General features: G+C 27.9%; 56 protein-coding genes (1 of these 56 running past the window's edge). 46 read left to right on the top strand and 10 right to left on the bottom strand.

Annotation, left to right across the window (positions count from 1 at the left end; genetic code table 11):
• Together ppdK and HMPREF2852_RS04115 are read right to left on the bottom strand one after the other, a co-directional pair.
• A protein-coding gene (gene ppdK, locus HMPREF2852_RS04120; protein ID WP_070606065.1) for a pyruvate, phosphate dikinase crosses the window boundary here: on the bottom strand, positions 1–673 show its 5' end (the start). Its footprint begins 1958 nt before the window's first position; 673 of the gene's 2631 nt are visible here — the first part of the coding sequence; its start codon is at positions 671–673; its stop codon lies beyond the left edge, outside the window.
• The gene (locus HMPREF2852_RS04115) at positions 666–1487 is read right to left on the bottom strand and encodes a pyruvate, water dikinase regulatory protein (RefSeq protein ID WP_019117439.1); all 822 of its coding nucleotides are present in this window, start codon (positions 1485–1487) and stop codon (positions 666–668) included. Before HMPREF2852_RS04115 ends, ppdK begins: the two co-directional genes overlap by 8 nt.
• Before the next feature lie 447 nt (positions 1488–1934).
• Here HMPREF2852_RS04115 and HMPREF2852_RS04110 point away from each other — a divergent pair, with 447 nt between their 5' ends.
• The 8 genes from HMPREF2852_RS04110 (at position 1935) to HMPREF2852_RS04075 (ending at position 10982) form a co-directional block, all read left to right on the top strand.
• Positions 1935–4562, top strand: a complete 2628-nt coding sequence (locus tag HMPREF2852_RS04110; RefSeq protein ID WP_070606063.1) for a valine--tRNA ligase — start codon at positions 1935–1937, stop codon at positions 4560–4562.
• Positions 4562–5290, top strand: coding sequence for a class I SAM-dependent DNA methyltransferase (locus HMPREF2852_RS04105; protein ID WP_070606061.1), 729 nt, complete (start codon positions 4562–4564; stop codon positions 5288–5290). The genes HMPREF2852_RS04110 and HMPREF2852_RS04105 overlap by 1 nt, the downstream gene beginning before the upstream one ends.
• A gap of 2 nt (positions 5291–5292) precedes the next feature.
• Positions 5293–5493 (top strand): cold-shock protein, encoded by a 201-nt coding sequence (locus tag HMPREF2852_RS04100; RefSeq protein ID WP_070606059.1) that lies wholly within the window; start codon positions 5293–5295, stop codon positions 5491–5493.
• A gap of 1 nt (position 5494) precedes the next feature.
• Entirely contained in the window at positions 5495–6502 is a 1008-nt protein-coding gene (locus HMPREF2852_RS04095) for an alpha/beta fold hydrolase (protein ID WP_070606058.1), read from the top strand.
• 58 nt (positions 6503–6560) lie between these two features.
• Positions 6561–7868, top strand: coding sequence for an amidohydrolase (locus HMPREF2852_RS04090; protein ID WP_070606056.1), 1308 nt, complete (start codon positions 6561–6563; stop codon positions 7866–7868).
• Positions 7843–8484, top strand: a complete 642-nt coding sequence (gene pcp / locus HMPREF2852_RS04085) for a pyroglutamyl-peptidase I (RefSeq protein WP_070606054.1) — start codon at positions 7843–7845, stop codon at positions 8482–8484. The genes HMPREF2852_RS04090 and pcp overlap by 26 nt, the downstream gene beginning before the upstream one ends.
• A 118-nt stretch (positions 8485–8602) precedes the next feature.
• A complete protein-coding gene (locus tag HMPREF2852_RS04080; RefSeq protein WP_186821924.1) occupies positions 8603–9358 on the top strand; it encodes an ABC transporter ATP-binding protein in 756 nt (251 codons plus the stop codon).
• Positions 9351–10982: a hypothetical protein gene (locus HMPREF2852_RS04075; protein ID WP_070606049.1), complete on the top strand. Its 1632-nt coding sequence runs from the start codon at positions 9351–9353 to the stop codon at positions 10980–10982. The genes HMPREF2852_RS04080 and HMPREF2852_RS04075 overlap by 8 nt, the downstream gene beginning before the upstream one ends.
• A gap of 21 nt (positions 10983–11003) precedes the next feature.
• Here the strand turns inward: HMPREF2852_RS04075 and HMPREF2852_RS04070 are convergent, their stop codons facing one another.
• Entirely contained in the window at positions 11004–11276 is a 273-nt protein-coding gene (locus HMPREF2852_RS04070; RefSeq protein WP_070606046.1) for a YkvA family protein, read from the bottom strand.
• Positions 11277–11459: 183 nt separating this feature from the next.
• Here HMPREF2852_RS04070 and HMPREF2852_RS04065 point away from each other — a divergent pair, with 183 nt between their 5' ends.
• Entirely contained in the window at positions 11460–11951 is a 492-nt protein-coding gene (locus tag HMPREF2852_RS04065) for a macro domain-containing protein (protein WP_070606044.1), read from the top strand.
• Between the two features lie 151 nt (positions 11952–12102).
• Here HMPREF2852_RS04065 and HMPREF2852_RS04060 read toward each other — a convergent pair whose 3' ends face one another.
• On the bottom strand, positions 12103–12858 hold the full coding sequence (locus tag HMPREF2852_RS04060) for a DeoR/GlpR family DNA-binding transcription regulator (protein WP_004839088.1): 756 nt from the start codon (positions 12856–12858) through the stop codon (positions 12103–12105).
• A gap of 226 nt (positions 12859–13084) precedes the next feature.
• Here HMPREF2852_RS04060 and ulaG point away from each other — a divergent pair, with 226 nt between their 5' ends.
• The 11 genes from ulaG to HMPREF2852_RS04005 all read left to right on the top strand — a co-directional run bounded on the left by ulaG (position 13085) and on the right by HMPREF2852_RS04005 (position 23681).
• Entirely contained in the window at positions 13085–14149 is a 1065-nt protein-coding gene (gene ulaG / locus HMPREF2852_RS04055) for an L-ascorbate 6-phosphate lactonase (RefSeq protein ID WP_004839087.1), read from the top strand.
• A gap of 54 nt (positions 14150–14203) precedes the next feature.
• Entirely contained in the window at positions 14204–14659 is a 456-nt protein-coding gene (locus tag HMPREF2852_RS04050) for a PTS sugar transporter subunit IIA (protein WP_070606042.1), read from the top strand.
• Positions 14660–14668: 9 nt separating this feature from the next.
• Positions 14669–16132 carry a PTS ascorbate transporter subunit IIC gene (locus tag HMPREF2852_RS04045; protein WP_004839085.1) on the top strand — a complete coding sequence of 488 codons (1464 nt, stop codon included), beginning with the start codon at positions 14669–14671 and terminating at the stop codon, positions 16130–16132.
• Between the two features lie 9 nt (positions 16133–16141).
• Positions 16142–16438 carry a PTS sugar transporter subunit IIB gene (locus HMPREF2852_RS04040; RefSeq protein WP_004839084.1) on the top strand — a complete coding sequence of 99 codons (297 nt, stop codon included), beginning with the start codon at positions 16142–16144 and terminating at the stop codon, positions 16436–16438.
• Between the two features lie 10 nt (positions 16439–16448).
• Positions 16449–17141, top strand: a complete 693-nt coding sequence (locus tag HMPREF2852_RS04035; RefSeq protein WP_070606041.1) for an L-ribulose-5-phosphate 4-epimerase — start codon at positions 16449–16451, stop codon at positions 17139–17141.
• Positions 17128–17958 carry an L-ribulose-5-phosphate 3-epimerase gene (locus tag HMPREF2852_RS04030; RefSeq protein WP_186821923.1) on the top strand — a complete coding sequence of 277 codons (831 nt, stop codon included), beginning with the start codon at positions 17128–17130 and terminating at the stop codon, positions 17956–17958. The genes HMPREF2852_RS04035 and HMPREF2852_RS04030 overlap by 14 nt, the downstream gene beginning before the upstream one ends.
• Positions 17959–17968: 10 nt before the next feature.
• Positions 17969–18604 carry a 3-keto-L-gulonate-6-phosphate decarboxylase UlaD gene (locus HMPREF2852_RS04025; RefSeq protein WP_070606036.1) on the top strand — a complete coding sequence of 212 codons (636 nt, stop codon included), beginning with the start codon at positions 17969–17971 and terminating at the stop codon, positions 18602–18604.
• A gap of 26 nt (positions 18605–18630) precedes the next feature.
• Positions 18631–19278, top strand: coding sequence for a fructose-6-phosphate aldolase (gene fsa, locus HMPREF2852_RS04020; RefSeq protein WP_004839080.1), 648 nt, complete (start codon positions 18631–18633; stop codon positions 19276–19278).
• A gap of 96 nt (positions 19279–19374) precedes the next feature.
• A complete protein-coding gene (tkt, locus tag HMPREF2852_RS04015) occupies positions 19375–21363 on the top strand; it encodes a transketolase (RefSeq protein ID WP_070606035.1) in 1989 nt (662 codons plus the stop codon).
• Between the two features lie 128 nt (positions 21364–21491).
• Complete coding sequence (locus HMPREF2852_RS04010; RefSeq protein ID WP_070606034.1) at positions 21492–22418, top strand: hypothetical protein; 927 nt, start codon at positions 21492–21494, stop codon at positions 22416–22418.
• A 189-nt stretch (positions 22419–22607) separates the two neighbouring features.
• Entirely contained in the window at positions 22608–23681 is a 1074-nt protein-coding gene (locus HMPREF2852_RS04005) for a hypothetical protein (protein WP_070606033.1), read from the top strand.
• Positions 23682–23801: 120 nt separating this feature from the next.
• Here HMPREF2852_RS04005 and HMPREF2852_RS04000 read toward each other — a convergent pair whose 3' ends face one another.
• The 3 genes from HMPREF2852_RS04000 to HMPREF2852_RS03990 all read right to left on the bottom strand — a co-directional run bounded on the left by HMPREF2852_RS04000 (position 23802) and on the right by HMPREF2852_RS03990 (position 27275).
• Positions 23802–25199, bottom strand: coding sequence for a S41 family peptidase (locus tag HMPREF2852_RS04000; RefSeq protein ID WP_070606032.1), 1398 nt, complete (start codon positions 25197–25199; stop codon positions 23802–23804).
• A 65-nt stretch (positions 25200–25264) separates the two neighbouring features.
• Complete coding sequence (locus HMPREF2852_RS03995) at positions 25265–26581, bottom strand: sensor histidine kinase (RefSeq protein ID WP_070606031.1); 1317 nt, start codon at positions 26579–26581, stop codon at positions 25265–25267.
• The gene (locus HMPREF2852_RS03990) at positions 26562–27275 is read right to left on the bottom strand and encodes a response regulator transcription factor (protein WP_070606030.1); all 714 of its coding nucleotides are present in this window, start codon (positions 27273–27275) and stop codon (positions 26562–26564) included. Before HMPREF2852_RS03990 ends, HMPREF2852_RS03995 begins: the two co-directional genes overlap by 20 nt.
• 172 nt (positions 27276–27447) lie before the next feature.
• On the opposite strand from HMPREF2852_RS03990, the gene HMPREF2852_RS03985 reads away from it, so the two are divergent.
• The 3 genes from HMPREF2852_RS03985 (at position 27448) to HMPREF2852_RS03975 (ending at position 29215) form a co-directional block, all read left to right on the top strand.
• Positions 27448–27690, top strand: a complete 243-nt coding sequence (locus tag HMPREF2852_RS03985; RefSeq protein WP_070606029.1) for a GlsB/YeaQ/YmgE family stress response membrane protein — start codon at positions 27448–27450, stop codon at positions 27688–27690.
• Between the two features lie 103 nt (positions 27691–27793).
• Positions 27794–28657 (top strand): thymidylate synthase, encoded by an 864-nt coding sequence (gene thyA, locus HMPREF2852_RS03980; protein WP_004839072.1) that lies wholly within the window; start codon positions 27794–27796, stop codon positions 28655–28657.
• A gap of 51 nt (positions 28658–28708) precedes the next feature.
• Positions 28709–29215 (top strand): AAA family ATPase, encoded by a 507-nt coding sequence (locus HMPREF2852_RS03975; protein ID WP_019117461.1) that lies wholly within the window; start codon positions 28709–28711, stop codon positions 29213–29215.
• 44 nt (positions 29216–29259) lie between these two features.
• Here the strand turns inward: HMPREF2852_RS03975 and HMPREF2852_RS03970 are convergent, their stop codons facing one another.
• Positions 29260–32139 (bottom strand): penicillin-binding protein 1A, encoded by a 2880-nt coding sequence (locus HMPREF2852_RS03970; protein ID WP_070606028.1) that lies wholly within the window; start codon positions 32137–32139, stop codon positions 29260–29262.
• A 180-nt stretch (positions 32140–32319) separates the two neighbouring features.
• On the opposite strand from HMPREF2852_RS03970, the gene hflX reads away from it, so the two are divergent.
• The 17 genes from hflX to leuS all read left to right on the top strand — a co-directional run bounded on the left by hflX (position 32320) and on the right by leuS (position 48533).
• Positions 32320–33555 carry a GTPase HflX gene (hflX, locus tag HMPREF2852_RS03965; RefSeq protein ID WP_070606027.1) on the top strand — a complete coding sequence of 412 codons (1236 nt, stop codon included), beginning with the start codon at positions 32320–32322 and terminating at the stop codon, positions 33553–33555.
• Positions 33530–34177, top strand: a complete 648-nt coding sequence (locus HMPREF2852_RS03960; protein WP_070606122.1) for a YigZ family protein — start codon at positions 33530–33532, stop codon at positions 34175–34177. The genes hflX and HMPREF2852_RS03960 overlap by 26 nt, the downstream gene beginning before the upstream one ends.
• Positions 34178–34191: 14 nt before the next feature.
• Positions 34192–34929 (top strand): YebC/PmpR family DNA-binding transcriptional regulator, encoded by a 738-nt coding sequence (locus HMPREF2852_RS03955; RefSeq protein ID WP_070606026.1) that lies wholly within the window; start codon positions 34192–34194, stop codon positions 34927–34929.
• A 1-nt stretch (position 34930) separates the two neighbouring features.
• Positions 34931–35692 (top strand): prolipoprotein diacylglyceryl transferase, encoded by a 762-nt coding sequence (gene lgt / locus HMPREF2852_RS03950; RefSeq protein ID WP_070606025.1) that lies wholly within the window; start codon positions 34931–34933, stop codon positions 35690–35692.
• Positions 35693–35878: 186 nt separating this feature from the next.
• On the top strand, positions 35879–36292 hold the full coding sequence (mraZ, locus tag HMPREF2852_RS03945; protein WP_019117465.1) for a division/cell wall cluster transcriptional repressor MraZ: 414 nt from the start codon (positions 35879–35881) through the stop codon (positions 36290–36292).
• Position 36293: 1 nt separating this feature from the next.
• Positions 36294–37214 (top strand): 16S rRNA (cytosine(1402)-N(4))-methyltransferase RsmH, encoded by a 921-nt coding sequence (rsmH, locus tag HMPREF2852_RS03940; protein WP_070606024.1) that lies wholly within the window; start codon positions 36294–36296, stop codon positions 37212–37214.
• Position 37215: 1 nt separating this feature from the next.
• A complete protein-coding gene (locus HMPREF2852_RS10015; RefSeq protein ID WP_261668024.1) occupies positions 37216–37362 on the top strand; it encodes a hypothetical protein in 147 nt (48 codons plus the stop codon).
• 59 nt (positions 37363–37421) lie between these two features.
• Positions 37422–37613 carry a hypothetical protein gene (locus HMPREF2852_RS10010; protein WP_261668023.1) on the top strand — a complete coding sequence of 64 codons (192 nt, stop codon included), beginning with the start codon at positions 37422–37424 and terminating at the stop codon, positions 37611–37613.
• Between the two features lie 5 nt (positions 37614–37618).
• On the top strand, positions 37619–38569 hold the full coding sequence (mraY, locus tag HMPREF2852_RS03930) for a phospho-N-acetylmuramoyl-pentapeptide-transferase (protein ID WP_070606023.1): 951 nt from the start codon (positions 37619–37621) through the stop codon (positions 38567–38569).
• Entirely contained in the window at positions 38566–39876 is a 1311-nt protein-coding gene (murD, locus tag HMPREF2852_RS03925; protein ID WP_070606022.1) for a UDP-N-acetylmuramoyl-L-alanine--D-glutamate ligase, read from the top strand. The genes mraY and murD overlap by 4 nt, the downstream gene beginning before the upstream one ends.
• Positions 39877–40962: an undecaprenyldiphospho-muramoylpentapeptide beta-N-acetylglucosaminyltransferase gene (gene murG / locus HMPREF2852_RS03920; protein WP_070606021.1), complete on the top strand. Its 1086-nt coding sequence runs from the start codon at positions 39877–39879 to the stop codon at positions 40960–40962.
• A 1-nt stretch (position 40963) separates the two neighbouring features.
• Positions 40964–41755: a cell division protein FtsQ/DivIB gene (locus HMPREF2852_RS03915; protein ID WP_070606020.1), complete on the top strand. Its 792-nt coding sequence runs from the start codon at positions 40964–40966 to the stop codon at positions 41753–41755.
• Positions 41756–41787: 32 nt separating this feature from the next.
• Positions 41788–42873 carry a cell division protein FtsZ gene (gene ftsZ, locus HMPREF2852_RS03910; RefSeq protein WP_070606019.1) on the top strand — a complete coding sequence of 362 codons (1086 nt, stop codon included), beginning with the start codon at positions 41788–41790 and terminating at the stop codon, positions 42871–42873.
• Position 42874: 1 nt separating this feature from the next.
• Positions 42875–43330, top strand: coding sequence for a transcriptional regulator NrdR (nrdR, locus tag HMPREF2852_RS03905; RefSeq protein ID WP_070606018.1), 456 nt, complete (start codon positions 42875–42877; stop codon positions 43328–43330).
• An 84-nt stretch (positions 43331–43414) separates the two neighbouring features.
• Positions 43415–44746, top strand: a complete 1332-nt coding sequence (locus HMPREF2852_RS03900; protein WP_070606017.1) for a replication-associated recombination protein A — start codon at positions 43415–43417, stop codon at positions 44744–44746.
• Complete coding sequence (asnS, locus tag HMPREF2852_RS03895; RefSeq protein ID WP_070606016.1) at positions 44727–46115, top strand: asparagine--tRNA ligase; 1389 nt, start codon at positions 44727–44729, stop codon at positions 46113–46115. Before HMPREF2852_RS03900 ends, asnS begins: the two co-directional genes overlap by 20 nt.
• Positions 46116–46124: 9 nt before the next feature.
• Positions 46125–48533, top strand: coding sequence for a leucine--tRNA ligase (gene leuS, locus HMPREF2852_RS03890; protein WP_070606015.1), 2409 nt, complete (start codon positions 46125–46127; stop codon positions 48531–48533).
• 38 nt (positions 48534–48571) lie between these two features.
• On the opposite strand, the gene HMPREF2852_RS03885 is transcribed toward leuS, so the two are convergent.
• On the bottom strand, positions 48572–49318 hold the full coding sequence (locus tag HMPREF2852_RS03885) for a hypothetical protein (protein ID WP_070606014.1): 747 nt from the start codon (positions 49316–49318) through the stop codon (positions 48572–48574).
• 54 nt (positions 49319–49372) lie between these two features.
• Here HMPREF2852_RS03885 and HMPREF2852_RS03880 point away from each other — a divergent pair, with 54 nt between their 5' ends.
• Positions 49373–51553 (top strand): DNA internalization-related competence protein ComEC/Rec2, encoded by a 2181-nt coding sequence (locus HMPREF2852_RS03880; RefSeq protein ID WP_070606013.1) that lies wholly within the window; start codon positions 49373–49375, stop codon positions 51551–51553.
• Positions 51550–52563, top strand: a complete 1014-nt coding sequence (gene holA / locus HMPREF2852_RS03875; protein WP_070606012.1) for a DNA polymerase III subunit delta — start codon at positions 51550–51552, stop codon at positions 52561–52563. The genes HMPREF2852_RS03880 and holA overlap by 4 nt, the downstream gene beginning before the upstream one ends.
• A gap of 66 nt (positions 52564–52629) precedes the next feature.
• On the opposite strand, the gene rpsT is transcribed toward holA, so the two are convergent.
• Positions 52630–52896 carry a 30S ribosomal protein S20 gene (rpsT, locus tag HMPREF2852_RS03870; protein WP_004839050.1) on the bottom strand — a complete coding sequence of 89 codons (267 nt, stop codon included), beginning with the start codon at positions 52894–52896 and terminating at the stop codon, positions 52630–52632.
• 140 nt (positions 52897–53036) lie between these two features.
• Here rpsT and lepB point away from each other — a divergent pair, with 140 nt between their 5' ends.
• The 4 genes from lepB to hrcA all read left to right on the top strand — a co-directional run bounded on the left by lepB (position 53037) and on the right by hrcA (position 57638).
• A complete protein-coding gene (gene lepB, locus HMPREF2852_RS03865; protein ID WP_070606011.1) occupies positions 53037–53585 on the top strand; it encodes a signal peptidase I in 549 nt (182 codons plus the stop codon).
• Positions 53585–55390 carry a translation elongation factor 4 gene (lepA, locus tag HMPREF2852_RS03860; protein ID WP_070606010.1) on the top strand — a complete coding sequence of 602 codons (1806 nt, stop codon included), beginning with the start codon at positions 53585–53587 and terminating at the stop codon, positions 55388–55390. Before lepB ends, lepA begins: the two co-directional genes overlap by 1 nt.
• A gap of 50 nt (positions 55391–55440) precedes the next feature.
• The gene (gene hemW, locus HMPREF2852_RS03855; RefSeq protein ID WP_070606009.1) at positions 55441–56565 is read left to right on the top strand and encodes a radical SAM family heme chaperone HemW; all 1125 of its coding nucleotides are present in this window, start codon (positions 55441–55443) and stop codon (positions 56563–56565) included.
• 74 nt (positions 56566–56639) lie between these two features.
• Positions 56640–57638, top strand: a complete 999-nt coding sequence (gene hrcA, locus HMPREF2852_RS03850) for a heat-inducible transcriptional repressor HrcA (protein WP_070606008.1) — start codon at positions 56640–56642, stop codon at positions 57636–57638.
• Positions 57639–57671: the final 33 nt, after the last annotated feature.

Genomic DNA, 57671 nt, shown 5'->3' with positions numbered 1-57671 from the left:
TTCTATATAAAATTGCACGTTCATTATTCCAAGATGCAAATACAGCAGTAATAGCTTTGTCTAATTGTTCTCTTGGCTCTTGAGGGAAATCCTCTCCTTCAATATCTTTATAAACTTTTTTATATTTTTCTACAACATCTTTTAAGTCGTTAGCATCAAGTTCAGTATCTTCTGTTACGCCTTTTTCAACTTTTTTTGCACTAAGAACCTTTTCAAAATTATTTTTATTGATTCCCATTGCTACATCAGCAAACATTTGAATAAATCTTCTGTAAGAATCGTAAGCGAATCTTTCGTTGTTTGTTTTTTTGCTAAGACCTATAACAGCATCATCATTTAAACCAAGATTTAAAATTGTATCCATCATACCTGGCATAGAAATTGGAGCACCACTTCTTACAGATACAAGGAGTGGATCTTCTGTTGAACCAAATGTTTTTCCATTATGTTCTTCTAAATCTTTGATGTGATTTGTTATTTCTTTTTTAAGATCTTCCCAAATTTTTTTATCTTCTTTGTAAAATCTTGCACATGCTTCTGTTGTAACCGTAAAACCGTATGGGACATTGATTCCCATATTTGTCATTTCTGCTAGATTTGCGCCTTTACCACCGAGCAAAGAGCGCATGTCCTTGTCGCCTTCGTTAAAATTGTAAACATATTTTTCAGTCATTTTTTTCCCCTTTCCTACTGTTAATATGATTAATTATTATATCAGACGTTTCTTCTATAGATTTATATGTAACATCAATCATTACACAATCTAAATCTTCCATAATCGCTTTGGCATAGTCCAATTCTTTTTGAATTGCTCTTATATCTGAATATTGACTTTTTCCAGATAAACCCAAACTTTTAAGTCTTTCTTCCCTAAAAGACTTTAAAATATTTTTATCGATAGTTAGACCGAATATTTTCTTGCTATCAATTTCAAAAAGTTCATCGGGCAGGCTAGTATTTAAAAGTATAGGAATATTACAAACTTTATAGCCCTTGCTTGCCATATAAATTGATAATGGCGTTTTAGAAGAACGAGATACTCCAATTATTGCTATATCACAAGCTTTAAGTGACCTAAAATCTTTGCCATCGTCATATTTGATTGCAAAATCTAATGAATTTAATGTTTTAAATCGGTCAGTTTCATAAAGGGACTCTTCAGAAAAAGCATACTTTGGTTCTAATTCAAGTTTTTTAGAAATAGTCCTTATGGAATAGCCGGTTATATCAACATAAGTAATATTATTTAGCTCACAAAAATCATTGATATAAACATTCATCCTTGAATCTTGAAATGAGTGATAGATAATGAAATTATCGCAAGTTTCAATTATAAAATTTAATATATCTTTAAGAGAATCTATATCTCTTACATCTGGATATATATTTGTAATTGATTCAACATTAAACTGACTAAGAGATACTTTTACAATTTTTTCTGTAGCGTATCCACTTGTATCAGAGATAATGTTTACACTAAGCTTCATCCTGTCACCTCTTTAATATAAGATTCTATTAATATTATAGCATTTTTAATCAAAAATCCAAGAGCTGAAAACATTTTTCAATCATTAAAACTAATAATTATTAATATTTTACAAATATATTATTTGAATTTTCAACATTAACTTTTACAAGTGAAATTGACAAAAAAATAATTTAAAATATAATAAGAAAAAGAATTGAATAATAAACTTTGACAAAAAGGAGTAGTAGGGGAAATTTTTTAGAGAGAAGACGGCTGGTGAAAGTCTTTAAATTGAAACTATGAAGGTTGTTTTGAAATAGTTTAATGTAGCATGCATGAATGCAAATAAGAGCCTTTTTTATAAAAAAGGAAGATAGGTGGTAACGCGATAATCTCGTCCTTGAGAATTGTGTTACTTTTTTTATTATTTATTTTTAATTTTTTATTTTAAAAATAAGGAGAAAATATGCAAACAAAATACGAACCACAAAAATTTGAAAAAGAAATTTATAAAAATTGGGAAGAGGGTGGATATTTTAAAGCAATGGTTAATGAAAATAAAAAACCATTTACTATTGTTATGCCACCACCAAATATTACAGGAAAATTACACTTGGGCCATGCCCTAAATAATACAATTCAAGATATTATTATTAGATATAAAAGAATGCAAGGTTATGAAGCTTGTTGGATTCCAGGAACAGATCACGCATCTATTTCGACTGAGGCAAAAGTTGTAGAAAAAATAAAAAACGAAGGAAAATCAAAAGATGAACTTGGACGTGATAAATTTTTGGAAGAATGTTGGGATTGGACAGAAGAATACGGTGGAACAATCAAAAGACAATTAAGAACTGTAGGAGTTTCTTGTGATTGGGATCGTGATTCTTTTACTATGGATAAAAATCTTACAAGGGCTGTTAGAAAAGTTTTCAAAAAAATGTATGATGAGGGATTGATTTATAGGGGAAATAGAATTGTAAATTGGGATCCTGAAGCAAAAACTGCACTTTCAGATGCAGAAGTTTATCACAAAGACCAAGAAGGACATTTGTGGTATATAAAATATTTCTTTGAAGATAGCGATGATTTTATTACAATTGCTACAACAAGACCTGAAACCATGCTTGGAGATTTGGCTGTTGCTGTAAATCCAGAAGACGAAAGGTTTAAAGATAAAATTGGGAAGAATTTAATTTTGCCACTTGTAGGCAGAAAAATTCCTTTGATTGAAGATTCTTATGTTGATATGGAATTTGGTACAGGTTGTGTAAAAATCACTCCATCTCATGACCCTAACGATTTTGAAGTTGGAAAAAGACATAAGCTTGGTCAATGCGTAGTTATTGATGAAGGTGCAAAAATTAAAGAAGGGTATGGAAAATATTCTGGTCTTGATAGGTATGATGCTAGAAAACTAATGATTGAAGATTTAGAAAAAGAAAATCTTTTGGTAAAGACTGAAACAATTGAGCATGCAGTAGGATATAGTGAAAGAACAAATGTTGTAATTGAACCATTAATTTCAAAACAATGGTTTGTTAAAATGGAAGATTTGGCAAAGGATGCAATCGAAGTTTATAAAAATGGAGATTTAAATTTAATCCCAGATTCTTTGGGAAAAACTTATATGAATTGGCTAGAAAATATTAGAGATTGGTGTATTTCTAGACAATTATGGTGGGGACACAGACTTCCAGTTTTCTACACTGAAGATGGAGAAATTATTGTTTCAGAAGAAGATCCTGATGAAAATGGATATTTGGATGGAAAAAAAGTTACTCAAGAAGAAGATACTCTTGATACTTGGTTTTCATCAGCACTTTGGCCTTTTGCAACTTTAGGTTGGCCAGAAGAAACTGAAGATTATAAATATTTCTTCCCAACAGATATTCTTGTAACAGGTTATGATATTATATTTTTCTGGGTTATAAGAATGGTATTTTCTTCACTTTACAATACAAATAAAACTCCTTTTGACCATGTACTTTTCACAGGTCTAATTAGAGATCCTCAAGGAAGAAAAATGAGTAAGTCTTTAGGAAATGGGGTTGACCCAATTGATGTTGTAAATAAATACGGAGCGGATGCTCTTAGATTTACAATTATTACAGGAAATTCTCCTGGAAATGATATGCGCTATGATGAAAAAAGAATTGTAGCAAGCAGAAATTTTGCCAATAAATTGTGGAATGCAACAAGATTTGTATTGATGAACGTTGATGAAAATGATGATATTGAATTTAAAAATTTAGATTTAAGCCTTGAAGATAAGTGGATTTTAAAAAGATTAAATAATGTAGTAGAAGAAGTTTCTAAAAACTTAGACAAGTATGAAATTGGTCTTGCTGCAAGTAGGATAGAAGATTTTATTTGGGAAGAATTTTGCGATTGGTATATTGAATTTGCCAAGGAAAGATTAAATTCTGATGATGAAAACAAAAAAGCTACAGTTAAAAAAGTTTTGCTTTATGTTTTAAAAGATATGATTTCACTTCTTCATCCATTTATGCCTTTTATTACTGAAGAAATTTATAAGCAATTGCCAAACAAAAAAGATATGCTTATAGTTGAAGATTGGCCACAAGTTAGGGATGATTTTAATTTTGATGATGAGGCAAGAGTTGTTGATGGAGCAATTGAAGCTATAAAAGCTATCAGAAATCAAAGACAAACTTTAAATCTTGGATCAAAAACAAGACAAGATTTAATAATTTACTCATCTGATGAAAATACAAGAAAATTCTTAGAAATTTTGAAGGGACAATTTGTAAATCTTTCAAAATCTGGGGAAATTTCAATTATAAGCGAAGATAAAGAGGTTGAAGATGCGGTTAGTTTGATTTTTAATGATTTTAAAATTTATATTCCTTTGAAAAATTTAATTGATTATGACAAGGAAAGAAAAAGATTAAAAGATGAAATCAAAAAATTAGAATCCGAAATAAAAAGAGCTGAGGGCAAACTCAACAATCAAGGCTTTGTTTCAAAAGCACCAGAGGCTGTTGTAAATGAAGAACGTGAAAAATTAGAAAAATATAAAGACTTACTTGTAAAAACTCAAGAATCTTACAAGGAAATAGAAGATAAATAATGTATAAAGATTTTGCTTATATTTACGATAAATTATCCTTTGACCTTGATTATGAAAAATATGCAAATAATATCAAGAATTTAGTCGGACAAAATAATATAAAAAAAGAAAAAATGTTGGAGTTAGCATGCGGAACGGGCATGCTAACCAATCATTTTTTTGATTTTTTTGAAAAAATTGACGCCTTAGACTTATCAAAATCTATGCTTGAAGTTTTTTCGAAAAAATTTCAAGAAGAAAATGTATCTTTGTATAACTATAATATGGTAAATTTTCAAAATGAAAATTCCTATGATTTAATTGTAATCTTGCTTGATTCTATAAATTATATTTTGGATGAAAAAGATTTGAAAAAATTAATAGAAAATTCTTATAAAAATTTGAAAAAAGGTGGACTTTTGATTTTTGATATAAATTCAGAATATAAAATGGAAGAAGTTTTTGGCTCAAAATCTTATATTTATGAGTATGAAGATATTTTTTATACTTGGGATAATATTAAAGATGGCGATATAATTGATATGGAATTAAACTTTTTTGTTGAAAATGAGGACGGAACTTACCAAAGAATAATTGAAAATCAAGTTGAAAGAATTTATTCTGTAGATTTTATGAAAAAAATTTTAAAAGAAAATATTTTTTCTGAAATTGAAATTTTTGATGAAGATACAATGCAAGAAATCAAAGATGATACTTTGAGAATTTTGTTTAAGGCTAAAAAGGAGTGAATATGGAAGGAAAAGTTAAATTTTTTGATGAGAAAAAAGGATATGGTTTTATAGAATCAGAAAGTGGCGACTATTTTTTCCATTATTCTGAAATAATTTCTGATAAGGATTATAAAACTATTGAAAATGGTGCAAGGGTTGAATTTGATGTGAAAGATTTGGGCAGGGGAGATACTGCATTTAATGTGAAAAAAAGGAGTTAAGATGAAATATTTTATTTTGATTTTGTTTTTGATTTTTCTTCCTCAAATTTATTATTTGTATAGGAAAAAAACTTATCTTGATTTAAAAAATGGTTCAAGATTTTTTATCAAAGAAGAAAGTATGATTAATGACAATAGGTGTAAGGTGATTTTGACAAATTCTGATGGTTTTGATATTTATGCTAACCGTTTTGATGTTGAAAATCCAAAAGCTGTTGTACAAATTGTTCATGGTATGCTTGAACATTCACTTAATTATTTGCATTTTATTAAATTTTTAAATGAGAGAGGATATGCTGTTATCATTTCTGATAATAGGGGACATGGAAAATCTATTTCTGAAAATCATCCTTCTGGATTTATAAAGGAAAAAGATGAGCTTGTTGACGATCAATATGTCATAAATAAATATATTAGAATGTATTACAAGGACAAAAAAATTTATATGATAGGTCATTCTATGGGATCTTTGATTTGTAGAAATTATTTGCAAAAATATGATGATACAATTGATAAATTAGTTTTGACAGGAACTGTAGCTTATATTCCAATAGCAAGTCTTGGAATTTTTATTGGAAATATTGTAACATTTTATTTGGGAGAAAAAAGAAAATCTAAAATTCTTGATAAACTTTCTGGAATTTCATCAAAAGATCCATCTTGGATTTCCTATAATGAAGAAAATGTAAGGATTAAAAACAATGACCCAATGCGCCTTGAAGGATTTTTGGCAAGAAGTAATGTATCTTTGTTTACTCTTGTAAATAATTTAAACAAGAAAAATAAATTTAAACTAAAAAATAAAAATTTACAAATAGCTTCATTTAATGGAGTTGATGATGACGTTACTGGTGGAGATAAGGGACTATTGAATACAAAAAATATTTTATCTTCTATTGGTTACGAAAATTTATATTTCAAAACTTACGATCACATGAAACATGAAGTTTTAAATGAAGATGAAAGATTTGAAGTTTTTGAAGATATAGATATGTTTTTTAAAAAATGAGTCTAGGCTCATTTTTTTAATGTGATACAAAAAAATGATTTTTAAATAAGGAAATAAAATGATTGAAGAAGAGCTTATTAGATTAAGAAGACATTTTCACAAATATGCCGAACCTGCTTGGATGGAATTTTTGACTACTGTAAAAATTATTGAAGAGTTGAAAAATTATAATCTCGACCTTTATTATGGAAAAGAAATTTATTTCAATAAAAGAATGGGACTTCCAGAAAAATCAATCCTAGAGTCTTATAAAAATTCCATTTCTATTTCTGATATAGAAAAAAAGGAAGAAATTTTGGATTCTTACACAGGTCTTATCGCTGTTTTGGATACGAAAAAAATTGGACCAAATATTGGATTTAGATTTGATATAGATGCAAATGAACTTTGCGAAAGTAATTCACTTGGACATTTGCCAAATATTTTAAATTTTTCATCAAAAAATTCTTTTGCCATGCACGCTTGCGGTCACGATGCTCACATGTCAATTGGTATTGAGCTTGCAAAAATTCTTGCATCAAATATAAATAAATTAAAAGGAAAAATTATTTTTATTTTTCAACCAGCAGAAGAAGGAGTAAGAGGAGCTTATTCTCTAATGAATAATCCGATTATAGATAAACTTGATTACTTGGCTGGCATGCATATTGGAATGGACGTAAAAAGTGGAGAAATTGGCGTGGGAAGTCATGGATTTCTTGCTACAAAAAAAATTGATATTATTTTTAAAGGCAAGGCTTCTCATGCTGGAGCAAGTCCCGAAAAAGGTCACAATGCACTTTTGGCTGCATCAAGTGCAGTTTTAAATTTTAATAGTCTTGCTCAACATTCTATGGGAGAGGCAAGAATTAATGTTGGAAAATTAAATGCAGGAAGTGGAAGAAATATAATAGCTAATAAGGCGAAAATCGAAATGGAGATTAGGGGAGAAAATGAAAATATAATTTCTTATTTATACGATGGAGTAAATAGAATCGTTGAAGGCTCAGCTATCTCTTATGATTGTTCTTATGAAATAGAAATAAAGGGACAAGCTCCATCACTTATTTCTTATGATGAAGAATTTATAAAAAATCTTAGAAATTATTATAAAGAAAAATCCTACAAACTTGTTGATGCACAGTTGAAAGGCTCAGAAGATATTGCTTATTTATTAAATGAAGTGAGAAAAAAAGGCGGCAAAACTGTTCATTTTATTTTAGGCTCAAATTTAAAAGACAGCCATCACAGCGAAGAATTTGATATTAACGAAAAAGATATGTTAAGAGGAGTCGACCTAATGGTAGATTTTGTAAAATATATTGAAAAAATTGATAAGATTGATTATGAAAGGATAGAAAATGAAAATTTTGCTTACAGGATTTGATCCTTTTGATAAAGACAAAATAAATCCATCAATTGAACTTGTAAAAAAAGTTGAAGAAAAAATTGAAGGCGCCCAAATTTTTAAAATAGAAATTCCAACAGTTTTCAAAAAATCTGGAGAAATTTTGGAAGAAAATATTAAAAAAATAAGGCCAGATGTAATTTTGTGCATTGGGCAAGCTGGTGGAAGAAGCTCTATTTCTGTTGAAAGAATTGCAATAAATATTGACGATGCAAGAATAGCTGATAATGATGGTAAAAAACCGATTGATGAAAAAATAAGAAGGGACGGAGAAAATGCTTATTTTTCAAATCTTCCAATTAAAAAAATTGTGGAAGAGATAAAAAAAGAAAAAATTCCAGCAGAAATTTCAAATTCAGCAGGAACTTTTGTATGTAATCATTTGATGTATGAGGTCTTGTATTTGGCAGAAAAATATAAAAATATAAGAGCAGGCTTTATCCATATTCCATATTTGCCAGAACAAGTTTTAAATAAAGCGAACACGCCTTCAATGGATTTGGAAAATTCTTTAAAAGCAATAAATATTGCCATAAAAACTATAATAAACCATGATGGAGAAGATTTAAAAATTTCTGGTGGAAAAATTTCATAATTTTTTAAAAAAAGCAAGTTTTGTACTTGCTTATTTTTTTGTTATAATGAAAAAGATTAGTGATAAAATAAATAATATTATTAATAAAATAAATATAAATTTTCTTAAAGGAGCTTTTATGAAACTAGAAATAAAAAATCTTTCCAAAAAATTTGGCAAAAAAGAAGTTTTAAAAAACATAGATTACACTTTTGACCAAGGAGTCGTTTATGCTCTTTTGGGAAGAAACGGTGCTGGAAAAACTACACTTTTTTCTTTGATTAGTGAGCAAATAAAAAAAGATTCTGGAAATATTTTTCTTCTTGATGAAAATGAAAAGAAAGAACTTGATTTTAGGGATGTATTTTTTATGGTTGCAGAGCCAGATCTTCCCAAATTTCTTACAGGGCGAGAATTTATAAAATTTTTTGTAGAGGCAAACAAAGAAATTATAAAAGATTTTAAGTCTGTCGAAGAATATTTTTCTCTTGTGGATTTTGACATGGAAGATGCCGATAGATTAATTCAAGATTATTCAACAGGAATGAAAAACAAACTTCAAATGCTTATGTTTTTGATTTTAAGACCAAAGGTAATTTTGATGGATGAGCCGCTTACAAGTCTTGATGTAGTTGTTCAACTTGAAATGAAAAAAATAATTAGAGATATTCACAAGGACCATATAATTATTTTTTCAACCCATATTCTACAACTTGCAAAAGATATTTGTGATGACATTGTCCTTCTCCATGATAAAAATTTACAAAAAGTTGATAAGATGGTTTCAGAAGATAAGGATTTTGAAGATAAAATAATAAAGCTTTTGACAAGTAAAAATGTTGAAAATATTGAGATAAATATAGATGATGAAAATTTGGGTGATAAAGATGAGTAGATATTTTTCAAAATTTCTTTTAATTGAAAGAATAAAAATCACCAAAATTTTTAATGGAATGGTTTATGGTATAAGAAAAATTCCTGTAATTGGAAAACACTTGGGAGATAAGTATTATTTTTATGATTTAAAAGAAATTGTAAATACATTTGTTCCGATTTTTTCTATAATTTGGCAATTGATCAAATCGATTTTAACTTTTGGATTTGCAATAATAATTTCAAGGACTATGTTAAAATTTTTATTTGAAATTTCTGATAAATCTCCCTTATTTTTTAGGGAAAATTTTGATTTAAGTCTGGGATCAGTTCTTCTAACTTGTATTCCTTTTGTTTTTTATATAACAAATATGATTACATCATCAATGCTAACAGATAATGGAAATGTATTTTCAGATTTGAGTAAAAATTTTAATTTTTTTCCAGATGATTTGGCGCGCATATTTTTGTATTTACAGCCATTTTTAATTTTTATTGGAAGAACTTTGGGATTTGTGATTTTTGGAAAAATTTTTGCAAATATAAATCCGATTTACACTTTTGCCTTTAGCCTAGGACTTTATTTTTACAATATAAATATGACTTGTTTTTGGACAAAAATATATGAAAAAAAAGAAAAATCATTTTTTGAAGATAGACCATTTTTACAAATCATTTTGATTATAATTATAGATTTGCTAATAAGTTTGTTAGTTTTAATTATAAAACTTGATTTTAAAGTTTTAAGTCTTGGATTTTTCTTGATTAATTTAATTTTATTTCCATTTACAGTGAAATATTTTAAAAATTTCAAGGGATATGACAAAATAATCGAAAAAACAATAAATGTATATAAAATTGCGGTTAAAGATGCGAAAAATATTCAAGATGGTGTAGTAAAAATTGAAAATAAAGATATAAATAAAAAAGAAAATATTAAGGGAGAAGGCTTTGTCTATCTAAATAAGATATTTTTTAAAAGACACAAAAGACATCTTTTAAAGCCAACTTTAATAAAAACAGGCATCTTTTTTGTCCTTGGAATTTGTGGATTTTTTCTTTTATCCAGACTTACAATTAAGGGTAATGAGGTTTATAAAATTTTAATATATGCAATACCAATAATTTCCTATATTTTATTCAAACAAGATAAAATTTTGATGGCTTTCTATAAAAATTGTGACTCATCACTTTTGTATTATAATTTTTATAGGGAAGATAAGAATTTATTGAAAATGTTTTGGCTAAGATTTAATTCTATTTTTAAACTCATGGCTATTCCTATGGGGGCTATGTTTATAATTTATATTGGCATAGCTATAAAATATTTGACTAAAACTAATTATAATTTATCCCTGCCAATTTTTTATATCTTATTAAATGCAATATTTTTTACAGTTTTGCCCTTGTTTCAGTATTATATAATCCAACCCTTCGATAAGGAAGGAAAACAAAAATCTCTTGTGTTAGTTTTGATGAATATATTTTTGTATTATATTTTTATACTTGGACTACCAGCTTTGGCAACAAAAATTGGAGAGATTAAATTTATGTTAATAATTTCAATTTTTATGGTTGCCTTTGTAGGACTTGCAAGTTTTTTAATATATAAATTTGCTCCAAAAACCTTTAAAATTAAGCAATAAAAAAGACCCTGCTGGGTCTTTTTATTTGTTTTCTTCTATATATTCAAATTTTTCCTTTTGCATTATTGAATCAGGAATCATTTTGCTTGTTACATATATTAAAAATGGGAGGACAATAGCATCATCCAAAATTCCAATTGCTGGTATCACATCATTTATAATATCAGCAGGTATTATTGCGTAAGCAATTGCTCCAAGTCCCAAAATTTTTGCAAGTTTTGGAGTTTCTTTATTTCTCATTGCCTTAAAATATACTGGTATAAAATTTTTGATTTTTCTAAATTTATTTATCATTATTTATCCCTTACTTTCTTTTGTTAAAACAGAATATAAAATATTCTTAGGTTCAATTTAATTATACTAGAAATATCACGCTTGTAAATTAAATATATTAATTTTAAATTTAAAGTATTCCTACAAGAATAGTATATTATGATTTTTTTAAATTTCAAGTTATAATATATAAAAGGAGTTATTATGGCGTTAAAAGTTATTGATATAGATATTTTAAAATTAAATGTAGATGCAGTTGTAAATGCTGCGAACGTAGACTTGGTTGAAGGTGGTGGAATTTGCGGGCAAATTTTTGAAAAAGCTGGAAGAGAAAATCTAAAAAAAGCTTGCCAAAAAATATCCCCAATTAAACCAGGCGAGGCTGTAATTACAGATGGATTTAATCTTTATCAAAAATATATAATCCATGCAGTAGGCCCTGTTTATAATGAAATGTATAAAGAAGCTTGTCAAAAAATCCTTCAAGATGCCTACAAAAATTCTTTAAATATTGCCAAGAAAAAAGGAATAAAGTCTATAGCTTTTCCACTAATTTCATCTGGAATTTACGGCTATCCTGACAAAGATGCCTTTATGATTGCAAAAAATACAATAGATGAATTTTTAAAAGATAATGAAATGGAAGTTTATCTATCAACTTATGGGAAAAATATTTTATCTTTAATTATGGGATAAGGAAAGTTATTTATTTCATTTTTGAAAAATAAAAAAATTCCGATAAAATTAAATATTTTTACAAAAAAGAATTAGACTTTTGCCTAAGAGCTAATTCTTTTTTGTTTATAAACATTCAATTCAATCATAAAATCGTTATTTAAAACTTGTCTTATACAAGTATAACTTTGATTCCTAAACTTTCGGCATATTCTAAAATACTTCTTGGCATAGAACTATCTGTTATCAGAATATCTATATTTTCTATTGTTCCTATTTTAAAATTTGCGGTTTTTGAAAATTTACTTGAATCGCATACCAAAATATTTTTGCTTGTAGATTCGTTTATCATATATTGGTTTATTTCAACTTCATCTATAACTGACGTAGTTAATTCTCCGCTTTCAGATACACCAGAAATTCCTAGGATTGAAATATCTGATGCAACAGTTTTGAGATTATTTAAAGCAAAAGTACCGGTAAGTGCGTTTTTTGGATAAGAAACCCTGCCACCGGTTAAAATCACATTGACTAAAGGGTCTATATCAATATAAGATGCTTTTGCGTTATTTGTTATAACATTTATCCTTTTATTTTTGAGATATTTTAAAACTCCTAGGGCTGTCGATGATGAATTTATAAAAATATCATCATTTTCTTTTATAAAATCAGCACATTTTTTTGCGATTTTTTCTTTATTATTTTCAATAGTTAGATTTTTACAGCTGTTTGATTCGTTATATTCTGCTCCTCCATAAAATCTTTCTATTTTTCCTATTGATTGAAGATAATCCAAATCTCTTCTTATTGTTATTTCTGAAACTTTAAATATTTCGACAAGTTCATTTGTTTTTGCTTGTTTATTATCCTTTATAAATTTTAATATATTATTTCTTCTGTTATTTACGATTGTTTTTTTAATTTTCATAACTACCTCTCTTTAAATGATAACCTATACTTAGAAAAAAATCAAAAGAATCCATTAATTTAATTAAAATTTTTAAAAAAACCTTTCTAAATTATAAAAAAATCAAATAACGAAAGAAACAATCGTAAAATATATGCAAAAATGTGTTTTTTATGCTTGACCGTTCAAAATAATTATTATATTATAATATCAAAGAAAAAAAGAAAATGAAAAATTGGAGGTATTGATGAGCAAAGTTGACGAAATCACAAGAGAAAATTGGATTTTAAATGCTTTTCCAGAATGGGGAACGTGGCTAAATGAAGAAATTGATGAAGAAGTTGTAGAAAAAGGCACATTTGCTATGTGGTGGATAGGATGTACTGGTATTTGGTTTAAAACTGAAAATAATACTAACATAGCTGTTGATCTTTGGTTTGGTAATGGAAAGAGAACAAAAAAAGTTAAAGAGATGCAACCATATCATCAAATGAGAAATATGACTGGTGGAAAAGCTCTTCAACCAAATTTAAGAGCAAATCCAATTGTCTTTGATCCTTTTGCTGTTAAGAATGTTGATGCAGTTTTATCTACTCATTATCATAATGATCATATTGATCCTTTCTTTGCTGCAGCAGTTTTGAAAAATTGTCCAGAAGATGTTCCTTTTATAGGTCCTGAGGAATCTGTAAAAAAATGGTTGTCTTATGGTGTTCCAGAAGAAAGATGCAAAATGGTTAAACCAGGAGATGAAATTAAAATTAAAGATACTACTATAGTTGTGTTGGACAGTTTTGATAGAACTTGTTTAGTTACTACTGAAGTAGGAGAAGATATTGAAGGAGTTTGTCCTACAAATATGGATCAAAAGGCTGTAAATTATTTAATAAAAATGCCAGCTGGTAGCGTATATCATACAGGTGATTCTCATTTTTCAATTGGTTTTGCAGAAGTTGGAAAAAAATATGATGTAGATATTGCGTTTGGTTCTTATGGAGATAATCCTGTTGGAAATCAAGACAAGATGACTTCAATTGATATTTTAAGAATGGCAGAATCAGTAGGATGTGAAGTTGTAATTCCAATTCACTATGATGTTTGGACTAACTTCAAAGCTGACCCTAAAGAAATAAAATATTTATGGCAATATAGAAAAGATAGGTCTAAATATAAATTCCATCCATATATTTGGGATGTAGGTGGCAAATACGTATGGCCTAAGATGAAAGATGAATTAGAATTTAGATATAGACCTGGATTTGAAGATGCGTTTGATAATGAAAGGAATGTTCCTTTTAAATCTATTTTGTAAAATAATAAGTGCTGTCAAATTTTTGGCAGCGCCTACATATAAGTGAGGATATTAATGATTAGTGAAATTATTGAAAAGGGTTTATTTGATTTTTATGATAAAATCGATACATGGCAAGATGCTATTATAAAATCTTGTAATAAGCTAGTGGAAAAGGATATTGTGGATGATTCGTATGCTAAACAAGTTATAGAAACAGTTGAAAAATATGGACCATACATAGTTTTAATTCCTGGAGTTGCCATGCCACATTGTCAAGAATGTGCTGATGGAGTGAAAGATACTGCTATAGCTTTTATGAAAGTAGAAAATCCAGTTGTATTTGATGAAAATGATAGGGATAAGGATGCGAAAATATTTTTTACAATAGCAAGTGAAAATAATGAAAAACATTTGGAAAATATAGCACAACTTTCTGATATTTTGTGTGATGAAGAAATAGTAGAAGCTTTTAATCAAGCTAAGAACGTAGATGATTTAATAAAAATTTCAAAAAAATATAATATTTAGGAGAAAAATATGGATATAATTTTAAGTATTTTAAATGGATTTGTAAAAAATATTCTCACAAAACCAGCGTTTTTTATAGGATTTTTGGTTTTAATTGGTTATTTGTTAGATGGAAAAAAATGGTATGAAGCTTTAGCTGGTTTTATTAAGGCTACTGTAGGATATATGATTTTGATGGTAGGTTCTGGTGGACTTGTTTCAACTTTTAGACCGATTCTTACAGGACTAAAGGACAGATTTAATATTTCTGCAACTGTAATAGATCCTTATTTTGGACAAAACGCAGTTACTGAAGGTATGGAACACTTAGGTAAATCATTTTCTCAAGTAATGATTTTGTTATTGGTTGCCTTTATTGTAAATATTATTTTGGTAAGATTAAAAAATATTACAAAAATGAGAGCTGTTTTTACAACAGGACACGTACAAATGCAACAAGCTGCTACAGCTTTTTGGTTAATAGTTTTTTGTTTTCCAAAGTTAGGACAAACTCCTATACTTGTTATAATGGCAATTCTTTTAGGACTTTATTGGGCTGTTGGTAGTAACTTGACAGTTGAAGATACACAACGCTTAACTGATGGAGCTGGTTTTTGTATAGCTCACCAACAAATGTTTGGTATTAGACTTGCTTGCTGGTTAAGTGATAAATTATTTGCAAATAAAAAAGATCAAAGTAAAGATATTGATGATATTGAACTTCCTGGATTTTTGTCAATTTTCAATGAAAATATGGTAGCAACTGCTATACTAATGACTTTATTCTTTGGAATAATCCAAGGTGTTTTGGGAAAAGAATATTTAGTAGCTCAAGAAGCTTTAACAATGGAAGATAATTTCTTCTTCTATATACTTCAATCATCATTTAGTTTTGCTGTAAATTTAGCAATTCTACAATTAGGAGTTAGAACTTTCGTTGGAGAGTTGACTGCATCATTTGATGGAATTCAAAATAAACTTTTACCAGGAGCTCTTCCAGGAATAGACTGTGCTGCAGTTTTCGGATTCGGTGCAGCAAATGCTGTTACAATTGGATTTATGTTTGGTGCTTTAGGTCAATTTTTAGCAATAGCAATCCTATTTTTACTAAAATCTCCTACATTAATAATTGCAGGATTTGTACCTTTATTTTTTGATAATGCCGTAATTGGGGTATATGCTAATAATAGAGGAGGATATAAAGCAGCTTTCTTGATGCCATTTATATCAGGACTTATTCAAGTATTTGGCTCTGCTTTTATAGCAACATATACAGGACTTGCTCAATATGGTGGATACTTAGGAATGTTCGACTGGGCAACAGTATGGCCAGCATTTACAGTATTGATTAATAATATCCAATATGTTGGTGTAGCAATAGTAGCAATTTTCTTGATAGTTATACCTCAACTTCAATACAAAAAGAACAAAAAAGGTTATTTCATGATAACTGAGGATTACGAAAAGTACAAAGAAACAATTGAAAACAAATAGGAGGAAAAAATGAAAGTAATAGTAGCGTGTGCAAATGGAGCTGGAACTTCTTTAATGATGATGAATAAAATCAAACAAGCATTTAAAGAGTTAGATTATAAAGGAAAACTTGATATATCTCATTGCTCCTTGTCAGAAGGAAAATCTACAGGTAGAAATGCTGATGTTATATTCTGTGCTATTAATTTTACCAAAGATTTTGATGCGTTAAAATCAAAAGGTGTTGAAATAATTGGAATGAAAAATATTCTTTCTAAAGATGAAGCTATTGAAAAGATTAAAGAACATAATCTTTTAGAAAAATAAGTTGGTTAAAATGTTAGAAGATATAAAAGAAAGGGTCTACAAGGCAAATTTATTATTGCCAAAATATGATCTAGTTAAATTTACTTGGGGAAATGTTTCAGAAATCACTCCAGATAGAAAATATGTTGTAATAAAACCATCTGGCGTTGATTATGATAGCATGAAAGCAAGTGATATGGTTGTTGTTGATTTAGATGGAAATATCGTAGAAGGTAATTTAAAACCTTCTAGCGATACTCCAACACATCTTGAACTTTATAAAAAGTATAAAGAAATTGGTGGTATAACTCATACTCATTCAAGATGGGCAACAATTATGTCACAAGCAAAGCTTGATATAAAAGCTATGGGAACAACTCATGCAGATTATTTTTACGGAAGTATTCCTGTAACAAGAGATATGAAAAAAGAAGAAATCAAAAATGACTACGAAAAAAATACTGGTCTTGTAATAATAGAATGTTTTGAAGAAAAAAATATCTCTCCAAAAGATGTGCCAGCTGTGTTGGTGGCAAATCATGGCCCATTTGTGTTTGGAAAAGATGCAAATGATTCAGTATTTCATTCAGTAGTCTTAGAAGAAGTTGCTTTTATGAATTGGCACTTAGTTTCTCTTGGAAAAAATGAATCTATGAGTGATAATCTTCTTGATAAACATTACCTAAGAAAACATGGAAAAGATGCTTATTATGGACAAAATTAATCTAGGAATATATGAAAAGGCTCTGCCAAATAGGTTAGATATAAATGAAAAATTAAAACTTGCAAAAAAAATAGGATTTAATCAGTTAGAAATTAGCATAGATGAGTCAGATGAAAAATTAAATAGGCTTACAAATGGTTTTTCCAAAAAACTTCTCAAGGCACAAATTGATAATGACATGAGAGTAAGAACAATGTGTTTGTCAGGACACAGAAAATATCCTTTTGGTTCAAATGACGAGAAAATCAGAAAAAAAAGCCTTGATATTATGCAAAAAGCTTTAGAATTTGCTGATATTAATTCTATAAAAATAATTCAACTTGCAGGTTATGATGTTTATTACGAAAAATCAAATGATGAAACAAAAAAATATTTTATAGAAAATTTATTTAAAGCGGTGGACTTTGCATCAAAATATGGAGTTATACTTGCTTTTGAAACCATGGAAACAGAATTTATGGATACTGTAGAAAAAGCTATGGAATATGTTAATCTTGTTGACAGCCCATATCTTGGAATATATCCAGATATTGGCAACTTAAAAAATGCATCTGTAAAATATAATAAGGATGTTGTGAAAGACTTAAAAAAAGGCAAGGGACATATTTTTGCAGCACACCTTAAAGAAACAAATCCTGGAATTTATAGGGATATGCAATTTGGCTCTGGTGGTCATACAGAATATGAAAGATGTATAAAAGAATTAAAAAATCAAAAAGTTCAAATCTATACTGGCGAATTTTGGGACCATGGAGAAGAAAATTATAAGGAAATAATAAAAAATTCTTACGAATTTTTAAGTGAAAAACTAAAATAAGGAGAAAGTTATGGCAAAACCAAAACTACAAATAGCGCTTGATAGTCAATCTTTAAGTGAAGCTCTAGTTACAGTTAGAGAAGTTGGAGATGTAGTAGATATTTTAGAAGTTGGAACTGTACTTTGCTTGCAAGATGGTATGGAACCTGTAAGAGCAATCAGGGCATTGTATCCAGAAAAAACAATTCTTGCAGATACAAAATGTGCAGACGCTGGAAAGACTGTAGCTAAAAATTGCAAAGATGCAGGAGCTGATTGGATGACTGTTATCTGCTGTGCAACAATACAAACAATGCAAGCGGCTAACAAAGAAATAGACGAACTTCAAGTAGAATTATATGGAGATTGGACATTCGATCAAGCAAAAGATTGGAAAAATATTGGGATAGAACAAGTTGTTTATCATCAATCAAGAGATGCCCTTCTTAGTGGACAAAGCTGGGGAGATAAAGATTTAGATAAAATTAAAAAATTGGTAGAAATGGGCTTTAAGGTTTCAGTTACAGGTGGGCTTGATGTAGATACTCTTGAATTATTTAAGGGGATAGATGTTAATGCTTTTATAGCAGGTAGATCTATAGCAGAATCAGAAAATCCTAAACAAGCTGCCATTGATTTTAAAAATAAAATAAACGAAATATTTTAATTGTTAGAAGAAAGTTAGGAGTTAAAATGAAATTTTTCTTAGACACAGCAAATATTGAAGAAATAAAAAGAGTAAACGACCTTGGACTTTGCGACGGAGTAACAACAAATCCATCTATTATAAAAAAAGAAGGTAGAGATTTTGAAGAGGTTGTAAAAGAAATTTGTAAGCTTGTAGATGGTCCGGTATCAGCAGAAGTAACAAGCTATGAATGTGAGGGAATGGTTGAACAAGCAAGAGCTTTATCAAAATGGGCAGAAAATATTGTTGTAAAAATTCCTATGACAGAAGAAGGATTGAAAGCAATAAATATTTTGTCAAAAGAAAAAATAAAAACTAACTGTACACTAATATTTTCTGTATCTCAAGGGTTAATGGCTATGAAAGCTGGAGCAACATATATTTCTCCATTTATGGGAAGAATAGATGACATGGGAGAATCTGGAGCAAAATTAGTAAGTGAATTAAGAGATGTTATAGATATTTACGGATATGATTCACAAATAATTGCAGCAAGTATAAGACATATTGGTCATCTAGAAGAAGCTGCTTTAGCAGGAGCTCACATAGCAACAATCCCAGGAACTTTATTCGAAAAACTATGGTCTCATCCATTGACAGATGCAGGCATAGAATCATTTAAAAAAGATTGGGAAGCTTTCGAAAATCGTTAATTTAAAAATGGCTTTGCACAATGTTTAAAATATTTTGCAAAGCCTTTTTCTTATTCAAAAATAAAATTTACAAATAAAAATATATAAGGAGAATCAATGTTTACAAAAAATGATCAACTAGCAGTTAATGCTATAAGATGTTTGTCCCTTGCTCAAATAGAAAAAGCAAATAGTGGCCATCCAGGACTTCCTATGGGAGCAAGTCCTATGGCTTATGTTTTGTTTAATAAAATTTTAAAAACAAATCCAAAAAATGAAAATTGGTTTGATAGAGATAGGTTTGTTTTATCAGCAGGTCATGGCTCTGCAATGCTTTATTCGCTTTTGCATTTGTCAGGATATGATTTATCAATTGATGATTTAAAACAATTTAGACAAAAAGGTTCAAAAACTCCAGGACATCCAGAATATTCACACACCAAAGGAGTAGAGGTTACAACTGGGCCTCTTGGTCAAGGCATAGGTCAAGCTGTAGGTCTTGCTATTGCAGAAAAACACATGCAAGCTCTTTACAATAAAGATGATTTAAAAATTATTGACCATTATACCTATGCTCTTTGTGGAGATGGAGATCTTATGGAGGGGATTTCTTATGAGGCGATGAGCCTTGCAGGACATCTTAACCTAAATAAATTAATCGTTTTATATGATTCAAATGACATTTGTTTAGATGGTAATCTTTCATCATCATTTTCTGAAAATGTTGAAAAAAGAGTTAAGGCACAAAAATGGAATTATTTAAAAGTAGAAGATGGAAATAATCTTGAAGAAATTTATAAGGCTATAAAAAAAGCAAAAGAAAATCAAAATGGCCCAAGCTTAATTGAGGTAAAAACTATTATAGGATATGGTTCAAAAAATCAAGGAACAAATAAGGTTCATGGTGCTCCGATAGGAGAAGATGATTTTTCTTTGGCCAAAAAAAATTATGGCTGGGAATTTGAAGATTTTGAAGTGCCAGATGAAGTTTATAAAACTTTTGAAGATGGCGTTTTAAAAAATGGAGAAGAAGAAAATAAAAAATGGGATGAAATTCTTAAAAATTACCAAGAAAAATATCCAGAAGATTATAAGGAATTAATGGTAGGAATTAATAGAAAACTTCCTAAAGATTTTATGAAAGATGTAAAAAAATATGATTCATCAATGAAAGCTCTTGCAACAAGAGCATCAAGCGGAGAAATTATTCAAGATCTTTCAAAAATTACAAGAAATTTCTGGGGTGGTTCTGCTGATTTGTTTTCATCAAACAAGACTGATATAAAAGATGAGAAAAGTTTTAGCGATGAAAATTCTTGTGGAAGAAATATTTTTTATGGAGTTCGTGAATTTGCTATGGCAGCAATTGGAAATGGAATTATTGCCCACGGCGGAAGTTTTCATCATGTGTCAACTTTCTTTGTTTTTGCAGATTATTTGAAAGCTGCAATTAGGTTATCAGCTTTATCAGGTCATGCTTTAACTTATGTTTTTACACATGATTCAATTGCTGTTGGAGAAGATGGTCCAACTCACGAACCGATTGAACAATTAGCAATGCTAAGATCAATTCCAAATACTATAGTTATAAGACCAGCAGATGCAAATGAAACAAGACTTGCTTGGAAAATTGCCTTGGAAAGTCAAAATACACCAGTAATACTTTCTTTGACAAGACAAAATCTTCCGAATTTAAAACAAACAGAAAATTTAGAAGATATTAATAGGGGAGCTTACGTAATAAAAGATTGCGAAAATCCAGAATTAATTTTAATAGCTACAGGGTCAGAAGTTTCTCTTGCTCTAGATGTTTCAAATAAATTTGAAGAAGAAAATAAAAAAGTAAAAGTTGTATCAATGCCATCAATGGAATTATTTAGGATGCAAGATGATTCGTACAAAAATGAAATTTTACCAAAAAATGTAAAAAAAGTTTCAATAGAAATGGCATCAACATTTGGCTGGAGCGAATTTACCGGAGATGATGGATTAAATATCGGCATAGATAGGTTTGGAATTTCTGGCAAAGGAGAAGAAGTCCAAGAAGAATTAGGATTTTCTGTAGAAAAAATAAAAGATAAAATTACAAATAAATTTTTCAAATAAAAACACAAAGATATAAATATAAAGAAACTCATATTAATAAAATATTATTGATATGAGTTTTTTATATTCTTCTTATTTTAATTTTCTAATGGGTAAAATTATAATGAAAATAAAAAAAGGAAGTAAAAATGGAATTAACAGAAAAATTTGAAAAAGACAATTGTAAAAATCCTAGAGAATATTCACTAATACATAAGGAAATTCCCATAAAATTATCAAGCGATATGTGGGCTGCTCTTGCGTATTTGTTGTGGTATGTGCCAGATATTTCATCGATCCAATCAAAATCAAATGAATTGATTTCAAATAAGGAATATGATTATTATACTTTCGTAGAAATAATGACTTATATGGATTTAAGAGATGAGGATTGTTTGTTTACAAATGAAATTGACGAAAAAATTGCATCTGAATATAAAAAAAGAATTTGTACAAATTCTCAAAAATTAATTTTAAGTCAATCTGATGGAGAAACAAAAACTGAATCCTTGTTAAGACATATTAGAAATGCAATAGCACACGGCTCTTTTAATATAGTTGAAGATTTGATGGTTGGTTTTGATGAAAAAATAATTGGCAAAGATGAGGCGAAAACTACAGCGATTTTTAAAATAAAACCAAAAAATCTTTTGAACGCCTTAAAAATGTTAAATGAAGATTTGACAAATCAAAAATTAATTTCAAAAGCCTTAAAAAATACTTCTTATTGGGTTGAGCCTTATCAAGAAGGTTTTGAAAGAAGCAATAAATTTGATTTATATGCCAAGAAAAATGAAAGAAGATACGCGATTGAGATTAGAAATTATAAATCTCAAAGAGATATTGATAAAGGATTTGCAAGAAAGCTTGCTGATAATTTTGAAAAATTAAAAAATGAAAGAGTAAGACCTGTTCTTGTAATAAATACATCTTTTTTGCAAGAAGAATCAAAAAACGAATTGATTGCAGCAGATGTATTGATTTTGGATGTAAAAAATATCAAAAAAATGTTAAAGGGCAGAGATATGATAAGAGAAATTGAAGATGCTCAAAGTTTATACAAATATAAAAAATAAAAATAAATGTTAAATTTTTATATATAAATAAATAAAAATTACAAAAATACAATCTAAAATTTTAATTTTATTTACTAATCCTTTAGAAAAATTAATTATTTGAAAATTTGAAATTGATTCTTAAAATATTTCTAGTATAATTTAAATGTATAAATTATTTATACTTTATAAAATTTTAAAGGAGGAATTATGACTGAAAATTATAATGAAAATAATAGGAAGAAAAGAACTTCCGAAATGAGGGAGCACAGAAGAGCTAGATACAATGATGATTATTCTAGAGATAATAGTATTTCTTGGGGTTCAATTATCGCTGGTGCAATTTCATTTGCAGCTGTTTTTACAGTATTAAGTTTACTTGTTGGAGCTTTAGGTCTTGGAATTTTTTCACCAAATAATGAAAATCCACTTCAATCTATGGGAATTGGAGTAGGAATTGCTACAATAATTATTTTGATAATTTCTTTTGCAATTTCTGGATTTATTTCTGGAGCTTTTTCAAAAGGACAATCTTTACTTCATGGATTTATGAGCTGGGCTTTATCAATAATGTTATTATTTGGTTTGGTAACTAGCATTTTATCATCTGCTTTTGGACTTGCAAGTTCTGCTGCAAAATCTGTAGCAAACACTGCAGGAAATGTTGCAGGAAGCGTAGCAAGCACAGCGGCTGATGGAGCAGGAAATGTTCTATCAAGTGTTGGAGATTCAATTTCTGAAGTTGATACAAAAGAGCTTGAAAAAAATATAGAAGATGCTTTAAAAGAAACTGATGTTAAAGAACTTCAACCTGGATATTTAAAATCTCAACTTGATGAATCAAAAGATGAAATTGCAGAAGCTGGAAAAGAACTTGTAACAAATCCAGAAAATTCTGATCAAATAATTGATGATTTAGCAAAATCTTTAGAGAAAAAGGCTAAAAATATTACTGATTCTGTTGATAAAAAAACAATCCAAGAAGAAGTTTACAAAAATTCAGATCTTTCTGAAAAAGAAAGCGAAGAGGCTGTAAATAATATTTATGATGGAATGGATAAGGCATCAAAAGAAGCTAGCAAACAAATTGAAAATGCAAAAGATTCTTTAGAAAAAGCTAAAAAAGATGTAGATAAAACAGTTGAAAAAGCAAAAGATGGGGCAGAATCTGCAACAAATAAAGCATCAGCTGGAGCTGTTTTAGTATTTTTATTCTTAATTGTTGGACTTGCAATTGAAGTTTATACAGCAAAAATTGGAGAACAATACGTAAATAATCTTTAAAAATAAATTCAAAAAATCCTAAAGGAAATTTCCTTTAGGATTTTTTTGTACGCTTTAATTTGAATGTCCATAAGATAGAAAAAAACCACCTACTAGGCAGGTGGAAAAATTAAGTTTTTATTATTTTATCATAGACAAAACTTGCTTGTAAGGATTTTGTGCATTTATAATTTGGCTATATTTTAAATATTTATCATCCTCATCTAAACTTTTTGCACAATCAATGGAAACTAAAATTCCGGAATGATCTAATTTTATAATTTCAGTTCTCATGTGATAAATAATATCGCTTTTGGACTTATCTCCTTCAAATCCATTTTTTACAACATAAGCATCTGAAGTATTTTTTAAAATATTTGCAAATCTAATGGCGTCATTTTTTGTATTATCATTTGTCAATATATATATTTTTTTATCTGGCAAATTGGAATCTTTTTTGATTTCAGTTTTTATTTGATCATAATACATAAAATCATTTTTATTTATGCCTTGTGATTTTTCAGGGAATTTTATAGCCTGATTTTTCATAAATGAGGAGTAAGTATTGACCTTATCCTTGTTATTTTTCATGTAGGATAGACTTTGTTTTAATAAATTTCCCCTATAAAATACAACTTTTTCGTATGAATAATCTTTATGAATTAGCAAAGGAAGAATTTCGTTTGCATATTTGTCATCAATTGATTCGTTGTTTGATAAGTTAATAAAAATATTTTTGATTTCTTGATTATTTTGTAATATTTTTTTCAAATTTTCCTTGTCTTTTTCCAAATCATTTGAATTAAAACTTGGCATATTTATCTCTAAAATATTTTTATTTTCCTTAATTTCTATTTTTCCTAAATCATCTTTTCTTCCAAGAAGTCTTTTGTACCTATTTACAACTTGAGCATCTCCTAAAATTTTTCCCCTAGGAGAGTCTTTATTTTCTTTGTAATATCCAAATATGCTTCTATAAGTTTTAATATCAATTACATTTGTTCTATTATCATCGAGGATTGAAAGATATGATTGAATTGCATCAAAAAATTCTTGGTCTGATTTTGAATTTTTAATTCTTTTTTTGTAAGCATCGGTTTGATTCATTAGAGATTTAAAATTTTCTTTGTTTTCCTTATCAATAGCGTAATTTCTGCTTACATAATAAGTAAGTTTATTAAAATCTGCAATTTTTTCTGCACTTGTAAGAGTTCTTTCTTCAGTATTTCCAATAAAAATTTCTTTACTTACAGATTTCATTACATTATCTCTAAATTTTGGATATTTATATGTTTCGAATTTATTTTTTGAAGAAAAAATAGCTTTAACAATAAAAAATATTAAAAAAATCAAGATAAGAAGAAGGGCAAGCCTTCTTCTCATATATTTTCTTTTTTTTGCTTTTAATCTTTTTTTTGATCTTTTATTAATATTTGTTTTTTTTGATTTAATTTTTATATCTTTTTTTCTTACTTTTTTTTTCGTATGTCTTGATGCGGACTGATCTTTTTTATTTCTTTTATTATTTTTACTTTTCATAATTCACCTGTATTATAATATATCAAAAAATAATTTATATACAAAATTTTTTGTAATATATAAAATTATTTAGGGAAAATAACTGAAAAAGTTGAGCCTTTTCCTAGTTTTGATTTTAATTTTATTTTTCCTCCAAGGCTTTCAACGAAGTTTTTTGTAATAGAAAGACCTAGACCATGTCCGTTTGTTTTTGTGTTTCTTGCATCATCAATTCTATAAAATCTCTCAAAAATAACTTCTTTTTTTTCATCAGATATTCCAACACCATTATCCTTTATATCAATATAAATATTATTTTTATCTTCATAAAGGCTTACTCTAATCAAGCCATCTTCTTTTATAGCTTTTATAGCATTTGAAATTAAATTTTGAATTATTTGGCTTATCTTATCCTTATCAGAATAAATCAAAACTCCATCTTTTATTTCTTCAATCAAAGAAATATCAAGTTTTGTAAGTCTTGGCTTTATAGTATCAAGAATAAGTTTGATGTGTTGAGATAAGTCGAATTCTTTTTTATTTATTTTTAAATATTCAGAATTATCATTGAAAGATTTATTTAAATTTACAACAAGCCCTTCAAGTCTTTGAGTTTCCTCCAACAAAGACGAAAGAGTTTGCTCATCAACATCAATAACTCCATCTTTTATCGCTTCTATATAAAGTTGTAGATTTGTAATTGGAGTTCTAAGTTCATGAGAAATATCTTGGGCGTATTGCTTTCTTACATATTTTTGATTTTTTAAATTCCTTGAAAGATACCTTATATTATTTTGTAAATTTTCAAGCTCAATAATTTTGCTTTCCTTTAAATTTATATCATAATCGCCATCTTTAATTTTTAAAGTTGCATCAGAAATTTGCTTTATAGGATTAGTTATATTTGTAGAAAGCACTAAGGCAATAATTATCCCAATAGTAAGAGAGATGACAATGGCAATTATGATTGAATTTCTAAAGTTATTTAAAAGTTCATTAGCTGCCATTTCCCCAGTGTCATAAGTTATAATTAATTGACCCCTATAATCATTGAGATTAGGATTTATAATATCGTAACTTTTTGTAGTAGTAAGAGGATTTTCATTGTCATTTCTCCCCTTAAAACGCATTACTGGCTCATTGTTTTTATCTAAAATTTCTATATCAATATTTAAAGCCTTAGAATATTTACCAAGTCTTTCTTTCATAGTATAAACATCATTATCAGTCAAAAGACTTTCAAATTGCTTTTTAATATTCAAAGGCATATTATCCTCAGTTGTTGCAAGGAAATTTTTTGTATAGATACTTAATAAATAAGAAATTGCAATAGAAAAAACTAAGATGCAGGCAAAAATTCCTCCAACAAAGTTTCTAATTATTTTATTTCGAAGAGACGTCATCGACACCACCAGATTTATAACCCATACCATAAATTGTTTTTATATAGTCAGGTTTTTTTGGATTATCTTCAATTTTTTGTCTGATATTTTTAATGTGAGTATCAATAGCTCTGTCGTAGGCGTCATAGTCAAAACCAAAAGTAATTTCTATAATTTCTTCTCTAGTAAAAATCTTATTAGGATTTGAAAATAGAGTTTTAATTATTTGAAATTCATTTTTTGTAAGAAAAATTTCTTCTCCATCTTTGAAAAATCTATTATATTCAAGATCCATTTCAAGTCTGCCATCAATTGTTTTTATAATGTCAGCTCTTGGAATATTATATTTTTCAATTCTTCTAAGAACAGTTTTGATTCTTTGCATAAGTTCCTTTGGAGAAAATGGTTTAGTAACATAATCATCAGCGCCAAGTTTTAAACCATTTATAATATTTTCCTCACTTACCTTGGCAGTAACCATGATAACAGGAACATTAGACTTGTTTCTAATCTCTTTAATAAGATCTTCGCCAGAAATTTTTGGAATCATCAAATCAAGCAAGATCAAATCAATTTGTTCATTTTCAAAAAAATCTAAACCTTCCTTGCCATCAAAAGCTTGAAAGACATTGTAGCCTTCTTTTTCAAGATAAGATTTAATAATTTTTGAAATACCTTGTTCATCTTCAATAATTAAAATATTTATATCATTCATCTGTTTCACCTCTGTTTTATTATACCTTATTAAAATTGTTAAAATTAATATATCCTATTAATTAGTTTATATTATGTGAAAAATTTAAAAAAATGATAGATTTTAAATAAGCTGGGTATATATAATATGTAAGATAATTACAAAATTTTAAAAATTTATGAAGGAGAGAAATATGTTTAGTTCAATTGTAATAGGCGCATTGTGCGGATGGATTGCAAGTATGATAATGAAAACAGATGCTCAAATGGGAGCTATAGCAAATATAGTTGTAGGAATTATCGGAGGAGCAATCGGTTCATGGATACTTGGAATGGTAAACATAAGCGTATCAGGATTTGTAGGAAGTTTAATTTCAGGAATCCTAGGTTCTGTAATTTTAATTTATATTTATAATTTAATAACAAAGAAAAAATAAATTTTAAAAATTTTTAGGCTGGTTTATCCAGTCTTTTTTTGTAAACATTTTAAAAAATTTTAAATTGCTATCAAATGTTAGGAGGGTTTGCTATAATATAAATATGGATGTAAATGAAAAATATATAAAAATCGCAAAAGAAATTTTAGAAAAAGGCTATGACGAAGAAGAATTAAACAAAGAGGTAAGACCTGTTTGGGATGATGGAGAAAGTGCCTACACAAAATATTTGCCCCAACAAGTCGTAAGATATGAGAAAGGAGAATTACCTCTAATAAGTTTAAGAAAAATTGCTTGGAAATCAGCTATAAAAGAAATTTTGTGGATTTATCAAGATAGGTCAAACGATGTAAATTTATTAAAAGAAAAATACAAAGTAAATTATTGGGATTCATGGAAAAATGAAGATGGCAATCTAGGAACAGCCTATGGCTATCAAATAAATAAAAAATTCAAATCGCCAGAAACAGGACAGATGACAAATCAAATCGAACGATTAATTGACCAAATAAAAAATAATCCTCTAAACAGAAGGTTAATTATGAATTTGATTGATGTAGATGATATGGCAGATATGACTTTGATACCATGTGCATTTTTGACAATGTGGACAGTAAGCGGAGAATATTTAAACCTTACTTTGGTACAAAGAAGCGGAGATTTTTTGGCAGCCGCAGCACCAGGAGGAATAAATGCTTTCCAATATTATGTCTTATTAAGAATGGTTGCCCAAGTTACAGGATATAAAGCAGGAGATTTTGTTCACTTTATTCAAAATTACCACATTTACAAAAAACACATACCAAGCGTTAAAAAAATATTAGAAATAAAAGTCGATGAAAAAAGCAAACCAAGGCTTGAAATAAATCCAGACATAAAAGAATTTAAAGACTTTACAATAGATGATTTTAAATTAATAGACTATTATCCAGACCAAACAAAATACGACATAGATATTGCTTTGTAGCTTGTTGCAAAGAAATATTTTTTAAGTATAGTCAATCGGTATGGAGGAATTATGGAAAAAATAACTATAATTGGATCAGGAGGTTCTGGAAAATCAACTCTTGCCAAACAGCTAGGAGAAAAGCTTAATATAGAAGTTTTTTACTTAAATAAAATATGGTGGATAAACGATAAAGACCACATTAGCGATGAGGAATTTTTAAAAATTCAAAAAAATATAATAGAAAACAAAAAATCATTTATTTTTGACGGCTACTATCCAGACACTTTGGATTTAAGATTAAAAGCTAGTGATACGATTATTTTTTTAGATTTTCCACCAGTAACAAATTTAAAAAGATCAGTTAAAAGATCACTAACAGAAAAAAATAATGAAGACGATCCAAGCCTAGATAGGACCGAAAAATTAAATAAAGATTATATCTCTTGGCTATTAAATTTTGACAAAAACGAAAGAGATAAAATCCTAGAAAAATTAAATAAGTTAAAATTAGAAAAAAAGATTGTAATAATAGACAATGACAATAAAAAAGATTTGTTTTTACAATCTATTGCATAAAAAAAGAGCTTTAAGCTCTTTTTTTAATGTAAATTATTTTTATATTATTGACCATTATTTGTATTGTTTATCTTATTTTTATTTTCTTTATTATCTTTAGATTTTTCATCCTTATCTTTTTTATCCTTTTCATTAGAATTGTCGTCTGATTTTGGCTTTTCAGCTCCTAAAGGAGAATACATATAAGGAATATTATATTTCCAATCTTCTGGTATTATTCCATCCCATTTATTAGGATCATAAGATTTTTTTCTATCAACAAAGGCTCTAGTTGCTTGTAAGGATTTAGGGGTTTTATTTGTTGCAAGCAAATTGTTTCTTTTATCAACTGTGATCCAAACGTGCATATCATCTTCATCTTTTGGAAGATTATCTTTTGTAAATATTTCATCTTTGACAGTGCCTCTAGGATCTGAATAGGATGCTTGAGTCGGAAGTTTTCCACTTATTGTATCAACTTTTGCATGGATTATTCCTTCTGGCTCTTCGAATTTTGCAGTTTCATATTCCTCTAAAAGATTTCTATTAACTACATTCCACATACTAGCTGCTCTATTATATGAATAGCCATTTAAAGATAAATTTTGATCGTCTGATCCCATCCAAACTCCAACTGTATAATAAGGACTATATCCTACACACCAAAAATCAACACTATCATCACTAGTACCAGTTTTGGTAGCATAATCTGTACCATCTAAGTAGATAGTCTGGTAACTTTCTCCAGTAGATTGTAAAGCAGATGTTATTTGATAAGCGGTTTCTGGACTAGTAACTTTATTTTTATTAACTTTATTTGAATCAAAAATTACTTTATTTCTATTATCTTCAATTTTAGAAAAAGTAAGAGGTTCAATATACTCTCCGCCATTTGCAAGAGCGGCGTATGCTGCGGTCATATCTAAAACTGATAGACCTCTTGTCATTGCTCCAAGTCCTAACGCTGCTAAATTTTCATCGTTATGAGCACTATCTTCTTCCTTAGTAATAAAATTATCTTTTTTATCTTTTTTTATTAAACCAAAGTTTTCGAGATATTCTTTTGATTTATCTATCCCTATATCTTTAAGGGTTCTAACTGCGTTAGTATTAATTGAATATACCAAAGAATCTCTTAAAGTTACAATACCTTTGTAATATTTATATACGTTTTCTGGCCAAATTTCTCCTTGTTCATTTCTCATAAATGGAACATCATCAATCCCAGTTGCCAAATTATATCCGTTGTCTAAAGCTGGGGTATAGGTAGCTAGAGGTTTAATTGAGGAGCCAGGTTGTCTTGGCTGATCTATGGCTCTATTTAGTGTTTTAAGACCTTTTTGATCACGTCCACCAACAACAGCTTTTACTTCTCCATTTTTATGGTCAATTACAACAGTAGATGATTGTGGTTGAATAACTCCTTCAAGATCAATATCATAATAAGATTTATTAAGAGAATAAGATCCTGATTCGTTTTTTGTAATTAAATCTTTGTGTGCTTTTAAATATTTTGATGTAATTATAATTGAGCCATCATTTCCTTTTTTGACATTTTCATTTGAAATTAATTGTATTAAGCCTGTTTTATGAGTTCTTAGATTTGAATTTTTGTCATCTAATGTATAAAATTTTTTCAAAATTATATTAGTTTGGTCTAGACGAACTTTGTTTGAATTTATTATGAAATTTTCATTTTCATCAAAGTAGGCTTCATCAGCTGATAAAGTAAAATCATTGTTATCATTAATCACATTTGATTTTGCATAGTATAAAACTTCTCCTTGTTCATTAATAATATTTCCAAAATTATCATATAGTAGAGAAAGTAATGGGGCATTATACCAGCCTTGAGTGTTTCCCATTATATATTCTGAAAAATCATCATAAATATTTTCAAGTTGTTCTTGCATTTTTGTATCTATAGTAGTTGTAATTTTTAAACCACCATAATACAACTTGTTATAAGCTTGTTTTTCATCAATGTCATAAAGTTCTTGTAGTTTTTCTACTACTTGTTTTTCTAAAAGTGTATTAAAATAAGAAGCCATTAATGGTTTTTTGTCTTTTGGTGGCTTTATATTGCTAGCTACATCTTCGTTTAAAGCTTGTTGATATTCTTTTTGAGAAATATATCCTTCTTCTTTCATTTTTAAAAGAACATCTTTTTGTCTTTCAAATGGTTTTGGATTATAAATAGCTGAATATTTTTGCCCATCTATTGAAAATTCTCCTAAAACTTTTTGGTTTGTAACTTCAGATGTTGGGATTGTTTTAAATAAAGCAAATTCTGTAGGGGATTGAACGATTCCTGCGATAGCTGCACATTCGGCAAGTGTTAATTCTCCTACGTCTTTTGAAAAATATGTTTGAGCTGCAGCTTGAACTCCATAAACATTTTGTCCTAGAAAAACTCTATTCATATAAGCTTCGAGTATTTCATCTTTGTTTAAATTTTTTTCGATTTCTAGGGCAAGAAATATTTCCTTAATTTTTCTTTCATAAGTTTGGTCGTTTGAAAGATAAGTGTTTCTTGCAAGCTGTTGAGTTAGAGTTGATCCGCCTCTTACTATTGATCCGCTTTTTAAATTTTGAAAAGCAGAACCAATTATTGACATTGGATCAATTCCACCATGTTTGTAAAATCTTCTGTCTTCAACTGCTACAAAAGCATTTTTCATATTTTCAGGAATTTTATCGTAATCAACAATTTCCCTATTTTCGCTAGTCCTAATAGAATCAATTTCATTTCCATCTTTATCAACTATAGTTGAATTTTCACTCATTTCATATTTTATATTATCGGGATTAACCTTTGGAGATTTTTTCATAACCTCAATTATTCCTCCACCAACTAATCCTGCAAATATAGTTGCTAATATGCCTAAGGCAAAAAACGCTATAAGTAAAACTTTTAAAACTATAGAGGAAATTTTTTTATTCATTTTGACCTCCTTGCTTAAAGTCTTTGTTTTTTATTTCAAATTAATCATAAATTTAAACTTACTATTATTTTATCATTTTTTAAAAATTTAATCTATTTTATTCAAATAAATATTGGAGATTATTTTTAGATTCTTTAATTTGATTCAATAAATTGTATAATCTTAATAGAAAGGAAGTTTATGCAAGAAGTTATACAAGTAAATGTTTTTGAAAAAAATGAAAATCCAAATAAAGAATTTGAGCTTGAATCATTAATTAACACAGCAGGCGGAAAATCTGTTGCAAAAATTAGTCAAGTTATTTCGAAAGTAAATCCAGCCTACTACATAGGTTCTGGAAAAGTTTCTGAAATTGAAGATATAGCAAAAAAATTAGATGTAAAAACTGTAGTTTTTGATGTGGAGCTTTCAGCATCTCAACTTAGAAATCTTGAAGAGAAAATGAAACTTCACGTCGTTGATTGGACAACTTTAATTTTGGATATTTTTGCCCAAAGAGCAAATACAAAAGAAGCAAAATTAAAAATTAAACTTGCTCAATTAAAATATCAGTTGCCAAGAATTAACAAATGGTTTGCTTATCTTTCTCGTCAATCAGGTGGAATTGGAACAAGAGGACCAGGCGAAACAATGCTTGAAACTGATAAGAGAGCTATAGTTCGTGATATAAGAAGTCTTGAAGAAAAATTAAAAGATTTGGAAAAAACAAAAAGTGTAAATAGAAAATCAAGAGATAAGATTTTAAATATTTCACTTTTGGGCTACACCAACGCAGGAAAATCTACAATATTAAATAATATGCTAAAAATTTTTGGCAAAGAAAAATATGTATATTCTGATGATTTGTTGTTTGCAACTTTGGATACATCAACAAGAAGATTAGATTTTTCAAATACCAAGGTTACCTTAACTGATACAGTAGGATTTATTGATAATTTGTCAAAAGAATTAAATGATTCTTTTCTTACAACACTTGAGGAAATAAAATTTTCAGATATGCTTTTAGTTGTAATTGATTCATCATACGATATTGAAACCCAATTGAAAACAATAGATAAGGCTTTGGAAGATATTGACGTTGGAGATAAAAAAATTCTTTATGTTTTTAATAAAATAGACAAAATAGAAAATGATACTCTTCTGTTAGGATATAAGAGAAAAGAAGAAAAAATTTATATATCAGCAAAAAATCAAGATGATATTATAAAATTGAAAGAAAAAATTGTTGATGTTATAAAAGATGATTATATAAAAGTAAAAATGAAAATACCATACGAAGATGGGAAAGTTTTAGATTATATAATGACAAATTACGACATTGACAATAAAGATTATGATGAGAGTTCATCAATATTAGAGTTTGATATTTCAAAGAAAGACTACAATAAATATGAAAGATATATCGAGAAAAATTAGCGAAGATTATAAAACCATCAAGGGCGAAATTAAAGATGAATTTGAAATAGAAAAATCAATTTTTATCACTAATATGAAATATGTGGAAAGCGAAAAAGATGCCATTTCTTTTATTGAAAAAATCAAAGAAAAATACAAGGATGCCAATCACAATTGTCATGCCTATATAATAAATGAAAAACCAGAAATAAAAAGATATTCTGATGATGGAGAGCCACAAGGCTCAGCAGGTCTTCCTATGCTTTCGGTTTTAGAAAAAGAAAATCTTTTTAATGTAGTTGCAATTGTAACTAGGTATTTTGGTGGCAAAAAACTTGGCAAAGGCGGTCTAGTAAGATCCTACACAAGAGGAGTTTCAGATTGCCTTGATGGAAATATTACTTGTCGAAAAATTTTTGTAGAAAGTAAAATAATTTTCGATTATAATTTACTAGGGATAATAGAAAACTTCCTAAATGAAGAAAAATATATTATTATAGAAAAGGACTTTCTTGAAAATGTTAGAATAAATTTATATATTAAAAAGGAAGATTTTGAAAAATTTGAAAAAAAACTTATTGATATGACATCATCGAATATAAAAATAGAAAAAATTGATGAAATTATGTTATACGAAGATTAAAAATAGGAGGAAATATGTCAGGACATAATAAGTGGAGCAAAATTAAAAATAAAAAAGGTAGTGAAGACGCAAGACGTGGAAAAATTTTTACAAAATTAGGTAGAAATATTTCGGTTGCAGTAAGAGAAGGTGGAGATAATCCAGAATATAATCCAGCTTTAAAAGCAGCAATCGACAAGGCAAAAGCAGAAAATATGCCAAATGATAATATAGAAAGAGCAATAAAAAAAGCAAGCGGCGACACAAGCGGAGCAAATTTTGAAAGAATAATTTACGAAGGCTATGCCAAAGATGGAGTAGCTGTAATTGTAGATTGTCTTACAGATAATAAAAATAGAACAGCTCCAGATATTAGACACATTTTTGATAAAAACGGTGGAAATCTTGGAACAGATGGTTCAGTTATGTTTATGTTTAACAGAAAAGGACTTATTGAAATAGAAAAAGAAGGAATTGATTTTGATGAATTGATGTTAGAAGTTATTGATTTTGGAGCAGAAGATGTAACAGACGAAGGAGATGTTTATCAAATAATAACAAGCGTTGAAGACTTCCAAACAGTTCTTGATGGAATAAAAAAAGAAAATTATAAACTTGCAAAGGCAGATATTTCGTATATAGCAGATAATTTGATTGATGCACAAGAATCAAATAATAAACAAATAATGAAATTAATCGATGCCCTTGAAGATAACGATGACGTTCAAGAAGTTTATACAAATTGGAATGTGCCAGATAATATAGAAGAATAATATGTTAAATTTTAATATAGATAGAGTAGCATTTTCTCTTTTTGGAATTGATATATATTGGTATGCAATATTAATTATTACCGGAGTTTTAATTGGAGCAAAATTTGCTCAAAAAGAATTTGTAAAAAGAGGATTTAAAGAAGATTTTATTTACGACTTACTTTTTGTGATTTTGCCACTTGCAATTATTGGAGCAAGAGCATGGTATGTAATTTTTGAATGGGATATGTACAAAAATAATCCAATTCAAGTTTTAAATTTCAGAGCAGGAGGACTTGCTATCCACGGTGGAATTTTATTTGCAATAATTGGTATTTATTTTTATGCCAAGAAAAAAGAAATTCCGTTGATAGATATTTTAGACGTAATGGCACCATCTTTAGCCTTTGGTCAAGCTATCGGAAGGTGGGGTAATTTTGTAAATGGAGAAGCACACGGGACTCCTACAAATTTGCCATGGGCAATAATAGTTGATGGAGTAAAAGTCCATCCTACATTTTTGTATGAATCAATTGGAGATTTTTTAATATTTTTATTTTTAATAAATTATAGGAAAAAAAATCCCAAAAAAGGAATTCAAACAGCAATATATTTTATCGCTTACGGAATTTTGAGATTTTTTGTAGAAGGACTTAGAACAGATTCTCTAATGATAGGACCAATAAGAATGGCACAACTTACAAGCGTTATTTATTTAATCGTAGGCTTGTATTTATTTTTCAAATATAAAAATATAAATTTAAAACCATATAGAAAAAATTAAACAGCTTCGGCTGTTTTTTTATTGAAAATTTTTATTTTGGGAATTCAAACCACTTTTTTTAAAAAATATAAAAAAAATTAAAAATTTCAAAAAAATTTTTAAAAAATAAATTTTTTAATTCTTTACAATTTACAGATTTTGGTATAAAATATATGTGAAGTGGAAATAAGTGGTAGAAGGTGGGTCATGTTTTTAGGAGAATTCATTCACAAATTAGATTCTAAAAATAGAATAATGATGCCAAGTGAATTTAGAGATGATCTTGGTAATGAATTTTATGTAACCAAGGGCCCAGAACGCTCATTAGTTTTGTATACTATTGAGGAATTTGAAAAACGTGCTAAAAAGTACGAAGAATTATCCTACCAAAATAAAAACAACAGGGCGATAAAAAGATTGTTTTTTTCTTCCACTATCAAGGCTTATTTGGATAAACAAGGGCGAGTTTTATTAAATAAGCAATTACGCGACTATGCTAATTTGGGTAAAGAGGCTATTATAATCGGAAATAATTCAAATATAGAAATATGGGATTTGAATAATTGGAATGATTATATTGGTGATGTTGAAGTGAACTTATCAGAAATTATGGATCAGTAATATGGAATTTTCTCATAAATCAGTTTTGTTAAATGAAACTATTGAAAACTTAAATATAAAAGAAGATGGAATATATGCTGACCTAACTTTGGGTAAGGGAGGCCATTCTAAAGAAATTTTAAAAAAATTATCACCAAATGGTCTTTTGATTGGCTTAGATCAAGATAAGGATGCTATCAAAGCAGCTAGAGAAAATTTGAAAGATTTTCCTAATGTCTTATATTTTAATGAGAATTTTGAAAATATTGAAAATGTTCTTGATGAAGCTGGTTTTAATAGGATAGATGGCGCTTTGATGGATATTGGCGTAAGTTCTTACCAAATTGACAATGAAGATCGAGGCTTTTCTTATATGAAAAACGGTCCATTGGATATGAGGATGAACAAAGATAATGAGTTAACAGCAAAACAAATTGTCAATGATTACTCTTTGGATGAGCTTTGGAAAATTTTTTCTGAATATGGAGAGGAAAGATATTCCAAAACAATTGCTAAAGCAATAGTAGATTACAGAAAAATGCACGAAATTAATACAACTTTACAACTCCGAAATATTGTTATGAAATCTGTAAATACTAGTGAAGCTCATCCTGAAAAAAGAGTATTCCAAGCTTTAAGAATTGAAGTTAATAGAGAGCTTGAAGTTTTGGAAAATACTTTAGAAAAAATAGTTGATCGTCTAAATAAAAATGGAAGATTATGTGTAATAACTTTTCATTCTTTGGAAGACAGGATCGTTAAAAATAAATTTAAAGAGATGAGTAAAAAATGTATTTGTCCACCTGATTTTCCTGTTTGTGTTTGCAATCATGAAAAAAAGGTAAAATTAATTAGCAAAAAACCTATTTTACCAAGCAAAGATGAATTGAAAAATAATAATAGGTCTCATAGTGCTAAGCTTAGAGTTTGTGAGAGGATTTGATATGTCAAGTGCTTTGAAAAAAAGAAAAATAAATAAAAATTTAAATAAAAAATTAAAGCTAAGTTTACACGATCAAACTTCTTATGATATTAAGTTTAGATATAATAAACTCCAAAAAAAGATAGGAAGTTTAAGAGAAATATATTAGCTTTATTATTTTTATCTTTTGTTTTTATGGGTTTTATTTCATTACATAATTATATTAAATTGAATAATAGAATAAAAGAGTATAATAAATTACAAAGTCAATATACATCTTATCAATTAACAAGGGATAGATTAAATAGTGATCTTGAAGATTCGGTTAGTTTGAAAGAAATTCAAAGATATGCGATGGAAAATCTTGGCATGATTTATGAAAATGAAGGTAATGTTGTATATCTTAATATTGATAGGTAGGAGAGATGAAAAATACGATTTTAATTATTTTAATAAGTTTAATATTAACTTTGATTTTGGGAAAAATTATAATTCCAATTTTAAGATCAAGTCATATTGGACAGAATATTAGACAAGAAGGACCAAAAAGTCATTATGGAAAAGCAGGTACGCCAACTATGGGTGGTATTATATTTTTAATATCAGCACTTGTTTTGACATTGATATTTGTTCCTTTTTCTATGAAAACTTTTATATTATTGTTAGCAACTTTTGGATTTGGAGCTATAGGTTTTATTGATGATTTTAGAAAATTAATTTTAAAAAGATCATTAGGATTAACAGCTAAGCAAAAAATAATTCTTCAAGTTGCTTTATCATTTTTAATTGCAATTTTATGTTTTATTTTCCAAAATGATACAATAACAAAATTGTGGATTCCTTTTACAGATATTAGATTAAATGTTTCAATTTTAGGAATTCCTATAATGATGTTTATTATGATTGGAACTTCAAATGCTGTAAATTTAACTGATGGACTAGATGGTTTATCTACTCAAGTTTCTATTCCAGTATTTTTAATATTTATAATTTTAAGTCAAAATATAGAAGATGAATTGTTTGCAAGTATTATGCTTGGTTCTGTTTTAGGATTTTTATTTTATAACTCAAATCCAGCAAGTGTATTTATGGGGGATACAGGTTCTATGGCAATCGGTGGAGCTGTAGTTGGACTTGCCATAAATATGGGAATAACTTTATTTTTAATTATACTTGGAGGAGTTTATGTGGCTGAGGCTTTAAGTGTAATAATTCAAGTTGCCTCATACAAATTTAGAAATAAAAAGAGAATATTTTTGATGACTCCAATCCACCATCATTACGAATTGAAAGGATACAAAGAACCAAAAATAGTTACTGGTTTTACAATAGTATCAGTAATTTTATCTTTGATTACTTTATTGATAGTATTATGAAAAAAGTTTTAGTTTACGGTTTAGGAATTACAGGCATATCTACAGTAAAAACTTTGGACAAATTAGGTTATGAAGTTTTTACTTTCGATAAAAATAAAAATACTGATGAAAGATTAGAGGGCTATAATTATAGCCCTATTTCTGATATTAAAATTGAAGAAAAATATGATTTTGTAGTAAAATCTCCAGGGATTAGACCGGAAGATGATATTATAAAAATTTTAGAAAAAAATAATGAGATAATTACTGATATTGAATTATCATATAGACTTTTTAAAGATAAAAAAAATATAGCAATAACAGGAACAAATGGCAAAACAACAACTACATCACTTATCAGCCATATTTTAAATCAAAGTGGCAAAAAAGCTATTGGGGTAGGAAATATTGGCGAAGGCATCTTGTGGCAAATGTATAAGAATGATGAGATTTTTGTTGAAGAAATTTCTTCATTTCAACTTCACAATACCAAATTTTTTAAGCCACATATAGCTGGAATTTTAAATATTACGCCAGATCACATAGATTGGCACGGATCATTTGAAAATTATATAGAAGATAAGTTAAAAATTGCTATAAATCAAAATAAAAGTGATTATCTTATCATTAATCATGATGATGAAATTTTAATGAAAAACAAAAATAAGTTCAAAGCGAAAATATACGAATTTTCTATAAAAGAAGAAGTTCAAAAAGGAATATATTTGAAAGATGACTCTCTTTATTTAAAAGATGAAAAAGAAATTTATTTATTAAAAAGAGATGATTTAAAAATTGTAGGAGATCACAATCTTTTAAATGTATCATGTGCTATACTTTGCTTGTATTTATTTGGACTTGATCTTGGTGAAATTATAAAATACACAAAAACTTTTAAGGCGATTGATCATAGACTTGAGTTTGTAAAAAAAATTAGAAATGTATCTTTTTACAATGATTCCAAGGCTACTAATGTAGATTCTGCAATAAAAGCAATAAATAGTTTTGATAAAAATGTTATTTTGATTGCAGGTGGCTATGATAAAAAAATTGATTACACACCTTTATTTAAAAATACAAAGAAAAAAATAAAAGCTATGATTTTAATGGGTCAAACAAAGGAAATTTTACAAAATCTTTGCGAGAAGTATAAAATTAATTATTATTTAGTAAATGATATGAAAGAAGCTGTAAATAAATCTTTTGAAATAATGAAAGATTTTGATACGGTATTGCTCTCTCCTGCAAGTGCTAGTTGGGGAATGTATGACAATTACATGCAAAGAGGGGATGACTTCAAAAAAAGAGTTTTAGAAAAGGAAGATTAGATGAGAGTAATAGTATCTGGTGGTGGAACTGGCGGACATATTTATCCAGCCATAGCCATGTGCCAAAAATTAGAAGAAGAAATAGATGATTTGGAAATTCTTTATGTGGGATTAAATGATGGGCCAGAAAAAAGAATTGTAAATAAATATGGTTACAAATTTAGAGCTATTGAGGCTATGGGTCTACCAAGAAAAATTTCCAAAAGACTGTTTAAATCTCTTTTGACAAATTTAAAAGGATTTAAAGAAGCAAAAAAAATAATCAAAGAATTTAAACCAGATCTTGTTATAGGAACAGGTGGTTATGTTTGTGCTCCGATTCTTTATCAAGCAAGCAAAAAAAATGTAAAAACTTTGATTCATGAATCAAATTCTTTTCCAGGAGTTACTACAAGATTTTTGTCAAACAAAGTCGACCTTGTTTGTATATCATTTGAAGAAGCAAAAAAACATTTGAAAAATAAAAAAAATGTTTATGTAACAGGAAATCCAGTAAGAACTAATTTTAATACATCATACAGTCAAGAAGATTTGGACAAGTTAGGAATAAAAAAAGATAGACCAGTAGTTTTTTCTTTTGGAGGTTCTAATGGTTCAAAATATCTAAATGATGCAGTTAAGCAAATGAGTGAATTTATGGATGGAAAATTTTATTTGCTACATCAAACTGGATTAAATAATTATGATGAATTTATTAAAAACACAAAAGAAAATGAATATATAAAGGCATTTTCTTATATAGATAATATAGATTTATTTTATGCAGTAAGTGATTTAGTAATAGCATCATCTGGGGCTATGAGTTTAAGCGAAATATCAAATCTAAAAAAAGCATCAATTTTAATACCAAAAGCCTACACAACAGAAAACCATCAAGAATATAACGCAAGGTCATATTTGAAAAAAGGTGCTTGCTCAATGATTTTGGAAAAAGAATTAAATGGCAAAATCCTCTATGAAAATATACTTGATATTGTAGAAGATAAAGAAAAAATAAAAGAAATGGGCGAGAAGGCAAGCTTATTACAAAATCCTAATGCGAGTGATGAAATTTTTGATTTGATAAAAAAAGTTATGGGTATGTGAAATGAGCAAAAAAAATAGACAAAAAAATAAAGGCAGAAAAAAATTAAAAAGAAAACAAAAATTATTTACTCCTTTTTTTGTGATTTTTTTAATAATAGTAATCGCAGCTATATTAATTGTTAATTTATTTAGGCATGATTACTATAAAATTTCTCAAGTTTATATAAAAGGAAATAAAATTTTATCAAATGATCAAATTTTATCAAAATTAAATAATCCAATGGGAACAAATATAATTTTATACGATGAGAAAGAAAGTATAGAACATCTAAAAAAAGAAAAAATAATAAAAAGCGCCAAAATAGAAAAAGAACTTCCAGATAAAATTATAGTAAGAGTAAAAGAAGAATATCCTTATATGATTGCAAGATACAAAAAGGATAGCTATGTTATTGCAAATACAGGAAAAGTATTAGATAAAACAGTAAATGAAGAAAATAATAATTTACTAAAAATCAAAGGAATAAAAAACAAACCAGAAATTGGAAAAAATTTTACCGATAAAAAAAATCTAATAAAATTTATCGATTCTATTCAAAAGCTAAAATATGCTAAAGACATAAAAGAAATAGACTTGGAAAACTATAATGAAATTGGTATAATAATAAATGATATTCAGATTAATTTCGGAGATTTAAAAAATTATAATTATAAACTTAAACTACTTGATTCAGTTTTAAAGGATATAGAAAATAAAAAAATAAAAGCTTATTCAATTAGCCTAAATAAGGGTAAGAATCCAGTAGTTGAAGTTGAAGAAAAAAGTCTTGACGAAAAAGATGAAAATAATTAAAAATATTAATCTTAATGAAACGGGGGATGAAGATGGCAAATATTAACATGGAAGTAGAAAATAACGCCTTAGCCAAAATAAAAGTAATAGGAGTTGGTGGTGGCGGAAATAATGCTATAAGTAGAATGAGAGAGGGTGGCCTTTCTGGAGTAGAATTTATTGCATTAAATACAGACCTTCAAACTTTAAATGAAGCGAATGCTGACATCAAATTACAAATAGGAGCAAAGCTTACAAGAGGACTTGGAGCTGGAGCTAATCCTGAAATTGGTGAAAAAGCTGCTGAAGAAAGTGAATCAGAAATTGATGAATCACTAAAGGGAGCAGACATGGTATTTATCACTGCTGGAATGGGCGGTGGAACTGGTACTGGAGCAGCCCCTGTTGTAGCAAGAAAAGCAAAAGAACAAGGAATACTTACAGTAGGTGTTGTAACTCGTCCTTTCACATTTGAAGGAAGAAAAAGACAAACATCTGCAGAAGGTGGAATCGAAGCTTTAAAAGAATGTGTGGATACATTAATTACAATTCCAAATGATAGACTTTTACAAATTGTAGAAAAAAGAACATCAATGGTAGACGCATTTAAAATGGCTGACCAAGTACTTATGGATGCTGTAAGTGGTATTTCAGAACTTATAGCTGTACCAAATGTAATTAACCTTGATTTTGCTGATGTTAAATCAATTATGTCAGATCAAGGAATAGCTCACATGGGAATTGGTAAAGCAAGTGGAGAAAATAGAGCAGTAGATGCGGCAAAAGCAGCTGTAAATTCTCCATTACTTGAAACATCAATCGAAGGAGCTAACGCAGTATTATTAAACGTAACTGCAGCAGAAGTTGGTTTAATGGAAGCAAACGAAGCAGCAGAATTAATTAGAGAACATATAGATTCAGATGCAAATATAATTTTTGGTGTAGGAAGCGATGAATCATTGGGCGATGACATTAAAATTACTGTAATTGCCACAGGATTTGATCAAGACAACCAAACAAGAAGAGAAGTTTTAGAAAATAGAAGATCTTCACAAGGTGTTAGCCAAAGACAAACACCAAAAAAACAAAGTTCTTCAAATCCATTTGACGATATAGATCTTCCAGATTTCTTAAAATAAAATGAAGTGTCCATATTGTGACTCAAATGATACAAAAGTTATAGACTCTAGAGCAACAGAAGATAATCATGCTATTAGAAGAAGAAGACTATGCCAAGCTTGTAATAAAAGATTTTCAACTTATGAAAGATACGAAGACCAAACTTTAATGGTTGTAAAAAAAGATAATACTAGAGAATCTTTTGATAGGTCAAAACTTATAAGTGGAATTGTAAAATCTTGCGAAAAAAGACCTGTAAGCATGGAAGACATTGAAAAAATAGCAGATGATATAGAAGTTTCTATAAATCATATTGGTAAAAAGGAAGTATCATCCACTACCATAGGAAAATTTGTCATGGAGCATCTAAAACAATTAGATCCTGTAGCTTATGTGAGATTTGCATCAGTATATAGGGAATTTAAAGATGTTGAGAGTTTCTATAGAGAGATTAAAAATTTAAAAGAAAAAAATTAGAAAATTTAAGGGGCTATTGCAAGATGAAAATGACAAAAAACAAATTCATTTTGCAACAGTCCTTTTTTTGAAAGATTGGATAAAATGGACTTATTTGAATTAAATAAATTAAGAGAACTAGAAAAGTCTGCTCCATTAGCTGATAGGATGAGACCTGAAAAAATTGAAGATTTTTTAGGACAAGATCATCTTTTAGGAGAAGGAAAAATTTTAAGAAGAATGATAAAATCTGATAGAATATATTCTTCTATTTTTTATGGACCACCAGGAGTTGGCAAAACTACCCTTGCAAAAATTATTTCAAATTCAACTAATATGGCTTTTGAAAAAGTTTCTGCGGTGGCTAGTGGAATCAATGACTTAAAGAAAAAAATTCAAATTGCAAAAGATAATTTGAAATTTGAAAATAAAAAAACTATTTTATTTATTGACGAAATTCATAGATTTAATAAAAGTCAACAAGATTATTTACTGCCTTTTGTTGAAGATTCTACAATTATTTTGATAGGAGCTACAACAGAAAATCCATATTTTGAAGTAAATAAAGCTTTAATTTCTAGAATGTATGTATTTGAATTAAAAGCACATACAGATGATGATTTAAAAAAATTAATAGATATGGCTTTAAGTCGAGATAGGCTTTTACAAAATAAAAATATAAAAATTGACGATGATGCCAGAAATACTTTGGTTAAATATTCTAACGGGGATTGTAGAGCCTTGTTGAATGCTTTAGAAATTGCAATATTTTCACAAGAAGATAAAGAAGGTATAATAGTAGTTGATCGAAAAAGTATTATAAATTCTATCCAAAAGAAAATTTCTATTTATGATAGGGATGGAGATAGACATTATGATACTATTTCTGCTTTTATAAAATCTATGCGTGGCTCAGATCCTGATGCAGCGGTTTATTATTTGGCAAAAATGTTAAATAGCGGGGAAGATATAAAATTTATAGCAAGAAGAATGATTATATTTGCATCAGAAGATATTTCGCTTGCTGATCCCTACGCTTTAAGCCTTGCTACAAATACTTTTACAGCAATTAATACTGTAGGAATGCCAGAGGCAAGAATTATTTTGGCAGAGGCTTGTATATATTTATCTTTAGCAAAGAAAAATAATTCTACATACCTTGCTATAAATAAGGCTATGGATTTTGTAAAAAATGAAAAAGATTTGGAAGTGCCAAATAAATTAAAAGATACCCATTATAAAGGAAGTAAAAATTTAGTTAAAGATACTTATTTATATCCTCATGATTATGATGGATATGTAAAACAAGACTATCTTCCAGATGGCTTTGTAGATGAAAAATTTTATAATCCAAAAAATATAGGTTACGAAAAAATACTTAATGAAAATTTAGAAAAAATTAAGAGAGGAAATAAGGATGAAATTAAGAGAGATTAAAAAAGATGTTGAAAAATACATCGATCAAGAAATTACAGTTGAAGGATGGATTAGACAGGCGCGATTTACAAAAAATGTCGGCTTTATTGAATTAAATGATGGAACAATTTTTAAAAATCTTCAAATTGTTGTTGGAAAAGAATTAGAAAATTTTGAAGATTTACAAAAAGAACATCTTTCAGCATCATTAAGAATCAAAGGAATTCTTGTAAAAACAAATAATGCCAAACAAGCCTACGAACTTCAAGCAAAATCTGTAGAAGTTTTAGGTCACAGTGATGAGAAATTTCCTATTCAAAAACAAAAACAATCTCTTGAATATATGAGAACTATTCCTCATTTAAGAGCTAGAACTAATACTTATAGGGCAGTTTTTAGATTAAGATCAAAACTTGCTTATGCTCTTCATAAATTTTTCCAAGAAAGAGGATTTATTTATTTAAATGCTCCATTAATTACTGCATCTGATACAGAAGGTGCTGGAGAAATGTTCCAAGTTACCACTCAAAATTTAGATAAATTAGATTTAAATAAGGATGGGAAAGTTGATTATTCTAAAGATTTCTTTGGAAAAAAATCTTATTTAACAGTTTCAGGACAACTTGAGGCAGAAGATTATGCTCTTGCTTTATCTAATATTTATACTTTTGGTCCAACTTTTAGGGCTGAAGAATCAAACACACCAAGACACGCTGCGGAATTTTGGATGATTGAACCAGAAATTGCTTTTGCAGATTATAATGTGTGCATGGATGTGGCTGAAGATATGATGAAATATATGATAAGTTTTGTTTTAGAAAATTGTAAGGATGAAATTGAATTTTTCAATGAAAGGGTTGATGATACTTTGATTGAAAGACTTACAAAAGTTAAAGAGGCAAAATTTGCAAGAATTACTTATACTGAAGCTATAGAAAAATTACAAGAAGCTGATGTTGATTTTGAATATCCTGTAAAATGGGGAATGGATCTTCAAACTGAGCATGAAAGATATTTATCAGAAAAAATAGTTGATGGTCCAGTTTTTGTTACAGATTATCCAAAAGATATAAAGGCATTTTATATGAGAAGAAATGAAGATGGAAAAACTGTTGCAGCTTTTGATATGTTAGTTCCTGCTGTAGGAGAATTAATTGGTGGAAGTCAAAGGGAAGAAAGATATGATGAGCTTGTAAAATCTATGGAAGATAATGGATTAAAACTTGAAGATTATCAAAATTATTTAGATTTAAGAAAATATGGAACAGTAGTTCACTCAGGTTATGGCCTTGGATTTGAAAGAGCAGTAATGTATCTTACAGGAATGAAAAATATCCGTGACGTAATCCCTTACCCAAGAACAGTAAAATCTTTTGCATCAAAAAACTAAGGAGAAAAAATGAGAGAATATAATCCAAATGCCATCGAAAAAAAATGGCAAGAAAAATGGGATGAAAATGAAACTTTTAAATCAGTAATTGATAAAAATAAGAAAAAATTCTATCCCTTGGTAGAATTTCCTTATCCGTCAGGTCAAGGTCTTCATGTTGGCCACCCAAGACCATACACAGCTTTAGATATTGTTGCAAGAAAAAGAAGACTTCAAGGAGAAAATGTAATTTATCCAATGGGCTGGGATGCTTTTGGACTTCCTACAGAAAATTATGCAATAAAAAATCACATTCATCCTTCAATTGTAACAAAAAATAATATCGAAAATTTTAAAGCACAAATGAAATCTATTGGATTTTCATTTGATTGGTCAAAAGAAGTAAATACAACAGATCCAAATTATTACAAATGGACTCAATGGATTTTCATTCAATTATATAAACATGGTCTAGCTTACAAAAAAGAAATGCCAGTAAATTGGTGTCCTTCTTGTAAGGTTGGTCTTGCTAATGAAGAAGTTGTAGATGGAAAATGTGAAAGATGTGGGTCAGAAGTAACTCACAAAGTTAAAAATCAATGGATGCTAAAAATCACAGAATATGCCGATAGACTTATTGATGATTTGGACGAAGTTGATTATGAGGAAAAAATAAAAACTCAACAAAAAAATTGGATTGGAAGAAGTCATGGTGCAGAAATTAATTTTTCTTTAAAAGACAAAGATTACAAATTAAATGTCTACACAACAAGACCTGATACAATTTTTGGGGCAACTTATATGGTAATTGCACCAGAACATCCAATGCTTGAAGAATTTAAAGATGAAATTAAAAATTTGGATGATGTAAAAAAATATCAAGATTTTGCTAAGAAAAAATCAGATTTTGAAAGAAGTGAGCTTACAAAAGAAAAAACTGGCGTAATGCTTGATGGAATTTCTGCAATAAATCCTGTAAACGGAAAAGAAATTCCAATTTGGATTTCTGATTATGTATTAATTTCTTATGGAACAGGAGCTATAATGGCAGTACCTGCTCATGATGATAGAGATTTTGAATTTGCAAAAAAATTTGATATGCCAATTGTTCCAGTAATCGATACAGGTGATGAAGATTTGCCAACAACTTCAATTGACAAGGGGATTTTAATAAATTCCGATTTTCTAAATGGTTTATCTGTAGAAGAAGCTAAAAAGAAAATGATAGAATTTGTTGAAGAAAAAAATCTAGGTTCTGCTAAGGTAAATTATAAATTAAGAGATTGGGTATTTTCTAGACAAAGATATTGGGGAGAACCAATCCCAATGATTTATTGTGAAGAGCACGGATGGGTTGCTGAAAAAGAAGAAAATCTTCCAATAAAATTACCAGAAGTTGAATCTTATGAAGTAACAGATGATGGCGAAAGCCCACTTTCAAAAATTGATGAATTTGTAAATACTACTTGTCCAATTTGTGGAAAGCCAGCAAAAAGAGAAACTGACACCATGCCACAATGGGCTGGATCTTCTTGGTATTATTTAAGATATACAGATCCAAATAATAATGAAGATCTTGCAAGCAAAGAAAGTTTAGATTATTACACACCAGTTGATTGGTACAATGGTGGAATGGAACATACAACTCTTCACTTATTGTATTCAAGATTTTGGCACAAATTTTTATATGATATAGGAAAAGTTCCAACAAAAGAACCATATCAAAAGAGAACTTCTCACGGAATGATTTTGGGAGAAGACCATCAAAAAATGTCAAAATCAAGAGGCAATGTTGTAAATCCTGATGATATTGTAAGAGATTATGGGGCAGATACCCTAAGATGCTATGAAATGTTTATTGGAGATTTCAGATCAACAGCTCCATGGTCAGACGAAGGGGTTAAGGGTTGTAGAAAATATTTGGAAAGAGTATTTAACCTTTATGATTTGGTTGAAGATGGCGACGAATATACAAAAGAAATTGAAATTTTAATTAACCAAACTATTAAAAAAGTAAGTGATGATTATGAATCATTAAAATATAATACAGCAATAGCTTCACTTATGAGCTTGTTAAATGAAATGAGAAACATTGGAAAAATTACTAAAAAAGATTTCAAAACTTATTTGATTTTATTAAATCCAGTTGCTCCTCACTTAACTGAAGAATTGTGGGAAGAAATTGGTTTTGAAGGCGAATTAAATGAAACAAGCTGGCCAACTTATGACGAAAGTAAACTTGAATATGATTCAATCGAACTTCCTGTTCAAGTTAATGGTAAAGTTAGGGCTACAATAAAAATTGCAAAAGATGCGAATCAAGAAGAAGCTGTAACAAGTGCAGAAAATGATCAAAATATTCAAAAAAATATAGATGGTAAGGAAATATTTAAGGTAATATATGTACCAGGAAAAATATTAAACTTGCTTGTAAAATAATAAAAAAGGCTCTTGCAAAAAAATTAATGCAAGAGCTTTTATTTATACCTAGATTTTTGAATAAGTGAAATTATTTTTCTGATTTTTTCAGAAGAATTTAAGTCATCAAAAGATATTTTTTTAATATTATTAATTATTTCTATATTATTATTTGTGAAATTTTTGTAGTCAGATCCTGTTATAAAATCAATAAAGAAATTTTTTTCGATTTTTTCTATAGAAAGAATAAAAATTCCTTCTAAATCTTTTGTATTATTTAAATAAACTCCAAAATTATTTTCTCGTTCAAAACCATTTATCCAAACAAAATCTTTATCCTTATTTATTTTTAATCCCAAATCAATTATTTTATTAAAAATTTTCAAAAAATCATCGGCAATAAAATCATCATAGAAATTGGAAATTTTTATTTGCCCATAAGAATTTTTGATTTTTAAAGAAACTTCCTTATTATTATAAAATTTAGCAAACAGAGATTTAAAAATATAAAAAGCTGTATTATATGATAAATTTTTTTCTCTGGTATTTTTGTCCAAAGAAAGAATTACAGATGATTTTTGGGGTTTATTTTTGATTGTATGAACTAAATTTCCATTTATAAACTCAACATCCAAAAGCACATTTTCCGAAATTTTTGGATTTTCATCTAATAAATAGGAAGAATTAGGCATAAAAATACTTCTGTCCAAAATTATTTTTGTTGTATCATCTTCGTATTTTCTTTTTACAATTTTGGCGCTTATTTGATTTATTTGTGGATGACTAATATATAACAAATCCTTCATAAAATTACCTCTAAATTATTATATCATATGTTATAATCATATTGGGAGAATCTTATGAGAAAAAATTTGTTTTTTTTACTTATTTCTTTAATATCTGGTATAGGAATTTTCACTTATTTTGAGGCTTATGATTTTTTGTTTGTGATTATAGGCTTATTTGTATGTGGAATTTTTCTTTTTGTAAAAAAATCTTCTCTTTCTTTTTTATTTTTTGGATTTTCTCTGGGAATTTTTTTGGCATCTTTTAATTTTCATTCTTATAAGCTTGAAAAATATGATAATTTAGATTTAAATTTAACTGTTGTTGAAAAAATCGAAAATGATGATTCTTATACTTATTATGTAAAAGCAAAAAATACTGATAAAAAAATAGATGGAAAATCTACTTTTATATCTGATAAAAATTTTGAAATAGGAGATAGGCTAAGGGCAAATTGTAATATTTCCATGCCTTCTACAAACACCAATCCATATTTATTTTCTTATAGGAAGTATTTATTATCTAAAAAAATAAAAAGCAAGCTTGATATAAAATCTTTTGAAAAATTGGGAGAATCTTCTTCTGTTTTTTTAAAAATTAAGAAAAAATTTGATTTGTATATTAAAAAGATTTTTGAAAAAAATTTGTCTAAGGATTCTTTTTCTTTTGTAAAAGCTGTTATTCTTTCGGATAGATTTGAATATAGACAAGGTCTTTCAAAATTAGGCTTAGCTCATATTTTGGCGGTTTCTGGTCTTCACATTGATTTATTGATGGCTTTGTTAATATTTTTATTGATAAAAGCAAATATTTCTTACAAGTACGCTTATCCGATTTCTTTGGGAATTTCTTTATTTTATGCCTATTTAATTTCATTTCCATTTTCGGTTTTGAGAGTTTTATTTATATACAGCTTATCTTATTTGGCATTTTTACTAAAAAAAGGCAAGGATACAGGAAAAAATCTCATTGTAGCTATGTTATTAATTTTATTTGCAAATCCTTTTGCAATTTTAAATTCTGGATTCATTCTTTCGTTTTTGGCAGGATTTGCAATTTATGAGATTTATCCAAAACTTGTAAGGGGGAAAAATTTCTCTTATTTAAAAAAATACATAATTTTTATTCTTTGCTTGCAAATAACTTTGGCTTTTCATGTGATTTACTATTATGGATATTTTAATTTGCTTAATTTTTTTGCGAATTTTTTGGTTGTTCCAATTTTTTCTATAAGTATGTACATAATTTTTGGAATAATTATTTTGTATCCGATATTTGGTGGATTGTTAGCTGGTTTTTTCTTTATTTTGGATTTTTTGATAAAATCTATCATGGATATAGCAAATTTTTTGAGTACTTTTACAATTTTTGGCTTGGATTTTCCAAAAGAGTCAATCTTAATTAGTTTTTATTATTTAATACTTTTGTATATACTTGTGAAATTTAAAAATAAAAAACTAAGGGCAAAAAATTTTTTGGCGATTTCTATGATTATAGTGATTTTTTCTATTGTAAAAGATAAAAATAAGCCGATTTCCTATCAAATGCTTGATATAGGGCAGGGAGATTTTTTTATTTTGGAAGATAAGGGAGATTTTTATTTGTTTGATTGTGGGGAAGTTTCTTACAAAAATTATTCATCAACTGAAAAAATAGCTATAGCTTTTTTAAAGGCAAAAGGAGTAAAAAAAATCAAGGCGGTTTTTATTTCTCATGAGGATAAGGATCATTCGGGCGCTTTGGAAAAATTGCAAAATGAATTTGAAGTTGGTCCTGTAATTTCCAATATTTATAATAAAAATCTAGGGAAAAAATATAAATTTTTGGAAATGAAAGAGGGAAATATTTACAAAGGAAAAAATTTTAGCGTTGAATGTTTAGAAAATTTTTCTGGAGATGAAAATTCTAATTCTATGCCTCTTTTAATTAGAATAAATAATTTTAAAATTTTGACTATGGGTGATTTGCCAATGGAGTATGAACAAAAAGTTGCAAGAGATATTGATATTTTAAAAGTTTCCCATCATGGCTCAAGATTTTCAACTTCAAAGGATTTTGTAAATAAAACAAGTCCACAAGTTGCTTTAATTTCAGCTGGAAGAAAAAATACTTATGGACACCCATCAAAAGAAGTCTTAGATAATTTAAAAAATGTTAAAATATACAATACTCAAAAAGATGGATATTGTAAGATAGAATTTTACAAGAATTCATTTAAGGTAAAAAAATATGTGAAAGGAGGATTTTTTAGATGAATTATAAGGAATTTATGGCTGAACTTTTTTCAAAAAAAAGCAGGGGAATTTATCTAATTGATTCAAAAGAAGAATATCTAAAAGAAACAATTATAGATCAAGCTAAGGATTTAATTTCTTTTCCTGACTTTAATTATATAGAAATTAAGGGCAAAAAAAGCCTTGAGGACATAAAAACTGCCATGGATACATATCCAATAATGGAAGATAAAAAAGTTGTGATTTGGAGAAATATCGACTTATCTAAAAATAATATAAAAGATTATGAGGAAATTTGTAATTTGATTATTGAAGATATAGAAAATTTAGCAGATTTTTTGACATTTATAATAATATCTGATGAAAGTGTATTTAAAGGAAAATTTTACAAGGCAATCAAGAAAAATGGAAATATTGTAGAAATTGATAGGCTAAATAATAATGAACTTGTTTCTTTTATTGGAAAAAGATTTGTAAAAAATAATAAAAAAATCAAAAAATCCTATATAAGTGAAATAATTGATAGGTTTTCATATTTAAATAAAAATTCGCAAATCGACCTTTATGAGGTTGTAAATACAGTTGATAAAATTATTGCAAATTCCGATAAAAGCGAAGTTTTATTGGAAGATGTTCACGACCAATTAGACCAAGTTTTAGATTTAAATATTTTTAATCTCACAGATGCTCTGTCAAAAAGGGATACAAAAACTGCCATGAACACATATTTATTTATGGCAAAGGATATGGATGAAATATTTAAAATTTTCTATATGCTAGTAAGGCATATTAGAAATTTAATTGGAATAAAAATTTTATCAAAAGATTCTTACAATGATTCCTTTATGCAAAAATCTTTGGGCATATCAAGTTTTGAACTTAGAAAAGATAAAAGTTTTATTGGGAATTTTACTTTGGATGAATTATTTGATTTGCAAGATTTTTTATATACTTGCGACTTAAAACAAAAAAGCGAAGATTTTGATATGAATTTAAATATGTTAATTTTTATAGAAAAATTTTCAAAATAAAAAAATCGACTCATTCTAATCTTGGCGACTTTTCTAAGTCGCAAGTTTGAATGAACCGACTAAAAATTAAGCGTTTAATGAATTTAATTTTTTAGCTAATCTTGAAGTTGTTCTACTAGCTTGATTTTTGTGAATTATGTTTTTAGCTGCTGCTTGTTTTACTTTTTTATCAACAGTTTTGAAAAGTTCATTAGCTTTTTCGCTATCATTATTTGCAATAGCTTCTTCAAATTTTTTAACATAAGTTTTTATTTCAGATTTTGCTGATTTATTTCTAGCAGTTTGTTTTCTTGTTACATCAATTCTTTTTATTGCTGATTTAATGTTTGCCATTTTTTCACCCCCAATTTATATCGACTGATTTATTTTACCATAAAACTATATTTATTACAAATCTTTATAAATTTTAAATATTAAAATATTTGGAACTTTTGAGATATTCGTTTATAATTATAAAATGAGAGAGGTGTTATATGACAGAAAAATCTAATGATTTAGAATTTCTTGATTGGATAAAAACAATACTTTTGGCATTGGCAATTGCTTTTGTTATAAAAATTTTTATAATGGATGCAACAAAAGTTGAAGGAAATTCTATGCTAAATACATTACATAGTGGCGATATGCTATTTGTTGACAAAGTTTCAAAACATTTTAAGGGTTACAATAGGGCAGATATTGTAATAATTAATGCTCCAGACCAAGAAAATACTTTGTATATAAAAAGAATAGTTGGTATGCCAGGAGATAATATAGAAGTAAAAGATGGAAATGTGTATGTAAACGGAGAAATCTACGAAGAAAATTATATAAATAACGAAGAAACCCTAACAACAAATGAAAATTCATCTTGGCAAGTTGGCGAAGGAGAATATTTTGTTATGGGAGATAATAGACTTCCAAATGCAAGCAATGATTCAAGAAATTTTGGTCCGATTTCCGAAGAAAAAATTGTAGGACATGCATTTTTAAGATTTTTCCCGATTTATGATATAGGATTTGTAGATAAGGAAAACAGATAATGAAGAAAAAAGAGAATATTAGAAATTTCTCTATAATTGCTCATATTGACCATGGAAAATCGACTCTTGCAGATAGGCTTATAGAAAAAACAGAGTCTGTTGCAAAAAGAGATATAAATGATCAAATGCTAGATAGCATGGAGCTTGAGCAAGAAAGAGGAATAACCATAAAATTAAAATCAGTAAAGTTAAAATATAAGGCTAACGATGGAAAAATTTACGATTTAAATTTGATTGATACTCCAGGACATGTTGACTTTACTTATGAAGTTTCAAGATCACTAAAAGCTTGCGAAGGAGCAATTTTGGTTGTTGATGCTTCCCAAGGAGTTGAAGCTCAAACTTTGGCAAACACTTATCTTGCACTTGAACAAGATTTAGAAATTTTGCCAGTTTTAAATAAAATTGACCTTGAAAGTGCAAGAGTCGAAGAAACAAAAGAAGAAATAGAAAACCAAATTGGTCTTGATACAGAAAATATTCCCTTAATTTCTGCAAAAACTGGTTTAAATATTGAAGATGTACTCGAAGACATTATAGAAAATGTTCCAGCCCCAGAAGATCATGATGACAAACCATTAAAGGCTTTGATTTTTGATTCATATTATGATTCATACAGGGGAGTAATTTGCTATGTTAGAATTTTTGAAGGAAGTGTAAAAGCAGGCGATGAAATTTTGATGATGGCAAGTGGAAAATCCTACGAAGTAACTGGCGTAGGATATACTATGAAAAATAGAATTGAAACCAAAGAATTAAAAAGCGGAGATGTAGGATTTATTGAAGCAAGCATAAAAGATATTAGAAATGCTAGAGTTGGAGATACAATTACCTTAAAAAATAATCCAACACAAAAAGCACTTTCTGGCTACAAAGAAGTTTTGCCAATGGTTTATTCTGGAATTTATCCAGCTGAAGGAGAATCATTTAACAAATTAAAAGATTCTTTGGAAAAGCTTCAAGTAAATGATGCGTCTTTAGTTTTTGAACAAGAAAATTCACAAGCTCTTGGTGTTGGATTAAGGTGTGGATTTCTAGGTCTTTTGCACATGGATATTATTACAGCAAGACTTGAAAGAGAATATGATTTAGATATAATTGCAACAGCACCATCAGTAATTTATAAGGTAAAAACAAAAGGACACGAAGAAAAAAAATTAGAAAATCCTAATGATTTTCCTCCACCATCAGAAATTGAATATGTAAAAGAGCCAATTACAATTTCTGAAATTATGACTCCAAAAGAATATATAGGACCTGTAATGGAACTTGCACAAGCAAGAAGAGGAGATCTTATAGATATGTCATATATTGACGAAAATAGGGTTTCAATAAAATATAAAATTCCTTTGAACGAAGTTATTTATAACTTTTTTGATTCTTTAAAATCAAGATCAAAAGGATATGCTTCGCTTGATTATGAAGTTGTGGATTACGAGATAAGTAATCTAATAAAACTTGATATAAAAATCAATGAAGATAAAGTCGATGCTTTATCTACAATTGTTCACAAAGATTTTGCCTATGCTAGGGGAAGATCAATTGTCGAAAAATTGAAAGATCAAATTCCAAGACAACAATTTGCAATTCCAATTCAAGCTACAATCGATTCAAAAGTTATAGCAAGAGAAACCGTAAAAGCTTTGAGAAAAGATGTAATTGCAAAATGCTACGGTGGGGATATATCAAGAAAGAAAAAACTTTTAGAAAAACAAAAAGAAGGAAAGAAGAGAATGAGACAATTAGGAAGTGTACAAATTCCACAAGATGCCTTCCTTGCTGTTTTGAAATATGATGATGAATAAAAGTTAGGATAAGTCCTAACTTTTTATTTGCAAAAATTTAAGGAGAAAATATGGAAAAAATTGGAATTTATATTCATATTCCTTTTTGTAAGAAAAAATGTTTTTATTGCGATTTTACAGCCTTTCAAAATTTAGAATCTTGGATTGATTCGTATTTTGAAAATTTAAAAAAAGAAATAAAATTATACCAAAAAAATATGAACGTAGAAGTCGATTCTATTTATATTGGTGGAGGTACGCCAACTTACGTTGATTATCATTATATAATTGAGCTTGTAGAAATTTTGAAAAATTTTGATTTAAGTAATGTAAAAGAATTTACAATTGAGGCAAATCCAAATTCTTTGACTTTGGAAAAATTAAAAGCTTACAAAAAATTAGGCATAAATAGAATTTCTCTTGGTGTCCAATCTTTTGATGATAAAGTTTTAAAAGATATTGGCAGAGACCATAATAAGGAAATTGTCTTAAAAGATATAGAAAATATTAGAAAAGCAGGTTTTGATAATATTTCTTTGGATATGATTTTAAATCTGCCTGGTGGAAATTTTGATTCTATAAAAAATGATTTGGAGATAATAAAAAAAATAAATCCAGAACATTTATCTTATTATTCTTTAATTCTTGAAAAAGGTTCACATTTTTATAGTCTTTATAAAAAAGATAAACTTAAACTTATGGATGATGATTTAGAACGAGATATTTTTTCTTATATTGAAAAATATTTAAAAGATTTGGGATTAAATAGGTATGAAATTTCTAATTTTTCAAAAAAAGGCTTTGAATCCTACCACAATAAAAAATATTGGTCAGAGGGAGGATATCTTGCCTTTGGACTTGGTGCATCTGGATTTTTGTCAAATGTAAGATATAATAACGTAAAAAATTTTGTAAAATATGAAAACTTAATCAATCAAGGAAAATTTCCAATAGAATTTAGAGAATTTATTTCAGAAGATGAAAGAGAAAAAGAATATATAATTTTTAAATTAAGAGAAGTGGAAGGGATCAACTTAAAAGAATTTGAAAATATTTTTGGGCATTCTCTTTTAGAAAAGTATAGTGAAATAGTTGAAAAATTTTATAAAGAAGGATTTTTTGAAATTGATAAAAATTTAAGATTTACTCACAAGGGTTTTGATTTATCAAATGAATTTTATATTGAAATAATATAACTTGCAAAAAGAAATTTACCTAGTATATTATAATTAGCAGTCAGATAATTGGAGTGCTAAATGAGGTGAAAATAATGAACGAGAGAAAGAAGATGATACTCTTTTCCATTATAAACTCATACGTTAATCTTGGAGAGCCTATTGGTTCAAATTCATTACTTAATGAATATTCTCTAGATATTTCGTCTGCAACAATTAGAAATGAGATGAGCACTCTTGAAAAAATGGGGCTTTTAGAAAAAGCTCATACATCGGGAGGAAGATACCCATCTGATAAAGGTTACAGACTTTATGTAAATAATTTATTAGAAAATTCATTAAATGAAAAAGAAGATGAAAATTTAGAAAAAATTCTTGATAAAAGATATGGCAATGTTTCAAAAATTGTGGAGACTGCAACACTACTTCTTTCAAAAATGACAAATCTTACAGCCGTTTCTTACACAATAAGAAACAATATTACTAAAGTCATAAATTTGGAACTTTTAAAAATTAATCCTAGCATGTTTTTGTTTATAGCTGTTTATGATAACGGAAGTTTAATAAGCGATAGAATTTATATAAGTGAAGAAATTGATGATGAAAAATTAATAGAAATTTCTAGAATTTTAAAGCAAAACATTGAAGGCGAAAATTTAAAAGATCTTGCAAAAATTTTTGAAAAAATCAAAAATTCTGGCTTTAAGCAATATGAGAATTTGTTAGATATTTTGGAGAAAAAAATCAACAATGATTCTTTAAGTGATTTGACAAAAGAAGTTATTATAAAGGGACTGGGCAATATTTTTAATTTCAAAGAATTTGAAGATCCAATTAAGGCTAAAGAGTTTATTAAGATATTTGATAGTAAGGAAAGAATTTGGGAATTGATTGAAAATTCTAACAACGAATTACAAATTACTATTGGTGATGAAAATGAGATAAATGAATTGAAAGATAATACAATCATAACTTCACATTTTAATTATGACAAAGACATTGTAGGCCAAATTGGAATTATAGGACTTACAAGAATTGATTATAAGGAAGTTATTTCTGACATCAAACTAATATCAGATTTACTTAGCAAATAATAAGGTAGGTGTTTAAGGTGGACAATGAAAAAA

This window comes from Anaerococcus sp. HMSC065G05 (assembly GCF_001812365.1).
GTDB classification, from domain to species: Bacteria; Bacillota; Clostridia; order Tissierellales; family Peptoniphilaceae; genus Anaerococcus; species Anaerococcus vaginalis.
The sequence above is the reverse complement of the archived record's forward strand: the minus strand, read 5'-3'. Positions and strand labels throughout refer to the sequence as shown.

What these genes read in the sequence shown, in the direction of transcription:
- HMPREF2852_RS10015 (WP_261668024.1), top strand. Translation starts at nt 37,216, where the DNA reads ATGTCAAGTGCTTTGAAAAAAAGAAAAATAAATAAAAATTTAAATAAA.
- tkt (WP_070606035.1), top strand. Translation starts at nt 19,375, where the DNA reads ATGTTTACAAAAAATGATCAACTAGCAGTTAATGCTATAAGATGTTTG.
- mraY (WP_070606023.1), top strand. Translation starts at nt 37,619, where the DNA reads ATGAAAAATACGATTTTAATTATTTTAATAAGTTTAATATTAACTTTG.
- HMPREF2852_RS04040 (WP_004839084.1), top strand. Translation starts at nt 16,142, where the DNA reads ATGAAAGTAATAGTAGCGTGTGCAAATGGAGCTGGAACTTCTTTAATG.
- rsmH (WP_070606024.1), top strand. Translation starts at nt 36,294, where the DNA reads ATGGAATTTTCTCATAAATCAGTTTTGTTAAATGAAACTATTGAAAAC.
- pcp (WP_070606054.1), top strand. Translation starts at nt 7,843, where the DNA reads ATGAAAATTTTGCTTACAGGATTTGATCCTTTTGATAAAGACAAAATA.
- HMPREF2852_RS04095 (WP_070606058.1), top strand. Translation starts at nt 5,495, where the DNA reads ATGAAATATTTTATTTTGATTTTGTTTTTGATTTTTCTTCCTCAAATT.
- mraZ (WP_019117465.1), top strand. Translation starts at nt 35,879, where the DNA reads ATGTTTTTAGGAGAATTCATTCACAAATTAGATTCTAAAAATAGAATA.
- ulaG (WP_004839087.1), top strand. Translation starts at nt 13,085, where the DNA reads ATGAGCAAAGTTGACGAAATCACAAGAGAAAATTGGATTTTAAATGCT.
- nrdR (WP_070606018.1), top strand. Translation starts at nt 42,875, where the DNA reads ATGAAGTGTCCATATTGTGACTCAAATGATACAAAAGTTATAGACTCT.
- HMPREF2852_RS04035 (WP_070606041.1), top strand. Translation starts at nt 16,449, where the DNA reads ATGTTAGAAGATATAAAAGAAAGGGTCTACAAGGCAAATTTATTATTG.
- HMPREF2852_RS04060 (WP_004839088.1), bottom strand. Translation starts at nt 12,858, where the DNA reads ATGAAAATTAAAAAAACAATCGTAAATAACAGAAGAAATAATATATTA.
- HMPREF2852_RS03960 (WP_070606122.1), top strand. Translation starts at nt 33,530, where the DNA reads ATGAAAGATATATCGAGAAAAATTAGCGAAGATTATAAAACCATCAAG.
- HMPREF2852_RS03885 (WP_070606014.1), bottom strand. Translation starts at nt 49,318, where the DNA reads ATGAAGGATTTGTTATATATTAGTCATCCACAAATAAATCAAATAAGC.
- thyA (WP_004839072.1), top strand. Translation starts at nt 27,794, where the DNA reads ATGGATGTAAATGAAAAATATATAAAAATCGCAAAAGAAATTTTAGAA.
- ftsZ (WP_070606019.1), top strand. Translation starts at nt 41,788, where the DNA reads ATGGCAAATATTAACATGGAAGTAGAAAATAACGCCTTAGCCAAAATA.
- HMPREF2852_RS04010 (WP_070606034.1), top strand. Translation starts at nt 21,492, where the DNA reads ATGGAATTAACAGAAAAATTTGAAAAAGACAATTGTAAAAATCCTAGA.
- HMPREF2852_RS03915 (WP_070606020.1), top strand. Translation starts at nt 40,964, where the DNA reads ATGAGCAAAAAAAATAGACAAAAAAATAAAGGCAGAAAAAAATTAAAA.
- HMPREF2852_RS03985 (WP_070606029.1), top strand. Translation starts at nt 27,448, where the DNA reads ATGTTTAGTTCAATTGTAATAGGCGCATTGTGCGGATGGATTGCAAGT.
- rpsT (WP_004839050.1), bottom strand. Translation starts at nt 52,896, where the DNA reads ATGGCAAACATTAAATCAGCAATAAAAAGAATTGATGTAACAAGAAAA.
- murG (WP_070606021.1), top strand. Translation starts at nt 39,877, where the DNA reads ATGAGAGTAATAGTATCTGGTGGTGGAACTGGCGGACATATTTATCCA.
- HMPREF2852_RS04030 (WP_186821923.1), top strand. Translation starts at nt 17,128, where the DNA reads ATGGACAAAATTAATCTAGGAATATATGAAAAGGCTCTGCCAAATAGG.
- HMPREF2852_RS04070 (WP_070606046.1), bottom strand. Translation starts at nt 11,276, where the DNA reads ATGATAAATAAATTTAGAAAAATCAAAAATTTTATACCAGTATATTTT.
- HMPREF2852_RS04005 (WP_070606033.1), top strand. Translation starts at nt 22,608, where the DNA reads ATGACTGAAAATTATAATGAAAATAATAGGAAGAAAAGAACTTCCGAA.
- HMPREF2852_RS04050 (WP_070606042.1), top strand. Translation starts at nt 14,204, where the DNA reads ATGATTAGTGAAATTATTGAAAAGGGTTTATTTGATTTTTATGATAAA.
- fsa (WP_004839080.1), top strand. Translation starts at nt 18,631, where the DNA reads ATGAAATTTTTCTTAGACACAGCAAATATTGAAGAAATAAAAAGAGTA.
- hflX (WP_070606027.1), top strand. Translation starts at nt 32,320, where the DNA reads ATGCAAGAAGTTATACAAGTAAATGTTTTTGAAAAAAATGAAAATCCA.
- HMPREF2852_RS04065 (WP_070606044.1), top strand. Translation starts at nt 11,460, where the DNA reads ATGGCGTTAAAAGTTATTGATATAGATATTTTAAAATTAAATGTAGAT.
- leuS (WP_070606015.1), top strand. Translation starts at nt 46,125, where the DNA reads ATGAGAGAATATAATCCAAATGCCATCGAAAAAAAATGGCAAGAAAAA.
- HMPREF2852_RS03970 (WP_070606028.1), bottom strand. Translation starts at nt 32,139, where the DNA reads ATGAATAAAAAAATTTCCTCTATAGTTTTAAAAGTTTTACTTATAGCG.
- HMPREF2852_RS03955 (WP_070606026.1), top strand. Translation starts at nt 34,192, where the DNA reads ATGTCAGGACATAATAAGTGGAGCAAAATTAAAAATAAAAAAGGTAGT.
- hemW (WP_070606009.1), top strand. Translation starts at nt 55,441, where the DNA reads ATGGAAAAAATTGGAATTTATATTCATATTCCTTTTTGTAAGAAAAAA.
- HMPREF2852_RS04000 (WP_070606032.1), bottom strand. Translation starts at nt 25,199, where the DNA reads ATGAAAAGTAAAAATAATAAAAGAAATAAAAAAGATCAGTCCGCATCA.
- hrcA (WP_070606008.1), top strand. Translation starts at nt 56,640, where the DNA reads ATGAACGAGAGAAAGAAGATGATACTCTTTTCCATTATAAACTCATAC.
- asnS (WP_070606016.1), top strand. Translation starts at nt 44,727, where the DNA reads ATGAAATTAAGAGAGATTAAAAAAGATGTTGAAAAATACATCGATCAA.
- lepB (WP_070606011.1), top strand. Translation starts at nt 53,037, where the DNA reads ATGACAGAAAAATCTAATGATTTAGAATTTCTTGATTGGATAAAAACA.
- lepA (WP_070606010.1), top strand. Translation starts at nt 53,585, where the DNA reads ATGAAGAAAAAAGAGAATATTAGAAATTTCTCTATAATTGCTCATATT.
- HMPREF2852_RS03900 (WP_070606017.1), top strand. Translation starts at nt 43,415, where the DNA reads ATGGACTTATTTGAATTAAATAAATTAAGAGAACTAGAAAAGTCTGCT.
- HMPREF2852_RS04090 (WP_070606056.1), top strand. Translation starts at nt 6,561, where the DNA reads ATGATTGAAGAAGAGCTTATTAGATTAAGAAGACATTTTCACAAATAT.
- HMPREF2852_RS04075 (WP_070606049.1), top strand. Translation starts at nt 9,351, where the DNA reads ATGAGTAGATATTTTTCAAAATTTCTTTTAATTGAAAGAATAAAAATC.
- HMPREF2852_RS04100 (WP_070606059.1), top strand. Translation starts at nt 5,293, where the DNA reads ATGGAAGGAAAAGTTAAATTTTTTGATGAGAAAAAAGGATATGGTTTT.
- holA (WP_070606012.1), top strand. Translation starts at nt 51,550, where the DNA reads ATGAATTATAAGGAATTTATGGCTGAACTTTTTTCAAAAAAAAGCAGG.
- HMPREF2852_RS04080 (WP_186821924.1), top strand. Translation starts at nt 8,603, where the DNA reads ATGAAACTAGAAATAAAAAATCTTTCCAAAAAATTTGGCAAAAAAGAA.
- HMPREF2852_RS04110 (WP_070606063.1), top strand. Translation starts at nt 1,935, where the DNA reads ATGCAAACAAAATACGAACCACAAAAATTTGAAAAAGAAATTTATAAA.
- HMPREF2852_RS03995 (WP_070606031.1), bottom strand. Translation starts at nt 26,581, where the DNA reads ATGACGTCTCTTCGAAATAAAATAATTAGAAACTTTGTTGGAGGAATT.
- HMPREF2852_RS03880 (WP_070606013.1), top strand. Translation starts at nt 49,373, where the DNA reads ATGAGAAAAAATTTGTTTTTTTTACTTATTTCTTTAATATCTGGTATA.
- HMPREF2852_RS04025 (WP_070606036.1), top strand. Translation starts at nt 17,969, where the DNA reads ATGGCAAAACCAAAACTACAAATAGCGCTTGATAGTCAATCTTTAAGT.
- HMPREF2852_RS04045 (WP_004839085.1), top strand. Translation starts at nt 14,669, where the DNA reads ATGGATATAATTTTAAGTATTTTAAATGGATTTGTAAAAAATATTCTC.
- HMPREF2852_RS04105 (WP_070606061.1), top strand. Translation starts at nt 4,562, where the DNA reads ATGTATAAAGATTTTGCTTATATTTACGATAAATTATCCTTTGACCTT.
- HMPREF2852_RS03990 (WP_070606030.1), bottom strand. Translation starts at nt 27,275, where the DNA reads ATGAATGATATAAATATTTTAATTATTGAAGATGAACAAGGTATTTCA.
- murD (WP_070606022.1), top strand. Translation starts at nt 38,566, where the DNA reads ATGAAAAAAGTTTTAGTTTACGGTTTAGGAATTACAGGCATATCTACA.
- HMPREF2852_RS04115 (WP_019117439.1), bottom strand. Translation starts at nt 1,487, where the DNA reads ATGAAGCTTAGTGTAAACATTATCTCTGATACAAGTGGATACGCTACA.
- HMPREF2852_RS03975 (WP_019117461.1), top strand. Translation starts at nt 28,709, where the DNA reads ATGGAAAAAATAACTATAATTGGATCAGGAGGTTCTGGAAAATCAACT.
- lgt (WP_070606025.1), top strand. Translation starts at nt 34,931, where the DNA reads ATGTTAAATTTTAATATAGATAGAGTAGCATTTTCTCTTTTTGGAATT.